General features: G+C 56.9%; 57 protein-coding genes and 1 other annotated feature (2 of these 58 only partly in view). Of the genes, 9 read left to right on the forward strand and 48 right to left on the reverse strand.

The features are described 5' to 3' along the window. From C4N22_RS00560 to queA, 4 genes are all read right to left on the reverse strand, one after another. On the reverse strand, positions 1-111 hold the 5' end (the start) of the coding sequence (locus C4N22_RS00560) for a TIGR04086 family membrane protein (protein ID WP_112147594.1). Its footprint begins 291 nt before the window's first position; the window shows 111 of its 402 coding nt (coding positions 1-111); its start codon is at positions 109-111; the stop codon falls past the left edge of the window. A 67-nt stretch (positions 112-178) separates the two neighbouring features. Next, the gene (gene yajC / locus C4N22_RS00565) at positions 179-496 is read right to left on the reverse strand and encodes a preprotein translocase subunit YajC (protein WP_022257189.1); all 318 of its coding nucleotides are present in this window, start codon (positions 494-496) and stop codon (positions 179-181) included. A gap of 73 nt (positions 497-569) precedes the next feature. Then, positions 570-1715, reverse strand: a complete 1146-nt coding sequence (tgt, locus tag C4N22_RS00570; RefSeq protein WP_022257188.1) for a tRNA guanosine(34) transglycosylase Tgt — start codon at positions 1713-1715, stop codon at positions 570-572. A 145-nt stretch (positions 1716-1860) separates the two neighbouring features. Beyond that, positions 1861-2889, reverse strand: a complete 1029-nt coding sequence (gene queA / locus C4N22_RS00575) for a tRNA preQ1(34) S-adenosylmethionine ribosyltransferase-isomerase QueA (RefSeq protein WP_112147595.1) — start codon at positions 2887-2889, stop codon at positions 1861-1863. A 150-nt stretch (positions 2890-3039) separates the two neighbouring features. Between queA and asd the strand changes: the two genes are divergently transcribed. The 4 genes from asd (at position 3040) to C4N22_RS00595 (ending at position 6418) form a co-directional block, all read left to right on the forward strand. Then, on the forward strand, positions 3040-4122 hold the full coding sequence (gene asd, locus C4N22_RS00580) for an aspartate-semialdehyde dehydrogenase (RefSeq protein WP_112147596.1): 1083 nt from the start codon (positions 3040-3042) through the stop codon (positions 4120-4122). A gap of 35 nt (positions 4123-4157) precedes the next feature. After that, positions 4158-5051, forward strand: a complete 894-nt coding sequence (gene dapA / locus C4N22_RS00585; protein ID WP_112147597.1) for a 4-hydroxy-tetrahydrodipicolinate synthase — start codon at positions 4158-4160, stop codon at positions 5049-5051. Between the two features lie 82 nt (positions 5052-5133). After that, the gene (gene dapB, locus C4N22_RS00590; RefSeq protein WP_112114880.1) at positions 5134-5892 is read left to right on the forward strand and encodes a 4-hydroxy-tetrahydrodipicolinate reductase; all 759 of its coding nucleotides are present in this window, start codon (positions 5134-5136) and stop codon (positions 5890-5892) included. A gap of 58 nt (positions 5893-5950) precedes the next feature. Beyond that, positions 5951-6418 carry an ACT domain-containing protein gene (locus tag C4N22_RS00595; protein ID WP_112114879.1) on the forward strand — a complete coding sequence of 156 codons (468 nt, stop codon included), beginning with the start codon at positions 5951-5953 and terminating at the stop codon, positions 6416-6418. A 122-nt stretch (positions 6419-6540) separates the two neighbouring features. Here the strand turns inward: C4N22_RS00595 and tyrS are convergent, their stop codons facing one another. The 28 genes from tyrS to hprK form a co-directional block, all read right to left on the reverse strand. Continuing rightward, a complete protein-coding gene (tyrS, locus tag C4N22_RS00600) occupies positions 6541-7758 on the reverse strand; it encodes a tyrosine--tRNA ligase (RefSeq protein WP_022257182.1) in 1218 nt (405 codons plus the stop codon). A gap of 65 nt (positions 7759-7823) precedes the next feature. Beyond that, positions 7824-8077: a binding site (T-box leader), on the reverse strand. 33 nt (positions 8078-8110) lie between these two features. Beyond that, on the reverse strand, positions 8111-9781 hold the full coding sequence (gene recN, locus C4N22_RS00605) for a DNA repair protein RecN (RefSeq protein WP_112147598.1): 1671 nt from the start codon (positions 9779-9781) through the stop codon (positions 8111-8113). A gap of 30 nt (positions 9782-9811) precedes the next feature. Continuing rightward, positions 9812-10300 (reverse strand): arginine repressor, encoded by a 489-nt coding sequence (locus C4N22_RS00610; protein WP_022257180.1) that lies wholly within the window; start codon positions 10298-10300, stop codon positions 9812-9814. A 17-nt stretch (positions 10301-10317) separates the two neighbouring features. Next, positions 10318-11169 (reverse strand): NAD(+)/NADH kinase, encoded by an 852-nt coding sequence (locus C4N22_RS00615; RefSeq protein WP_112147599.1) that lies wholly within the window; start codon positions 11167-11169, stop codon positions 10318-10320. A 21-nt stretch (positions 11170-11190) separates the two neighbouring features. Further along, positions 11191-11994, reverse strand: coding sequence for a TlyA family RNA methyltransferase (locus C4N22_RS00620; RefSeq protein WP_022257178.1), 804 nt, complete (start codon positions 11992-11994; stop codon positions 11191-11193). Further along, the gene (dxs, locus tag C4N22_RS00625) at positions 11991-13889 is read right to left on the reverse strand and encodes a 1-deoxy-D-xylulose-5-phosphate synthase (protein ID WP_112147600.1); all 1899 of its coding nucleotides are present in this window, start codon (positions 13887-13889) and stop codon (positions 11991-11993) included. Before dxs ends, C4N22_RS00620 begins: the two co-directional genes overlap by 4 nt. A 37-nt stretch (positions 13890-13926) precedes the next feature. Further along, positions 13927-14400: a divergent PAP2 family protein gene (locus C4N22_RS00630; protein ID WP_022257176.1), complete on the reverse strand. Its 474-nt coding sequence runs from the start codon at positions 14398-14400 to the stop codon at positions 13927-13929. Positions 14401-14427: 27 nt separating this feature from the next. Continuing rightward, on the reverse strand, positions 14428-15309 hold the full coding sequence (locus C4N22_RS00635; protein WP_112147601.1) for a polyprenyl synthetase family protein: 882 nt from the start codon (positions 15307-15309) through the stop codon (positions 14428-14430). Positions 15310-15323: 14 nt separating this feature from the next. After that, positions 15324-15545, reverse strand: coding sequence for an exodeoxyribonuclease VII small subunit (gene xseB, locus C4N22_RS00640; RefSeq protein WP_022257174.1), 222 nt, complete (start codon positions 15543-15545; stop codon positions 15324-15326). Next, entirely contained in the window at positions 15523-16746 is a 1224-nt protein-coding gene (gene xseA, locus C4N22_RS00645; RefSeq protein ID WP_112147602.1) for an exodeoxyribonuclease VII large subunit, read from the reverse strand. Before xseA ends, xseB begins: the two co-directional genes overlap by 23 nt. After that, positions 16734-17675 carry a glycoprotease gene (locus C4N22_RS00650; RefSeq protein WP_112147603.1) on the reverse strand — a complete coding sequence of 314 codons (942 nt, stop codon included), beginning with the start codon at positions 17673-17675 and terminating at the stop codon, positions 16734-16736. The genes xseA and C4N22_RS00650 overlap by 13 nt, the downstream gene beginning before the upstream one ends. Further along, the gene (gene nusB, locus C4N22_RS00655; protein WP_022257171.1) at positions 17672-18118 is read right to left on the reverse strand and encodes a transcription antitermination factor NusB; all 447 of its coding nucleotides are present in this window, start codon (positions 18116-18118) and stop codon (positions 17672-17674) included. The genes C4N22_RS00650 and nusB overlap by 4 nt, the downstream gene beginning before the upstream one ends. 83 nt (positions 18119-18201) lie before the next feature. Next, complete coding sequence (locus C4N22_RS00660) at positions 18202-18591, reverse strand: Asp23/Gls24 family envelope stress response protein (RefSeq protein WP_112114990.1); 390 nt, start codon at positions 18589-18591, stop codon at positions 18202-18204. A 110-nt stretch (positions 18592-18701) separates the two neighbouring features. Further along, positions 18702-19334, reverse strand: coding sequence for a SpoIIIAH-like family protein (locus tag C4N22_RS00665; RefSeq protein ID WP_112114873.1), 633 nt, complete (start codon positions 19332-19334; stop codon positions 18702-18704). Between the two features lie 38 nt (positions 19335-19372). Next, positions 19373-19888 (reverse strand): stage III sporulation protein AG, encoded by a 516-nt coding sequence (locus tag C4N22_RS00670; protein WP_112147604.1) that lies wholly within the window; start codon positions 19886-19888, stop codon positions 19373-19375. After that, the gene (locus C4N22_RS00675; protein ID WP_112147605.1) at positions 19885-20367 is read right to left on the reverse strand and encodes a hypothetical protein; all 483 of its coding nucleotides are present in this window, start codon (positions 20365-20367) and stop codon (positions 19885-19887) included. The genes C4N22_RS00670 and C4N22_RS00675 overlap by 4 nt, the downstream gene beginning before the upstream one ends. Next, the gene (locus tag C4N22_RS00680; protein ID WP_242980910.1) at positions 20368-21555 is read right to left on the reverse strand and encodes a stage III sporulation protein AE; all 1188 of its coding nucleotides are present in this window, start codon (positions 21553-21555) and stop codon (positions 20368-20370) included. Then, positions 21459-21842, reverse strand: a complete 384-nt coding sequence (locus tag C4N22_RS00685) for a SpoIIIAC/SpoIIIAD family protein (protein ID WP_112147607.1) — start codon at positions 21840-21842, stop codon at positions 21459-21461. Before C4N22_RS00685 ends, C4N22_RS00680 begins: the two co-directional genes overlap by 97 nt. Beyond that, on the reverse strand, positions 21839-22033 hold the full coding sequence (gene spoIIIAC / locus C4N22_RS00690) for a stage III sporulation protein AC (protein WP_112147608.1): 195 nt from the start codon (positions 22031-22033) through the stop codon (positions 21839-21841). Before spoIIIAC ends, C4N22_RS00685 begins: the two co-directional genes overlap by 4 nt. Positions 22034-22074: 41 nt before the next feature. After that, a complete protein-coding gene (locus tag C4N22_RS00695) occupies positions 22075-22533 on the reverse strand; it encodes a hypothetical protein (protein WP_112147609.1) in 459 nt (152 codons plus the stop codon). Beyond that, complete coding sequence (locus tag C4N22_RS00700) at positions 22530-23423, reverse strand: ATPase, T2SS/T4P/T4SS family (RefSeq protein WP_112147610.1); 894 nt, start codon at positions 23421-23423, stop codon at positions 22530-22532. The genes C4N22_RS00695 and C4N22_RS00700 overlap by 4 nt, the downstream gene beginning before the upstream one ends. A 151-nt stretch (positions 23424-23574) precedes the next feature. Continuing rightward, positions 23575-25560, reverse strand: a complete 1986-nt coding sequence (gene ligA / locus C4N22_RS00705) for an NAD-dependent DNA ligase LigA (protein ID WP_112147611.1) — start codon at positions 25558-25560, stop codon at positions 23575-23577. Between the two features lie 406 nt (positions 25561-25966). Beyond that, positions 25967-26941, reverse strand: a complete 975-nt coding sequence (gene pfkA / locus C4N22_RS00710) for a 6-phosphofructokinase (RefSeq protein WP_022257160.1) — start codon at positions 26939-26941, stop codon at positions 25967-25969. A gap of 179 nt (positions 26942-27120) precedes the next feature. Next, positions 27121-30642 (reverse strand): DNA polymerase III subunit alpha, encoded by a 3522-nt coding sequence (locus C4N22_RS00715; RefSeq protein ID WP_112147612.1) that lies wholly within the window; start codon positions 30640-30642, stop codon positions 27121-27123. Further along, on the reverse strand, positions 30639-31574 hold the full coding sequence (gene whiA / locus C4N22_RS00720; RefSeq protein ID WP_022257158.1) for a DNA-binding protein WhiA: 936 nt from the start codon (positions 31572-31574) through the stop codon (positions 30639-30641). The genes C4N22_RS00715 and whiA overlap by 4 nt, the downstream gene beginning before the upstream one ends. 42 nt (positions 31575-31616) lie before the next feature. Beyond that, positions 31617-32480: an RNase adapter RapZ gene (gene rapZ / locus C4N22_RS00725; RefSeq protein ID WP_022257157.1), complete on the reverse strand. Its 864-nt coding sequence runs from the start codon at positions 32478-32480 to the stop codon at positions 31617-31619. Positions 32481-32497: 17 nt separating this feature from the next. Continuing rightward, positions 32498-33433, reverse strand: a complete 936-nt coding sequence (gene murB / locus C4N22_RS00730; RefSeq protein ID WP_112147613.1) for a UDP-N-acetylmuramate dehydrogenase — start codon at positions 33431-33433, stop codon at positions 32498-32500. Between the two features lie 23 nt (positions 33434-33456). Further along, positions 33457-34392: an HPr(Ser) kinase/phosphatase gene (gene hprK, locus C4N22_RS00735; protein ID WP_112147614.1), complete on the reverse strand. Its 936-nt coding sequence runs from the start codon at positions 34390-34392 to the stop codon at positions 33457-33459. A 517-nt stretch (positions 34393-34909) separates the two neighbouring features. Between hprK and C4N22_RS00740 the strand changes: the two genes are divergently transcribed. From C4N22_RS00740 to C4N22_RS00750, 3 genes are read left to right on the forward strand one after another with little or no spacing between them, the layout of a single operon-like run. After that, a complete protein-coding gene (locus C4N22_RS00740; RefSeq protein WP_112147615.1) occupies positions 34910-36703 on the forward strand; it encodes a Na/Pi cotransporter family protein in 1794 nt (597 codons plus the stop codon). Continuing rightward, positions 36700-37389 carry a response regulator transcription factor gene (locus C4N22_RS00745; protein WP_022257153.1) on the forward strand — a complete coding sequence of 230 codons (690 nt, stop codon included), beginning with the start codon at positions 36700-36702 and terminating at the stop codon, positions 37387-37389. The genes C4N22_RS00740 and C4N22_RS00745 overlap by 4 nt, the downstream gene beginning before the upstream one ends. Then, complete coding sequence (locus C4N22_RS00750) at positions 37386-38735, forward strand: sensor histidine kinase (RefSeq protein ID WP_112147616.1); 1350 nt, start codon at positions 37386-37388, stop codon at positions 38733-38735. Before C4N22_RS00745 ends, C4N22_RS00750 begins: the two co-directional genes overlap by 4 nt. Positions 38736-38738: 3 nt before the next feature. Here the strand turns inward: C4N22_RS00750 and C4N22_RS00755 are convergent, their stop codons facing one another. Genes C4N22_RS00755 through C4N22_RS00765 form a run of 3 tightly spaced genes read right to left on the reverse strand, consistent with a single transcriptional unit; the run spans position 38739 to position 41988 of the window. Next, positions 38739-39710 (reverse strand): hypothetical protein, encoded by a 972-nt coding sequence (locus C4N22_RS00755; RefSeq protein ID WP_112147617.1) that lies wholly within the window; start codon positions 39708-39710, stop codon positions 38739-38741. Next, the gene (locus C4N22_RS00760; RefSeq protein WP_112147618.1) at positions 39707-40552 is read right to left on the reverse strand and encodes a hypothetical protein; all 846 of its coding nucleotides are present in this window, start codon (positions 40550-40552) and stop codon (positions 39707-39709) included. The genes C4N22_RS00755 and C4N22_RS00760 overlap by 4 nt, the downstream gene beginning before the upstream one ends. Beyond that, entirely contained in the window at positions 40549-41988 is a 1440-nt protein-coding gene (locus tag C4N22_RS00765) for a spore germination protein (protein WP_112147619.1), read from the reverse strand. The genes C4N22_RS00760 and C4N22_RS00765 overlap by 4 nt, the downstream gene beginning before the upstream one ends. A 73-nt stretch (positions 41989-42061) precedes the next feature. Between C4N22_RS00765 and C4N22_RS00770 the strand changes: the two genes are divergently transcribed. Then, positions 42062-42766: a DUF421 domain-containing protein gene (locus C4N22_RS00770; protein WP_022257148.1), complete on the forward strand. Its 705-nt coding sequence runs from the start codon at positions 42062-42064 to the stop codon at positions 42764-42766. 5 nt (positions 42767-42771) lie between these two features. Continuing rightward, positions 42772-43140: a DUF4363 family protein gene (locus tag C4N22_RS00775; RefSeq protein WP_112114852.1), complete on the forward strand. Its 369-nt coding sequence runs from the start codon at positions 42772-42774 to the stop codon at positions 43138-43140. 77 nt (positions 43141-43217) lie between these two features. On the opposite strand, the gene nrdR is transcribed toward C4N22_RS00775, so the two are convergent. From nrdR to rplS, 13 genes are all read right to left on the reverse strand, one after another. Further along, positions 43218-43679: a transcriptional regulator NrdR gene (gene nrdR / locus C4N22_RS00780; RefSeq protein WP_112147621.1), complete on the reverse strand. Its 462-nt coding sequence runs from the start codon at positions 43677-43679 to the stop codon at positions 43218-43220. Positions 43680-43736: 57 nt separating this feature from the next. Further along, complete coding sequence (secF, locus tag C4N22_RS00785) at positions 43737-46064, reverse strand: protein translocase subunit SecF (protein WP_112147622.1); 2328 nt, start codon at positions 46062-46064, stop codon at positions 43737-43739. 85 nt (positions 46065-46149) lie between these two features. Then, positions 46150-47436 carry an aminotransferase class I/II-fold pyridoxal phosphate-dependent enzyme gene (locus C4N22_RS00790; protein WP_022257144.1) on the reverse strand — a complete coding sequence of 429 codons (1287 nt, stop codon included), beginning with the start codon at positions 47434-47436 and terminating at the stop codon, positions 46150-46152. A gap of 228 nt (positions 47437-47664) precedes the next feature. Continuing rightward, on the reverse strand, positions 47665-48990 hold the full coding sequence (gene clpX, locus C4N22_RS00795; protein WP_112114849.1) for an ATP-dependent Clp protease ATP-binding subunit ClpX: 1326 nt from the start codon (positions 48988-48990) through the stop codon (positions 47665-47667). A 43-nt stretch (positions 48991-49033) separates the two neighbouring features. After that, positions 49034-49633 carry an ATP-dependent Clp protease proteolytic subunit gene (locus C4N22_RS00800; RefSeq protein ID WP_022257142.1) on the reverse strand — a complete coding sequence of 200 codons (600 nt, stop codon included), beginning with the start codon at positions 49631-49633 and terminating at the stop codon, positions 49034-49036. Between the two features lie 149 nt (positions 49634-49782). Then, a complete protein-coding gene (gene tig, locus C4N22_RS00805) occupies positions 49783-51099 on the reverse strand; it encodes a trigger factor (RefSeq protein WP_112147623.1) in 1317 nt (438 codons plus the stop codon). Positions 51100-51333: 234 nt separating this feature from the next. Beyond that, positions 51334-52017 carry a metallophosphoesterase gene (locus C4N22_RS00810; protein WP_022257140.1) on the reverse strand — a complete coding sequence of 228 codons (684 nt, stop codon included), beginning with the start codon at positions 52015-52017 and terminating at the stop codon, positions 51334-51336. 35 nt (positions 52018-52052) lie between these two features. Then, complete coding sequence (thrC, locus tag C4N22_RS00815) at positions 52053-53513, reverse strand: threonine synthase (protein WP_112147624.1); 1461 nt, start codon at positions 53511-53513, stop codon at positions 52053-52055. A 100-nt stretch (positions 53514-53613) separates the two neighbouring features. After that, positions 53614-53976 carry a YraN family protein gene (locus tag C4N22_RS00820; RefSeq protein ID WP_112114846.1) on the reverse strand — a complete coding sequence of 121 codons (363 nt, stop codon included), beginning with the start codon at positions 53974-53976 and terminating at the stop codon, positions 53614-53616. After that, a complete protein-coding gene (locus tag C4N22_RS00825; protein ID WP_112147625.1) occupies positions 53976-54620 on the reverse strand; it encodes a ribonuclease HII in 645 nt (214 codons plus the stop codon). The genes C4N22_RS00820 and C4N22_RS00825 overlap by 1 nt, the downstream gene beginning before the upstream one ends. After that, complete coding sequence (gene ylqF, locus C4N22_RS00830; RefSeq protein WP_112114844.1) at positions 54617-55540, reverse strand: ribosome biogenesis GTPase YlqF; 924 nt, start codon at positions 55538-55540, stop codon at positions 54617-54619. Before ylqF ends, C4N22_RS00825 begins: the two co-directional genes overlap by 4 nt. Continuing rightward, positions 55537-56106 (reverse strand): signal peptidase I, encoded by a 570-nt coding sequence (gene lepB / locus C4N22_RS00835; RefSeq protein ID WP_112147626.1) that lies wholly within the window; start codon positions 56104-56106, stop codon positions 55537-55539. The genes ylqF and lepB overlap by 4 nt, the downstream gene beginning before the upstream one ends. A 113-nt stretch (positions 56107-56219) precedes the next feature. After that, positions 56220-56382, reverse strand: the end of a protein-coding gene (gene rplS, locus C4N22_RS00840) for a 50S ribosomal protein L19 (RefSeq protein WP_022257134.1). Its footprint extends 179 nt past the window's final position; 163 of the gene's 342 nt are visible here — the last part of the coding sequence; the start codon falls outside the window, past its right edge; it ends in the stop codon at positions 56220-56222.

Below are 56382 nucleotides of genomic sequence, written 5' to 3' on the forward strand. Positions count from 1 at the left end.
CAATGCGGCGAGGCCCGCCATACAGGCCCCGGTGACACAGCAGCCTGCGCCAAATGAGACCAGCGCCCGGCCCGCCGGGAATTTTGCCGGAGAATTACCATTGCCAGACATAAAAACGCGCCTCCCTGCACTTACTGTATGCAGAAAGGCGCGTAAAAAATTCTTGCAGGCTGAAAAATTACTTCTTGGAGGAAGCAGCGTTGTCCATGTTCAGCTTCTCGACAGAGCTGATGGCATTCTTGATGAAGCGGATCTTCACACGGTCAGCGCCAGTCTCCAGAACGAACGTGTCGTCCTTGATGGCAACCACGCGGCCGACAATGCCGCCGATGGTAGTGACCTGATCGCCAATTTCCAGAGCAGCACGCATGGCGGCGTCTTTCTTCTCCTGCTTCTTCTGGGGACGATAGATCATGAAATACAGCAGGACGAGCATCAGCGCCAGCGTGAAGAAGAGGCTGATATAGCTTTCGGTGGTAGTGGTCAGAAAATTCATCGGGAAAAATCTCCTCTCAAATTCATATAAGAATATTATATACGTTTATTCGCCCCGTTGCAAGGGGAATTGCTCAAATTCTTGTATCAAGCAGCTTGACATAGCGGTCGTGGAAAGCCGTAAACGTGCCAGCGTCCAGTTCATCGCGGATCCGCTCCATCAGATGGTTGTAGAACCACAGGTTATGCATGACTGCCAGACGCATTCCCAGCAGCTCCTCCGCCTTGAACAGGTGGCGAATATAGGCGCGGGAATAGTTGCGGCAGGCCGGGCAGCCGCAGGTGGGGTCAATGGGGCGCTCATCCCGCTCGTACTTGGCATTTTTGATGTTGATGATGCCGCCCCAGGTGTTCAGGTGGCCGTGGCGGGCATTCCGGCTGGGCATCACGCAGTCAAACAGATCGACACCACGGGCAACCGCCTCAATGATGTTGCCTGGGGTGCCAACGCCCATCAGGTAACGGATCTTATCCTTGGGCATATAGGGCTCTACTTCGCTGATCATCTCGTACATGACCTCGGTGGGCTCACCCACGGCCAGGCCGCCGATGGCATAACCGTCCAGATTCATTTCTGCGATCTGCTTCATATGCTCTACACGCAGATCCGCATAGGTGCAGCCCTGGTTGATGCCGAACAGAAGCTGGTCAGGATTGGTTGCCTTGCCCTCGTGCTTCAGGCGGGCCAGTTCTTTCTGGCAGCGTGCCAGCCAGCGCACGGTGCGCTCACAGCTTGCTTTGGAATAATCGTGCTGGGCTGGGTTCTCCACGCACTCGTCAAAGGCCATGGCAATGGTAGACCCGAGGTTTGCCTGAATCTGCATACTCTCTTCCGGGCCCATGAAGATGCGGTGGCCGTCCAGATGAGAGGCGAACGTCACGCCCTCTTCGGTGATCTTCCGGAGCTTGGCCAGGCTGAACACCTGGAATCCGCCGCTGTCGGTCAGGATGGGGCCGTTCCAACGGGTAAACTTGTGCAGGCCGCCCATTTCAGCCACCAGCTTATCGCCCGGGCGGAGATGCAGATGGTAGGTGTTGCAAAGCATTACCTGGGTGCCGATCTCCCGCAGATCCTGTGCGGAGAGGCCGCCCTTGATCGCGCCTGCCGTGGCTACATTCTGGAATGCCGGGGTCTGCACCGTGCCGTGCACGGTTTTGAACTCGCCCCGCCGGGCATTGTGCTCCTGCTTGAGGAGCTTGTAGGTCGTCAAAGAAGGCATAAACGTTTCCTTTCTGTGCACGGAAAACAGCCGTGCTCCCTGTGCCGCATGGTGGGCGGCAGTGTGCAGAAATTATCATCAGCATCGCCCGGGCGATGCTTTGACCCGAAATTTTAAAAATATAAAACGTATTATCGTATAAATGTTAGAGAATCAGCATCGCGTCTCCGAACGAGAAGAAACGGTAACGCTTCTCAACCGCCACTTTATAGGCCGCCATGGTCTTTTCGTAGCCGTACAGCGCGGACACCAGCATGATGAGGGTGCTCTCCGGCAGGTGGAAGTTGGTGATGAGGCCGTCGATGCAGTTGAACTTGACACCCGGGTACAGGAAGATGGAGGTGTTACCGCTGCAGGCTTTGATCTCGCCATACTTGGCGGCAACGGCTTCCAGGGTGCGGCAGCTGGTGGTTCCAACCGCAATGACGCGGTGCCCGGCGGCCTTGGTCTCCCGGATGCGCTGGGCGGTTTCCTCGCTGATGGAGTACCATTCGCTGTGCATCTTGTGGTCCGCGATCTCATCTTCCATCACGGGGCGGAATGTGCCCAGACCCACATGGAGGGTCACTTCAGCAATGCCGACCCCCTTGGCCCGGATGGTGTCCATCAGCTCCGGAGTGAAATGCAGGCCGGCTGTGGGCGCTGCGGCACTGCCAAGCTCCTTGGCATACACCGTCTGGTACTGGCTCTGGTCTTCCAGCTGTTTGGTGATATAGGGCGGCAGCGGCATTTTGCCAAACTCATCCAGTTTTTCATAAAGGGTCTCTGTGTCATAATAGAATGTAACGTACTTGTTGCCATCCTCCATGGTTTCATCCACCACAGCGGTCAGGGTGCCGTCACCAAAGCTGACCTTGGTGCCGGGCTGCATCCGCTTGCCGGGCTTTGCCAGGCACTCCCACTGGTCGCCTTTGACCTGACGGAGGAGCAGCAGCTCACAGACAGCGCCGGTGGGCTGCTTGATGCCAACGATGCGGGCAGGCAGGACCTTGGAATTGTTGACGACGAGCAGGTCGCCCGGCTCCAGATATTCGGGCAGGTCGTGGAAGATCCGGTGCTGGATGCTGTCGTCTTTCTGGCTCAGAACCATCAGCCGTGCAGAGTCGCGGGGATCTGCGGGCTCCTGTGCAATGAGCTCTTTGGGTAAATCATACCAAAAATCTTTTTTTAACATGAATGCATTTGCCTTTCCGATGATTGACACGAATGCCGTATCAATGTTATCATAAAATCTGTATAGACAGTCTTTATTATATTGCATTCGTGCCTGCTTTGCAAGCGGCGCTTGTGTAAATTTATCTTTTTGAAAGGAAAGGTACTGGAAATGGAAAAACAGTATAGAGTGGGTATCGTTGGTGCAACGGGTATGGTCGGTCAGCGTTTTGTTACGCTGCTGGAGAATCACCCCTGGTTCAAACTGACCACGCTGGCCGCTTCCGGCCGCAGTGCAGGCAAAACCTATGAAGATGCAGTCGGTTCCCGCTGGGCTATGACCAGCCCGATGCCGGAGAGCGTGAAGAAGATGGTGGTGCTGGATGCTTCCCACGTGGAAGAAGTCGCCTCTCAGGTCGATTTTATCTTCTGCGCCGTTAACATGCCCAAAGCCGAGATCAAGGCGCTGGAAGAGGCCTATGCCAAGGCAGAGTGCCCGGTGGTCTCCAACAACAGTGCAAACCGCTTTACCCCGGATGTTCCGATGGTCGTGCCGGAGATCAACGCTGACCATATTGAGATCATCCCGGCACAGCGCAAACGTCTGGGTACCAAGCGCGGTTTTATCGCGGTCAAGTCCAACTGCAGCCTGCAGAGCTATGTGCCTGCCCTGCATCCCCTGATGAAAGACTTTGGCGTCAACAAGGCGCTGGTCTGCACCTATCAGGCCATTTCCGGCGCAGGCAAGACCTTTGACCGGATGCCCGAGATCATCGACAATGTCATCCCCTATATCGGTGGTGAGGAAGAGAAGAGTGAGCGCGAGCCGCTGAAGCTGTGGGGCCACATTGAGGGCAATGAGATCGTCAATGCAGAGAAGCCCACCATCACGGCGCAGTGTTTCCGTGTGCCGGTCTCCGATGGCCACACCGCTGCCGTGTTTGTGAGTTTTGATAAAAAGCCCACCAAAGAGCAGATGCTTGAGGCCTGGGCAAATTTCCGCGGCCCCGCACAGGAGCTCAACCTGCCCAGCGCTCCCAAGCAGTTCCTGCACTACTTTGAGGAAGCGGACCGTCCGCAGCCCAAGCTGGACCGCAATACCGAGAACGGTATGGCTGTCTGCATTGGCCGCCTGCGGGAGGACACCCTGTTTGATTACAAGTTTGCCTGCATGAGCCACAACACCCTGCGCGGTGCTGCAGGCGGCGCTGTCCTGCTGGCAGAGCTGCTGGCAGCCAAGGGCTATTTTGACTAATCTGCGCACAATGCGTTGCAAAGGAGTTTTTTAGCATGAAGAATCCTGTCTTTACGGGTGCGGCTGTCGCCATTATCACCCCGATGTATGAGGACGGCAGTGTCAATTTTGACGAGCTGGGCCGTATCATTGAGGATCAGATCGCACGGGGAACGGACGCCGTTGTCATCTGCGGCACCACCGGCGAGTGCTCTACCATGACCGATGAGGAGCAGCTGGCTGCCATCAAATTTACGGTCGATACGGTCAATCACCGCGTCCCCGTCGTGGCAGGTGCAGGTTCCAACGATACCGATCACGGCTGTGCACTGGCGGCAAAATCTGCTGCCTGCGGCGCGGATGCCCTGCTGCTGGTGACTCCGTACTACAACAAAACCAGCCAGGCGGGCCTGGTGGCTCACTTTACCGCCATGGCCGAAGCCGGCGGCATCCCGGTCATCCTGTACAACGTGCCCTCCCGCACGGGCCTGAACATTGCGCCGGAAACGGCTCTGGAGCTGAGCAAGCATCCGCTCATCAACGGCCTGAAAGAGGCTTCCGGCAACATTTCTCAGGTGGCAAAGATCGCGCAGCTCTGCGGCGATGACCTGAACCTCTATTCCGGCAATGATGACCAGGTGGTTCCCCTGCTGTCTCTGGGCGGCAAGGGCGTTATCAGCGTGGTCTCCAACGTCAAGCCGGAGCTGGTACACAACTGCTGCAAGGCATGGTTTGAGGGAGATGCGGCAAGGGCCTGCGCCCTGCAGCTGGAAATGCTGCCCCTGTGCGAGGCTCTGTTCTGCGAGGTGAACCCCATCCCGGTCAAGTACGCGATGAATGTACTGGGCTGGAACGCAGGCGAGTGCCGCCTGCCGCTGGTGGAGCCCAGCGATGAGCACAAGACCAAGATCGAGCAGGCTCTGGTGGAAGCCGGTCTGATCAAAGAATAACACACGTTGGCAGATGCCCGGCGAGAGGATTCTTCCGGGCATTTTGCCGTATTCTGCATTGCAGGAAAAAGAGGTAAAAACCATGACGGATATTATCATTCAGGGGATTGGCGGCCGGATGGGCCATGTGCTGTGCGACCTGATCGCCCAGAGGGAGGACTGCCGCGTCATTGCCGGCATTGATGTGAAAGACGGCGAGCAGAACGGCATTCCCGTGTATGACAGTCTGGACAAGCTGGAGGGCAAGGGCGATGTCATCATCGATTTCAGCTCCCCTGCTGCCGTGGAAAAGGCCCTGCCCTACTGTGAGGCTCACAAGCTGCCCATCGTGGTCTGCACCACGGGCCTTTCCGAAGAGCTGCAGCTCAAGGTGGTGCAGCTGTCCCGTAGCATCCCGGTGTTCAAGAGCGCCAACATGTCCATGGGCATCAATGTCCTGTCGGAGCTGTGCAAGCGTGCTTCGGCCATCCTGGGCGTGAATTACGACGTGGAGATCGTGGAACAGCATCACCACAACAAGTTGGATGCCCCCAGCGGCACGGCCCTGATGCTGGCAGACGCGATCAATGAGGAGAACGATGGCGCTTACCACTACGTCTATGACCGTTCCTCTGTGCGCCAGAAGCGTGACCCGAAAGAGATCGGCATCAGCTCGGTGCGCGGCGGCAGCATCGTGGGCGACCACGAGGTACTGTTCTGCGGCCCGGACGAGGTCATCACCCTCAAGCACACCGCCTATTCCCGCAATATTTTTGCAAATGGAGCCATCAACGCGGCTGTTTATCTTGCGAAAAAGGAGCCGGGGCTGTACAATATGAGTGATATGATCGCGGAAATGTGAGCCAGATGTCACATGTTTCTCCGCTGAGGCCCGCAAGGGCAGAATGGAGGGTTTTCTTATGTACGGTGTTTCCAAAATCAGCATTGAGCCAAGCCTCATGATGATCAGCGTGCAGGATGTCGAGTTCAAAGGCAACAGCCTGGCACGCTATTTGCAGATCTTTGCCGACACAGGCGTTGTGGTGGATATGATCAGTCAGAGCGCTCCCCATGGCACCACGATGGATTTCAGCTTTACGGCATCCAGCAGTGACCTGCCGTTGGTGATGAAAGCCATTTCGGCAGCCAATCTGGATAAGGACGCCAAAGCGGCTCCCCTCATCAGCGTGGGCTATTCTAAGCTGAACCTGTTTGGCGAAGAGATGGTCACCAGCTGCGGTGTGGCCGCCCGTGCTCTGAATGCCCTTGCCATGGCAGGCATTGAGGTGCTGCTGATCACCACCAGCGATCTGGATATCTCCCTGCTGGTGCGGGCGGAGAACGAAGATGCCGCCTATGAAGCCCTGAAGAAAGCATACGAGCTGTAACTTCCCGGATCTGCTTCATTAAAAATTTTACAGGCAAAAAGAAAGCCCGGAACGGCTTCTCCGTACATGAGAAAACCGTTCCGGGCTTTTTACAATCAAATCGACAGGCCTTGCGGGGCTTATTACAGCGTCACTTTGTGGTAGACCTTTTTCCCCTTTTTGATGACGATGCCCTTTGCCAGCTGTTCAGCGGTAAAGCTGGCCGTGGGAGCCGAAACTTTTTCGCCATCCACCAGGACGCCTCCCTGGGTGACGAGGCGGCGGGCCTCACCGTTGGAGGCAGCCAGACCGGCCTTGACCATCAAGGTCAGGATGCCGATGGAGCCATCGTTCAGGTCCGCGTCCGTCAGCTGGGTGGTGGGCATGTGCTCGGTGTCAGCCTCGCCGCTGAACAGAGCACGGGCGGCGTTCTGGGCCTTGACAGCCTCTTCCTCACCGTGGACCATCTTGGTCAGCTCATAGGCCAGGATCTCCTTGGCCTCATTCAGGCGCTCGTCTTTCCAGGTGCTCATCTCGTCGATCTGCTCCAGAGGCAGGAACGTCAGCATCCGGATGCACTTCATGACATCGGCATCACCGACATTGCGCCAGTACTGGTAGAACTCGAACGGGCTGGTCTTGTTGGGGTCGAGCCAGACAGCGTTGCCAGCGGTCTTGCCCATCTTCTTGCCCTGAGAATCGGTCAGCAGGGTGATGGTCATAGCGTAGGCATCTTTCCCCAACTTACGGCGGATAAGCTCCGTACCGCCCAGCATATTGCTCCACTGATCGTCGCCGCCAAACTGCATATTGCAGCCGTAGTGCTGGAACATGTAGTAGAAGTCGTAGCTCTGCATGATCATGTAGTTGAACTCGAGGAACGACAGGCCTTTCTCCATGCGCTGTTTGTAGCACTCGGCACGGAGCATGTTGTTAACGGAGAAGCAGGCACCTACTTCACGCAGCAGCTCCACGTAGTTCAGGTTCAGCAGCCAGTCGGCGTTGTTCAGCATCAGAGCCTTGCCCTCAGAGAAGTCAATGAAATGCTCCATCTGCTTTTTGAAGCAGGCAGCATTGTGGGCAATGTCCTCCTTGGTGAGCATCTTGCGCATGTCGGTACGGCCGGAGGGATCGCCGATCATGGTGGTGCCGCCGCCAATCAGGGCGATGGGGCGGTTGCCGGCCATCTGCAGCCGCTTCATCAGGGTCAGGGCCATAAAATGGCCGGCAGTCAGGCTGTCAGCGGTGCAGTCAAAGCCGATGTAGAATGTTGCCTTGCCGTTGTTGATGAGGTCAATGATCTCTTCGTCGGTGATCTGCGCCACCAGGCCGCGGGCTTTGAGTTCTTCGTACAAAGTCATAGAAAAATCCTCCTGTTTCTGGGGCAGAGGGAAAAGAAAACGCCCTCTGCCAAACGTGAAATTTGGCAGAGGGCGAGAAAAATCGCGGTACCACCTCTGTTTGCCGCTCCCTCACGGAAACGGCCTCACGAGTGCACTCCTCAGAGACGGAGGACACTCCTGCGTTTGTAACGCTCGCACGCGGCACAGCCTACTGGAAAATTCGTTCAGCCTGCAGCTCCGGGAGGTATTTCGCCTGCTGTTCTGCACGCCCCTTGCACCAACCGGGGCCTCTCTGGGCAGAACCGTTCAGGGTACTTATTCCCGTCATCGCTTTTCACAAGGGTTAGTTTATCACACGAAAAGCGGGTTGTCAACGCCCATTCCGGGTCTGCTCCAGCATTTCGCGGGCATTGGCGCGAGAAAGCTCCGTCACGTGGTCGCCGGAGATGAGATGCGCCAGTGCATCCACGCGGCCGTCTTCATCCAGCGGATGGATCTCGGTATAGGTCCGCTCATTGGCGATGTTTTTCTGGATCAGCAGGTGGCAGTCCGCCAGGGCCGCGATCTGCGCCGTGTGGGTGATGCACAGAATCTGATGTCCCTCTGCACTCTGGCGCAGTACCTCACCAATACGGCTGGCTGCTTTGCCCGAAACGCCGCTGTCGATCTCATCGTAAATGACGGTCGGCACAGCGTCTTTGTCTGCCATGGCGTTTTTGATGGCCAGCGTGATGCGGCTCAGCTCACCGCCCGAGGCGATTTTCGCCAGCGGTTTGGGCGCTTCACCGGGGTTTGTGGAGATATAAAACTCGACGCTGTCCTGCCCGTGGCTGGCCAGAGGCCCGCGGGCGTGGTGCAGAGTCATCCGCACACCGGGCATGTTCAGGAAGTCCAGTGTCCCAGAGATTCGTTTGTTCAGCTCTTCAAAGGCTTTCAGGCGGGTCTGCGTCAGTGTCTCTGCCTTTTCCCGAGCCAGAACGTACAGCCGATGCTGCTCTGCCTGCAGATGTTCTACCCGCTCCTGGGAAGACTGGATCAGTTCCAGCTCCTCCCGGGCTTTCTGCCCGAACGCGATGATATCCTCGACCGTATCACCATACTTCCGTTTGAGTTTATAAATGAGATCAATGCGCTGCTCGATCTCATCCAGTTCGGCGTCATTGGTCTCATAGGCGTCCAGACGGCCGATCAGGTCTGCAGCAGCGTCTTTTGCATTGTAGTAAAGGTCCAGCAGCTGCCCGGCACTGGTCGAGAGCTCGCCGTCCAGCTGGGCGGCCGCGTCCACGGCATTGGAGGCCTCCCCCAGCAGATCGACAGCACCCGGGGTCTCATCGTCACCGGAGAGCAGCGCATAGCATTGCGCGATGCGGTCCCGGATGGTAGAAGCATTGGACAGTACCTTGCGGCGGCTTTCCAGCGTCTGCTCTTCCCCGGCGGTCAGCGCGGCATCTTCGATCTCCTGCACCTGATAGCTCAACAGGTCGATACGGCGCTGTTTTTCACTCTCGTCCGTAATCTGAGCGTCCAGTTCCCGCTTGATCTTGACCAGCTCCCGATAAACGGCATAATACTCCTGATACTCGGTACGATTCTGGGCATAGGCGTCCAGAATGCTCTCGTGGTGGGCCGGGTTCAACAGTCCAACGGAATCGTGCTGGCCGTTGATGTTGATGAGCCCGCCGCACAACTCCCGCAAGATCGCTGCGGTGGCAGGCATCCCGTTGATGCGGCAGGTGCTCTTGCCCTCAGCGGTGATCTCACGGCTCAGGAGCAGTGCTTCAGAGCGCTCATACCCGGCTTTTTCCAGACTGTCCAGCACAGCAGGCGGAACATTTTCAAATGCCGCCCGGATCACCGCCTTTGCAGCACCGGTACGCACCAGATCTTTGGAGGTACGGTTGCCAAGAATGGCGTTGATGGAATCAATGAGAATGGATTTGCCCGCGCCCGTCTCGCCCGTGAGGACGTTGAGGCCTTTTTCAAAATGGACATTGGCCTTTTGGATGACGGCCACATTTTCAATTTGCAGGCTGCTTAACATGCTTTGTTCTCCTGCCCTACCCTTTTCTTGTTAGTGCTGCCCGATGTGGTGGGTCAGCTCATTGCAGATGGTTTTGGCATCCCGTTCGGAACGCGCCACAATGAGGAACGTATCATCACCGGAAAGGGTACCGACAACATTCTTCCACTTGAGCGCGTCAAACACCTCGCAGGCAGCATTTGCCATGCCGGAGTAGCATTTTACCAGCACTACATGGCCGGCATAGTCTACCCCCAGCACCGACTCGTGAAAGATCGTTTCAAAGCGGCCCTGCATTTTAGGGTTCAGACTCTCATTGTGGCTGGAAACGTAGCGGTAGCCATCACTGGTGGCTGCTTTGACCAGGCAAAGCTCCCGGATATCCCGGGAGATGGTAGCCTGCGTGACAGCAAAGCCTTCTTCCCGCAGGTGCTCCAGCAATACCTCCTGCCGGCTGATGGGATGCTCCTGAATCAGCCGCAGAATCGTCTGCTGACGCTCGGCTTTCCCTTTGGCGTCTCCGGAAGTGGTTCGGTTCATACGCAATCCCTCTTTCGTTATCGTCTGCTCCGCAGTTTCTGGTCAATGGCCTGGAACTGGTCGGCGTTTCCAAATGTGATGAGCTGTACGATCTGGTTGGACAGGCGGATCTCGGCCGTTGCACCTGCCCGCATAGGGTAGCCGGAGACCCCGTCACAGCTGAGGAAGACCTCATCATCTGCCACCTGCCCGACACAAATGTTGATCTTGCGCTCCTGTGCGAATACCATAGCGGGGCTAGCAAGGCTGTGGGGGCAGATGGGCGTTACCACAATGCCCTTGGTCCGGGAGTCCAGGATAGGCCCGCCTGCGGCCAGCGAATAGGCTGTGGAACCTGTGGGCGTGGCCACAATGACACCGTCGCCCCGGTAATGTTCTACCAGAATATCATCGCAGTAAATGCTGAAATCAATAGCCTGCTGCAAACGGCCCTTGGTCACGACAACATCGTTCAGGGCGTGGCCTTTCCAGTTGTCTTCTCCCAGCACCCGCGCATAGAGCAGCATCCGGCTGTCCAGCGAGTACTCGCCCCTGGCAACCGCCGCCAGCTTTGTTTCCATTTCGTCCACCTCACAGGTGGCCAGAAAGCCGCAGCGGCCCAGGTTGACGCCGAGGATGGGCTTTTTGTACTCCAGCGTGAGGTTGGCTTCGTGCAGGATGGTGCCGTCGCCGCCAATGGTCAGGATGACGTCTGCCTGCTGCAGGCACTCTTTTTCCGGCAGGTAAGAAACGCCCATGGTGTTGCAGCTGGCCTGCAGTTCTTCCCGCATCAGGACATGGGAACCATGGTTGAGCAGGATCTGCGCGGCACGCACAGCAATGACATCCGCCAACTGTTTGTCAGGGTTCGGGGAGATCATAACGGTCATACGGCGTTTCCTCCTGCCAGTTTATTTGTCCAGCGTGGAATGGCTTGCAGCAACCACCTGCTCGGCCACAGAATCATCCAGAACGCCTGGCTGCTCACTCTTCTGTACAAACATCAAGTACTCAATGTTGCCCTCAGGGCCCTTGACGGGGCTGAAATCCAGCCCGCATACTTTGAACCCGTTGGCGGCTGCGTAGCCCATTGCATTGTGCAGCACTTCGCGGTGGGTAGCCGGGTCACGCACGACACCGTTCTTGCCAACTTTCTCGCGGCCAGCCTCAAACTGAGGCTTGACCAGGCAGACACCCATGGCGTCCGGCGTAGTGATCGCCTGTGCCACCGGGAAAATATGATGCAGCGAGATAAACGAGACATCCACGCTGAAAAACTCAATGGGCTCTTCCAGCATATCAGGGGTAACATTGCGGATGTTCGTCCGCTCCATATTCACCACCCGCTCGTCGGTGCGCAGGCTCCAGGCCAGCTGGCCGTAGCCGACATCCACCGCGTAGACCTTGACCGCACCGTTCTGCAGCATACAATCGGTAAAACCGCCGGTCGAGGCACCAATGTCCATACAGACTTTTCCATTCGGGGTCAGCGGGAAGCACTGCATGGCTTTTTCCAGCTTCAGGCCGCCGCGGCTGACATAACCGATATCATGGCCACGCACTTCCACTTTGGCATCTTCTTTGATCATTTCACCGGCTTTGTCTACTTTCTGCTCGTTGACAAAGACAACACCTGCCATGATCATGGCTTTGGCGCGCTCACGGCTCTGGATGAGTCCGTGCTGCACCAGATATTGGTCCAATCGAATTTTCAAACCTTGGCCTCTCCTTTCGCTTCCGGGGCCTGTACGGCCTCCCGCACCGCCTGTGCCAGATGCTCCGCATCCAGCCCGGTCACCTGCTTGATCTGGGGCACCGTGGCATGGGGCAGGCAGAGCTGCTCCACCGCTGTGTGAATGTATCTGCCGTTCCATCCGGCGTGCTGCAGGGCCATTTCCAGATGCTCTCCAATGCCGCCGCAGGCGACGCACTCTTCTGCCATCAGAACAACGTCATACCGCATGATCTCGCGGATGAGTTCTTCCGTAAAGGGGAAGATCTTCACGAGCTTGTAAACATCACAGGGGATGTTTTCCGCGCCCAGCAGCTTTGCCGCGTTCAGTACATCCTCCACTTCGTCCGCATAGCTGACCAGAACGATCTTTGCGCCCGGCGCAGTGTAGAGGTGATCGTACTCCTTACCGGAGCAGCCATACTGCGCCAATGCCTTGCTCTCACCGCCGCGCGGGTAGCGGATGGCGCGGGGGCCCTGCATCTCATTGCTCAGCAGAATGGGGAGCCAGTATTTGAGCTCTGCATAGTTGGAGGGAGAATAGATGGGCATCCCAACCTGGCTGAGGAATGCCGGGTCATAGATGCCCTGATGCGTCTCACCATCGGCCGGGACAAAACCGGCACGGTCAATGGCGAAGACCACATTCTCTTTCAACAGGTTGACGTCATGAATGATCTGATCGTAGGAACGCTGGAGGAATGTGGAATAAATACACACCACCGGGAGCATTCCCTGGCTGGCCAGACCGGCCGCAAAAGTCACAGCGTGCTGTTCTGCCATGCCAACATCAAAAAAGCGCTTGGGGTGCGTATGGTAGAAGAACTGCAGGCCAGTGCCATATTTCATGGCGGCGGTAATGGCACAGATCTTCTCATTCTCACTTCCCTGCTTATTGAGCAGGTTGCCAAACACGGTCGAGAACGATTCTTTCGGAGCTACCTCCGGGTCCGGGATACTGTGAACCAAATCAAAGGTCGAAACGCCATGGAAGTTGCCGGGGTTTGCCTCTGCCGGGGCGTAGCCCTTGCCCTTTTTGGTCACAACATGGAGGAAATGGGGGCCGGGCTGGCTGCAGATGGCGCGCAGCGCGCGCTCCAGCTCTGCTTCGTTATGGCCGTCAATGGGTCCGAAATAATGGAACCCCATATCCTCAAACATGGTAGAATGGTACATGGCCCGGCGCACCATGCTCTTACCGCCCTGAATGGCGGATTTGAGCGGCGGACCGACCACGGGGACTCCATCCAGAAACGTCCGGACGTTCTCTTTTGCATCAATGTAACGGCTCGTGGTGCGCAGATGGCTGAAATACCGTGCCAGCGCACCAACGTTTTTGGAAATGGACATCTTGTTGTCGTTGAGGACCACCAGCAGGTTGTCCAGCCCGCCAATGTTGTTCATCCCCTCGTAGACCATGCCGCCCGTGAACGAGCCATCGCCAATGACGGCAACCACATGGCCCGGCTCCCCCCGCAGTTTCCTGGCCCAGGCCATGCCAATAGCCAGGGAGAGCGAGGTGTTGCCGTGACCCGCCACAAAGGCGTCATGGACGCTCTCTTTTGGGTTGGGGAAACCGGAAATGCCATCCAGCTGCCGCAGCTTGGCAAAGCCCTCCCGGCGGCCGGTCAGCAGTTTATGGGTATAGCACTGATGACCGACATCAAACACGATCTCGTCTTTCGGCGTTTCCAATACGCGGTGCAATGCAACGGTCAGCTCTACCGCACCGAGGTTGGAGGCGAGATGTCCACCTGTTTTGGAAACATGATCCAGCAGAAATGCCCGGATCTCTTCACACAGCTGATTGACCTGCCCGCTCGAAAGCTTTTTCAAATCGCTAGGCTGTGAAATTTTTTCGAGCAAAGGAAAATTCATAGCTCCACGTCCTTCTCATTTTTCTTCCTGAAAATTCTCACACCGGGCTCATCGGGTAAAGGAGCCCTACCGCAACACCGACCAGAACGCCTGCCACCACCTGCAGCGGTGTATGGCCGACCATCTCTTTCAGGTGCATGTTCTGCAAAAACGGCGAATTTTGCTCACTGATGTCGATCCACTGCTCGATCATCTGGTTCAACACCTTGGCCTGCTCGCCGGTCTCATGCCGCACGCCCATGGCGTCGTGCATGGTGATAATGGCGACAACACTTGCAACTGCAAAGATCGAGGAGCCGACTCCCGCGCTGCGTGCCGTTGCGATGACCATTGCACAAACGGTCGCGCTGTGTGCGCTGGGCATACCGCCGTCGCCCCACATCCGCTCCAGCTGAAATTTGCCGAGCAGGATAAAATTGATGATCGTCTTGAGCACCTGGGCTACAAACCAGCCCAGAAGCGATACGGTCAGGATCTCGTTTACCGAGAACAGATCTTTGATCAATTGCATGTTTTGTCCACCTTCTTGTGTATTTCCTCAGCTGCGCCGGACCAGAAGCTCCCTGGCCAGCTCCACCAGGAACGCGCTCTTCTCCCCGAACTCCCGGTGGAGCGAAACGCAGGTCTCGTTGTTCAATTTCTTGGCCAGCTCCATAGCGCCGTCTGTGCCAAACAGGGTCACAAACGTGGTCTTGCCGTTCTCGCTATCGCTGCCAATGGGCTTGCCCAGCTGCTCCTGTGAGCCGACTACATCCAGCACGTCATCCACGATCTGGAACACCAGACCGATGCCGTACGCATAGTCTTCCAGCTCTTTGCTCTGCTGTTCCGTTGCCTGTGCGGCGGCGGCACCCATCTGGATGGCAGCATTGATGAGCGCACCCGTCTTGTGGCGGTGGATCAGGCGCAGTTGTTCTTCAGTGGCGGCAAGTGCCTCATATTTGAGGTCCAGCTCCTGGCCGTAGACCATACCGTGGCTGCCAGCCCCAATGCCCAGTGCCTGTGCGGCACGGACACGGATCTCAGCCGAAGCCGGAGCGTGTGCAATGGCGTTGAATGCTTCCGTCAGCAGGACATCGCCGGCCAGCATGGCAGTGGCTTCTCCAAATGCCTTGTGGCAGGAGGGTTTGCCGCGGCGCAGGTCATCGTTGTCCATGCAGGGCAGGTCATCATGGATGAGAGAATAGCAGTGCAGCATCTCAACCGCCGCCGCAAACTGCTCGGCTGCCTCGGCATTGCCATGGAGCATATCGCAGACGGACAGCACCAGTACCGCACGGATGCGCTTGCCGCCGCTCATCAGGCTGTAGCGGGCCGCGCGGCAGACCTCGGATTCCTCCGGCAGGTAGGTATTGCAGGCGGCTTCCAGTGCACGGTCGACCCGGGCAAGATATTCATGATACTGCTTTTCGTAATCCATATGGACTTCCTCCTTCAATCGTCGGCTGCAGCGGGCTTTGCCGCGCTGCGTTTTGCGTCGATCTCGTCGATCTGCAGAGAAGCTTTTTCCAGCGTCGCTCTGCAATATTCCATCAGTGAGGCCGCTTCCGCGTACAGCTTGACCGATTCGGCCAGTGTGGTATCCTCACTTTGCATCTGGGTTAAAATCGTATCCAGACGGGCCATCCCGTCCTCAAAGGTTTTGGGTGCTCTCATCTTGTTCCTCCACGGAGATGACTGTGCAATGTGCAAGTTTTGCAGCTCCCCGCACAGTGACCGTATCTCCTGCACGCAGAGAATCCGCGGTGCAGAGCTTTTTGTTTTTATCGTAGAGCATGGCATAGCCGCGGGCCAGCACCTGATAAGGGCTCAGGGAGCCAGCCAGGGCCGCGGCGTGGCCGAGCTGCTCTTTTTTGTTACGGAGCGTTTGCTGCATCACCTGCTGAAGCTGCTCCTGCCGTGCAGCAAGGCTCTGCCGCCGAGCGGCCAGCGGAGTGCGTACCGCTTCCGGCGAAAGCGTCTGCTCCGCCTGCATAAGCTCATTATAGCATATTTTCAGCTGGTTTTGCATTATATTCTGAATATTTTGTTCCAGGTTGTATAATTTGCGTGCCAGTTCCGCCCTGTCTGGTACAGCCAGCTCTGCTGCTGCAGAAGGGGTAGGCGCACGCTGATCTGCAACAAAGTCCAGAATCGTGAAATCGATCTCGTGTCCGATGGCACTGATGAGGGGCGTTTTGCAGCGGTAAGCTGCCCGGGCAATGATCTCCGCGTTGAAGACCCAGAGGTCTTCCCGACTGCCGCCGCCACGGGCCACAATGATGGTGTCCACTTCCCCGCTTTTATCCAGCCGGTCGATGGCGGCTGCGATCTCTTTGGCGGCTTCAAAGCCCTGCACGTTGACCGGGCAGAGCAGCAGCCGCACCGCAGGCCAGCGGCGGGAGATGATGTTGCGGATATCCTGCAGCGCAGCTCCCGTTTTGCTGGTAACAATCCCGATGCATTTGGGGTAAGCAGGCAGCGGCTTTTTGTGCTCTGGAGCAAACAGGCCCTCTTGTTCCAGCTTTGCTTTCAGCTGCTCAAAGGCCAGCTGTGCGGAGCCGATGCCATCCGGAAACATATCGTTGACATAGACCTGAAATGCACCATCCCGCTCATAAAGGGTGGCACGGCAGCGGACGATGACTTTCATTCCCTCTTCCGGGCGGAAGCCAAGCCGCCGCGCGTCCGAGCGGAACATGACCGCTTTCACACTGCTGGCCTCATCCCGGAGGGAAAAATAGCAGTGTCCGCTCCGGGAATTCTGCACAAAATTAGCGATCTCACCTCGCAGAGCCAGATCAAACAAAATGTCGTTTGCATCCAGAAGTGTTTTGACATACTGGTTCAGGGCAGAAACCGAGATCACTTCAGCCATAATCCGGCCTCCCGTGCCGCCAGGATCGAAACTCCAATGGCGTTATCGCTGGAGTACTGTCCCGGCACAAAGTAGACCTTGGGCAGACGCTGCTGCACCCAGGCATGGATAATATCACTGCTCATCACGCCGCCGGCGCAGACCACGGGGAGCCCGGGATATTCTTTCTGGGCCGCTTTTGTCATTTTCACAACGGTATCGGCCACGCAGAGCAGGCAGTACTTGCAGACATACTCCGGGCTTTTGCCCTCTTTGAGCAGGGCATTGCACTGATTTTCCAGCCCGGAGAGGCTGCACTGCATCCCTCTGACACTGGATCTTGGCTTGATAGGCTCGGTACAGTTTGCCGCAAGGTGAGAAACTTCCGCACCCGCCGGGAAGCCAAAGCCAAGTTTGACACCCACCCGATCCACAGCCTGTCCGGCATAGAGGTCTGTGCTGGTGCCAAGGGTCTCGATGCGTCGGACTTCATCACAGAGCAGCAGGTCGGTGGTGCCGCCGGAAATATGAAACAGCAGCACTTTCTGGCGGAACAGTTTGTCCCCCTCCGCAGCAAAAAGCGCGGCGGCCGCATGGCCCTGCTGGTGCGTCGTATGGATGAGCGGGATGCCCCGGGCCAGCGCAAAGGCCGTGGCCGCGTTGACGCCTGCCAGGAAGCAGGGCATATAACTTCCCTCCACCGGACGCGGTTTCTGGGAGACGCCCACCGCTGCGATTTGGGTCAGATCAAACTCATGACCAAGCTCTTCCAGCATTTCCGGGAGTGCAACCGTGTGGTGGAACAACGCATCACTCTGGCGCAGCCCAAGCTGGCCCTCCTTGACCGGGAGAAACCGCTTCTTTGCGCAAACAACCTCTCCGGCTGTATCAAAAACGGCCAGAGAGGTTGCATAGTTGCTTGTGTCGATTCCAAGTGTGTAACAGCTCACAGCTCTTCAGACTCCATCGCATCGGCAGCATCGAGCCCTTTCTCGCGGGCTACTGCACCCAGCAGACCGTTAACGAACTGGTAGTCCTCGTCTGCGCCGTATTTCTTGGTCAGTTCAACCGCCTCGTTGATGACAACGCCAGGCTTTTTCTCGTCGCCGTACAGCATCTCTGCCAGAGCAAGACGCAGCACGGTCAGGCTGACACGGGGCAGACGCTCCATGGTCCAGTTGCGCAGATGGTCACGGATGAGGTCATCCACCTCAGCCGAGTGGCCGTAGTAAGCGCGCAGCAGGCGCTGACCGAACACATCCACAGGATGCTCTTCGTCGCACTCTGCGTGGTTATCGAGTGCTTCTTCCAGAGCGATATCACCAAAGGTCTGAGAAAATGCCAGCAGAAAGGCGTTTTCGCGGGCTTCACGACGGGGCAAAATTTTATCCATAATATTCCTCTCGCAGCAGGGCATTCCGCGGCCACAGCCGCAGAAGCCCTGCTTTTGTTTTTATTCACATTCTTTGGGGTTGATCAGTCGATTGCGGCATCCTGTGCCGGAGCAAGGCCCGCGATCACAAGGTCTACACGGCTGACGGTGACGTTCGTCATGTTCTGGACGGCTGTTTTGACGTTTTCCTGCACCTTTTCCGCCACGGAGGGGATGCGCGCGCCGAATGCGACGACGAGATGCAGGGTGATCTCAGCCGTGCCATCCCGCATTTCTACCGTAACAGGAGACTGCACGTTCGCACGCTCCAAAAAGTCTTTTACTTTCCGGTTCTGGCTGCCGCAGGAAACTTCTGCAACGCCCGCTACTTCCAATGCGGCACAACGCGCAATCTTACCCAGGACTTCGGTCGAAATCTGCAGGCTGCCGCCTCTAAGATCCATATTCTGTAATTCCATTCTATGGTCCTCCATCCAAAATGAGCGCAAACTCATTCTATTTTGTTTTGGTCTGTGCAGAGAATTCTCCCTGCCATTGAATGCTTACTGTTATTATACCATTCTTTCTGCATTTTCACAACACCTTACTTCACTTCTACCACAGTGATATTCTGGGCGGTCACAGAGCTTTTACTCAAAACGATGTCCCGGATCTGTGCCACCTGCGCGGCAGTCAGAGCGTCGCCGGAGGTCATGACGGTCAGATCAGCCCGGCCGGACTGCAAAAAGCACAGGCAGTCCGCGAAGCCTTTGGCTTTGACCAGCGTTTCGATCTCATTTTCCGCATTGAGGTCTTCCAGGTTTCCGGTCAGTTGCTGCGCGTAGGATTTCTTTTCCTCGGCGGAGAGGTTGGAGCTTTTGAGCGTTTTCTGGATGGTATCCAGTGCGGCATCGTGGGCTTTTTCCCGCTTGAGGCGGGCTTCTTCAAAAAATTTGGAGCCGGAGTCGTTTGCCACGCTGACAAGCTGTGCTTCGCCGTAATTCTTGTTGGCACTGGAAACCGCTTCTGCTTCCGTCATCAACCCATCCGTGATGGGAGAAGCCGCAACAGCCTCCGCTTCTGTCTCGACCACAGCGGCTGAAACATTGACCGCATCTTCATTCAGGCTGACTCCGGTGCGGGAATATTGCCAGTTAAGGTAAACTGCTACCACCAGAGCGGCGGCCAATGTAATGGCAGTGGCCTTGCGGGTCGTACTTTTTGCAGTGGCTCTCATGTTCGTTCCTCCTTGCAAATACAAATCGCAAATACAAATCAGTTTCGGGTACGGCGCTGCTCAACACAGACGCGGTTGGACGGAACATCCAGCAGGGCACCTACCAGCTCTGTGATGCGGGAGGCGACCCGGACATCTCCGCCGCCCTCGCAGACGACCGCCACACCGCAGATGGTCGGTAGATAAACAGTTTGTTCCAGTGCGGTCCCGTCGTCCAGCAGCACATGAGTCTGCTGCGTCTGGGTCTGTCCCGAGAGCGTGTCCAAGGCATAAACGGTCTCCTCCCCGCTTTCCAGTGTGAGCATCACAGTGGTCTTTCCTGCTCCCTGTACCTGCTCGATCAGCTCTGTCAGCTGCTGCTCCAGCTGTGTTTTGTAAGTACCCTCCTCCGGAGATACAGCCTGCGGTGCCGCCGGGGCTTTTGCCGGGAACAATTCTGAAAGCAAAATGAGCGCCATGGCGATGCAACCCAGAACCAATGCAAGCCGTGCACGGTTCTGCTTTTTCAGCAGGGTTTGCAGCCGCTTCCTCAGTTCCGAAAGTTCTGGCTTCATGGTGTTTCCTCCCCCGCTGCGGCGATCCGGATCTGTTTCGGCAGCAGCTGAAGCTTTTCCTGCAAAAAGGCCCCTGCCTGCTGCCGTTCTTCCGCGGTACAGTTTGCCGGGAGCGTCATTTGTGCGGAACAAATAGCGACAACCGAATCGGTCTCTTTCAGCATCACGGCTACCGAAGCTTCTCTCCCGGTTTTCGTGCACCACTGTTCCGCGAGTGTCTGTTCCAGCTGCGCCTGCGTCTGCGCTAAAATGGCCGTTTCGGGCGATGCAATGGAAACCGGCTCCTGCATTGGAACTAAAAACGCCCGGAGCTGCACATGGGCTTGCGGCACGGTGCGGGCAAACACTACTAGAATATATAGCCCTGCCACGGCTTTTATGCACCGCCGGGCCCAGGTGCTGCCCGCCAGTTGCGTGGTCAGCTCTGCACAGATACAGGCGATACAGAAAATCGCCACGGCCCGTTCCAACGGCTGCATTTACCCACCTCCCGCAAGAAACAAAAATACCGTTCCCATTATAAATAATCCAAAGAAAAGCGCGGCTGCTGCCGCCATACAACGGACAGCTTCGGCAAAGCAATCCAGTAAGGCCTTACAGCGGATGTTCCCTGTCAGGCTGCAAAACAGGCTGCATCCGCACAAAAGAGCCAGCTGGAGCATCATGCCAAGATACAGCGGGAAAAATTCCGCCCCAAGAAACGCAATGGCCGCAAGGCCGAGGCCGCTTTTCAAGAGCTGGATTCCTGCGAGAAACGCTTCTGAAACATCGCTTAAAGTCTGTCCTACAATGGGGACGCTCCCGGCCAGAAGCCGGCCTGTGCGGAGCGCGGCACGGTCCAGCTGCAATGCTGTAACCCGCTGCAACCCCAGCAAAAGTGCCAGAAACTTCCCCGCCCAATGAAGTGCCTGGCGCAGCAAAGCGCCTGTACTTTGGCAGAAAGCGGCAAGCCCGTGATCTGTGCTGATGCAGCAGGCCATGCTGAGAGCCAGATAGCATTGCAGCAAGGGCCGGACAAATGCTGTCAGGCACTGCGCCAGAAAGCAGAGGATCGTCAGAAAAAATCCGCTGGCCGCGCTGCCTGCTGCCGTTTCCCCACCCATGGTCAGGACTCCGGCATAGACCGGGAGAAACCCCAGCAAAAAGCCGCGCCACTCTCCCATCTGTGCACAGAGCTGTTCCGCAAGCGTGAGGAGCTTGCTCCAGAGGAGAACACCGCACCCACCTGCCGCGATCAGATCAAGCAGTTCGCCGTTGGTGGTCTCACTTGTCAGAAAAGACAAAAGCGCAACAAGGAGCAAAAATAACAGCGCATCCGTGCTGCCACGCAGTGTCTCCTGCAAGGCAGCTGCCATGGAACCGTGGAAGAGCTTTTTTAAGGAATCGAGCGGGGCATCCGCAAAATCCGAAATGCTTATCGGGCTTTGTTCGAGGTAAGGCTGCCACTGTTCTGCCCCGGGGATGCCGGATAGAGTTGTTTCGTCCAGAGCCAGTGCCGCCGGGGGAATAATGCAGAGGCTTGTCCAGACCAGAAAAAGGGCAAAAAGAAGCTTTTTGAATCCATGTTGTTTCATCCAAGAACACTCCAGATCCGTTGTCCGATCTCTTCCAGCAGCGGCCACGCCGCCGCCAGAACCAAAAGCCGCCCAGCCAGCGAAGCGCACCATGCCAGCGATTCCGCTCCGGCTTCCTCGCAGAGCGTCCGTGCGTAGTCGGTCAGCAGAACGATGCCCGTACAGCGCAGCAGACAGCCGTATGCATCTCCGCCGGCGCGCTGCTCCAACCGGACAAGCCCGGAAAGAACACTTTGCGCGGCACTCCCGACCCGGGCCAGCAAAATCAGGGCCGCAGCCATGGAAACCAGCAGTGAAAAAGTGGGGGCACTTTTCTGGAACAGTGCGTACAAAACTGCCGCCAGCACGGCAATGGCAAGGCTGGAAAGAGCAAGGCTCATAATGCGAATAAAGATTTTATGGTGATAAACAATGCGCTGATCTGCTTGACCAGAATGGACAAAACTACCACGAGCCCGGCCAATGTCGTCATCATGGCCTGATCTTCCCGGCCGGAGCGGATCAGCAACTGGTTGAGCACCGCTACGATGATGCCGATGGCCGCAATTTTGAAAATGAGATCAATTTCCATTGCCCGGTTTCCTCCCTGTATTTGAAACGAAGTTTTGCGCTTTAAAAAAGGAGAATGGCTGCCGTAAGTCCAAGAAGTATCCCGAGTTTCGGGGCAAGCACCAGGCGGCTCTGCGCAGCTTTTTCCTGCTGCTGCAAAAAGCTGCGGAAGCGCTCTTGATAAAATGCCAGCCTGCTGCACTCCTGTTCTGCTTCCGTATGGCCAAGGGCGGAAAAACACTCCGCAAAGCAGGCGGCTTCCTGCGGAGAGAAACTCTGCGGTGGAATGGCCGTCTGAATCATTTTGGCGGAGCAGAAGAGTTTGTGCTCACGCTGTAACTTTTTCGCCAGCATGTTCAGGTCAGCCCGGCGGAATGTGATCTCCTGCTCGATCTCCTCCAGGAGCGCAATGGTTTGCCGGAGTGCTTCCAGATGCTCCTGCGTGCGGATGCAGACGGCATCCCCTGCGCACCAGCCGCACACCACCAAAAAGAATGTGCCCACCAGCCGTAAAGCCGTCATAACATCCGCACCGCGGCAACCTGACCCGGATGATCACGGCCACGAAGCAGCACGGCAGCCTGCAACGCCCCGCAGGCTCGGAATTCCTGCAGCTGTGGGCGGCAGAATGCTTCTTCCCAGCTGGAGGCATGGAGAGTGGCAATAATGGCGGCACCACTGAACATTCCCTGTTCCAGCGCCCGGACTTCTTCCGTGCCACCAAGCTCGTCCAGCAGGATAAACTGGGGCGAGAGGGTGCGCAAAGCCATCTGGACAGCCATTGCCTTGGGCAGACCTGAAATTTCATCAACGGCCATGAGTTTCTGCTCGTAAGGGACGGTGGATCCCGGGCAGATTTCCCGGCGTTCATCAATGACGCAGACGGTTTTGTCCTGTGCGGCCAGTGCCTGCGCTATGCTACGCAAAAGGGTGGTTTTGCCACTGTCCGGCTCGCCGATCAAAAGCACCCCCGTCAGCCTTTGTTCCAGCAGGCCGCGCAGTTCTTCTGGTAAGGTGATCCATTTCCGCCGGGCAATGCGGAGGTTGACTGAGTGGAGCTGCTGCAAAACCGCGCCCTGTGTTGGATGCAGAAAAAAGCGTCCGCCAAGACCTGCCCGGCAGCCATTTGGCAGGGTGACATACCCTTGGGCGACTTCCGCCTGATGGGTGTGGACAGAGCCGTCGCAGAGCGTGAGGAAAATCTCATCCATCTGCAGCTGGGTCAACACGATTTGCCGGAGCGCCGGGACGCAGGCCGACGTGCAGAGAACGCCGGAAATGGTCATCTGCACCGGACAGCCCACCCGCAGCCGAATCTCATGGACCTGCTCTGCCAGTTCAACCGGGAGTTCTGCCAGCGGCCGGGAAAGCCAGCTGGGCAGAGACTGAATCGCGCGGTAATACTCGTCCATTTTTATTTCCCCTTTCCGGACGGTTTTGGATTTTTAGTCCTCTTGTCCTCACTGTATGGCGGCAGGCTTGCATTTAGAACCGCAGCAAAAAAGCAGCCCCACGGTGGAGCACTTTCCACGGTAAGGCTGCTTGCAAGATTTGATTTGAATTTTAATTTTCCAGCATGGCAAGGAACTCGGCTTCTGTCAGGATGGTCACCCCCAGGGATTGCGCCTTGGTCAGTTTGGAACCGGCTGCCGCACCCGCTACGACATAAGAAGTCTTTTTGGAAACAGAGCCGCTGGCCTTGCCGCCGTTCTTCACGATAAGAGCTTCCACCTCGTTACGGGAAAGAGTTTCCAGTGTGCCGGTGACCACCAGTGTTTTCCCGGCCAGCTTATCACCCTTGGGTTCCCCTTTCCACTGCATGTTAACGCCCGCGTCGGCCAAGCGGTGGATAAGATCGGTGGTTCCGTCCTTGGCGAAGAACTCCACCACGCTCTGAGCCATCACACCGCCAAAGCCGTCGATCTCGCTGATGCTTTCGATGGTGGCTTCCCGGATGGCCTGCATGGAGCCAAAATGTTCTGCCAGCAAAGCAGCGGCCTTATCCCCGATGTTGCGGATGCCAAAGCCAAAGAGGAGCTTGTCCAGATTGTTCTGCTTGGAGCGCTCAATGGCCTGCAGCAGATTGGCGGCACTCTTTTCCTTGAATTTTTCCAGTGTCAGCAGCTGCTCCATCGTCAGAGTGTAAATATCTGCCGCTGAGTGGACAAGACCTTTTTCAACCAATTGGGTGGCAACTGCCGTGCCAAGGCCGTCAATATCCATGGCATCACGGGATGCAAAATGAATGAGGTTGCGCAGAGCCTGGGCCGGGCATTCCGGGTTGACACAGCGCAGGGCGGCTTCATCTTCCAGATGAACGACCGGTGCCCCGCAGGAGGGGCAGATCTCCGGCATCTGATAAGGCTCTGCATCCTCTGCATGCCTGGTCACACCGATGACTTCCGGAATGATATCGCCCGCCTTACGCACCTGAATGGTGTCGCCAATGCAGAGGCCAAACTGTTTGATGAAATCCTCGTTGTGCAGAGTGGCGCGGGCAACGGTGGTGCCGGCGAGGAAAACCGGGTCAAAACAGGCGGTGGGCGTCAACACACCGGTGCGGCCAACCGCCACATCAATGCTGCGCAGAACCGTTTCCTTGACCTCCGGTGGGTACTTGAATGCAATGGCCCAGCGCGGGAATTTATTGGTGGAGCCCATCAAATCGCGCTGTGCGAAATTGTTGACCTTGATGACCGCACCGTCCATATCAAAATCGAGCTTGGAACGATTCTGGCCGATCTGTTCGATCTCCGCGATGGCATCCTCAATATCATGAACGACGTGGTAGCGCGGCGAGACCGGGAGGCCCAGACTCTTGAGGTAATCCAGACTTTCGGCGTGGGTGGTCAGCTCCTTGCCGCGAATCTGCTGAACATTGAAGATAAAGATGGAAAGGCCACGGCTCCCGGTGATCTTTGAGTCTTTCTGGCGCAGAGAACCGGCGGCTGCGTTCCGCGGGTTTTTGAACGGAGCAGCACCCTGCAGCTCCTGCTCTGCGCAGAGCTTCTGAAATGCTTCGTGGGGCATGTACACCTCACCACGCACCTCCAGAAACTCTGGAGCTCCCTCCAAATGCTTCGGGATGCGGCGGATGGCTTTGACATTGGCCGTTACATCTTCACCGACAACACCATCGCCACGGGTAGAAGCCCGAACCAGCTCACCGTTTTCATATTCCAGGCTACAGGAAAGACCATCAATTTTGATCTCGACCACATATTCCGGGGTGACACCGGCTTCCTGGACGCGATGGTCAAAGTCGCGCAGTTCGTCATAGGAAAACGCATCCAGCAGGCTTTCCATTTTGACCGCATGGGTCACCTTGGCAAAGCGCCCGCTGGGTGTACCACCCACATGCTGCGTAGGAGAAGCGGGCGTGACCAGCTCCGGATAGGCAGCCTCCAACTCTTTCAGCTCTCGTGTCAGGGCATCGTATTCAAAATCTTCCAGCTCCGGGGCATCCTGATCGTAATAGAGGCGGTTGTTTTTTTCAATGACCGTGCGCAGCTCCTGCACACGCTGCTTTGCCTGTTCCAGTTCCAACATGGTGTCCTTCTCCCTTTGAAAATACTCTCTTTTACCAGTGTATTATACCACAACCGGCCCTCTTTTTCAGCCCCAAGACAGAAGAAAAACGTTCTGCATCGCGGTGCCGATTTTTTGAAGTTGCAGACAAAACTACTCAATTATTGCGTGAAATTGGCGTTTCAATACAACCTGTATTTTTCACGTTCTAGATGTCGGATTTAAGCCCCTGACAGTTGATTTAAAATCAATAACTGAAAAATACAAATTGTTATATTCAAATTATATAGCGATTTATCGATATTATTTGTGATAAAATCGGGCATGGATTTTTGTGTCCATCTTGCAATCGCAGCTTCAAGACAACAAAAAAGAACCCCAGAAAGGCTCTGGAGTTCTTCAAGTTCGTATTCTTCTGAATGAAATATCAGATGGAAATGGTATTGCAAACGTCAATCAGCACAGGATCAAGGCTCTTGGTCATTTCGAGAGCTTCATCCACGGGGTAGTCCACAAGGTGTTCACCTTTCATACCGACGATGCGGTTGTATTTGCCCTGTTCCAGCAGGCAGACTGCATGATAACCCATCGCAGAAGCGTTTACACGGTCACGCAGAGTGGGAGAACCGCCGCGCTGGACGTGGCCCAGAATGGTGGCACGGGTGTCGATGCCGGTGCGGGCCTGGATCTCGTTGGCGATCTCCTGCGAGTGGCCAATGCCCTCTGCCACGATGACGATGAAGTGGCGCTTACCGGTGCGCTGGGTCTCCACGATCTTATCCAGAATGTCGTGCTGCATATCGAACTCTTTTTCCGGCAGCAGAACCGCCATAGCGCCGGAAGCAATGGCGACGTTCAGTGCAATGTAACCGGCGTTGCGGCCCATGACCTCGACCACACTGCAGCGGTCGTGGCTCTGGGTGGTATCGCGCAGCTTGTCGATCATCTCCAGTGCGGTATTCATAGCGGTATCGTAACCGATGGTGTAATCGGTGCAGGCAATGTCGTTGTCGATGGTGCCGGGCAGGCCGATCATCGGGATGCCGCGGTGTGCCAGCTCACGGGCACCACGGTAAGAGCCGTCACCACCAATGACGACCAGAGCATCGATGCCGAGCTCACGGCACTTTGCAGCGCCCTTATCCTGACCCTCTTTGGTCTTGAACTCCAGGCAGCGGGCAGTATACAGGATGGTACCACCTGCCGAGATGATGTTCGAGACACTGCGCAGGTTCATCTCAAAGCACTCGCCGTTCAGCAGACCGTTGTAGCCACGCTGAATGCCGATCATACGGAAACCCTTGTGCAGGCCGGTACGAACCACGGCGCGAACCGCGGCGTTCATGCCAGGAGCGTCACCGCCACTGGTCAGAACGCCAATCGTCTTGATTTGCTTTTCCATAGAGAGATTCCCTCCAATTTGTTTCTTTCACGCATCATGCCGAGCGACGTCTCCCATTCTGTTGGACGCCGCCCAATGCTTCCTCTTACGATTGCTTGCCTCGTTTATTATATCACAAACCCAGCTTTTTGAAAACTCTTAGCACATCCCGTTTTGTGCATAAAGCGTGCACGGAGATGTCATTTTGTTGCAACATTGCATGCTCCCACCACCCGCTTGAGCTCCTGGAAGAAGAGTGGATGGCCGGAGGTGTACAGGCGGCGGGGAGCGGCCAGCTTCTGCTTGGTATCTTCCAGATAGAAGATGACCGGCATGTCGCCATCAAAGATCTCCAGCAGGTTGATGACCTTGGCGTACTCCGGGCAGGTGCGGGAGGGCAGGCGGATGTAGAGCCGCTGCGTGGCGTCCCGCATGAGGTTTGGTTTATTGGCCTGCGGGTGTTTGGGGTCATAGCCCTCAATGGGCAGGATGCTCTCCGCCATCAGCTTGGCAGGCTCATCTTCCCGCACCGAGAGGCGGCCCTCGATGACGACGACCGCGTTTTCTTTGATGGAGTCCCGGAACGTATCCAGCACCCGCGGGAAAACGATGACTTCCATGGTGCCCGTCAGGTCTTCCACGCTGGTAAACGCCATCATGGTATTGGATTTTGTTGTCATCATCCGGTTTTTGACAATGGTGCAGACGATGCGCACATGGGAGTTATCCAGTACATGAGCATCCTCCCCGGTCAGCGCTTTGATGGCGTGGGAGGCGAACCGCGCCGACTGTTCCCGGTAAGCGTCCAGCGGGTGGCCGGACAGGTACAGGCCGCTGACTTCTTTTTCCTGCTGAAGCAGCTCTGTATGGCTGTACTCCGGGAATGCTTTGATCTCATAGCTGTCGGCATTTTCGCTTCCAGCGGCGTTCAGACCGCTCATAACCGAGAACAGGTCCAGCTGGCCGTCCAAATTGCGCTTGTTGTCACTTTCCACGCTTTTGATAATGCCGTCTACGGCTTCCACCAGGCTGTGGCGGTTGACGCCCATGCGGTCGAACGCACCAGCTTTGATGAGGCTCTCCACCGCCCGGCGGTTCAGCTCATTGCCATACATCCGCTTGCAGAAATCGTACAGGCTGGTATAGGGTTTTCCCTGCCGTTTCTCCACGACCTGTTCAATGAGGTTTCGGCCGACATTTTTCACGGCATTCAAGCCAAAGCGAATCTGCCCGTTGGCATCGGCTGTAAAACCGCCGCCCGAGACATTGACATCCGGCGGCAGCACTTTGATGCCCAGCCGGGCGCACTCGCCAGAGTACTCGATGACCTTATCGGTATTGTCCAGCACACTGGTGAGCAAAGCGGCCATAAACTCGCTGGGATAATGGCACTTGAGATACGCGGTCTGGAATGCCACATAGGCATAGCAGGCCGCATGGCTCTTGTTGAATGCGTAGGACGCAAAGCTGGACATCTCATCATAAATTTCGTTGGCCACTTTTTCGGAGATGCCGTTTGCCACGCAGCCGGGGCACTGGTTGCCGGGGTCGGTGCAGCCATGGACGAAATGCTCCCGTTCGGCCTCCATCACGGCGTGCTTCTTTTTACTCATGGCACGGCGGACATTATCTGCCTGGCCGAATGAGAAACCAGCCAGCTCCCGGAAAATCTGCATGACCTGTTCCTGATAGACGATGCAGCCGTTGGTCACATCCAGGATATGCGCCAGCTGGGGCGTTTTATAGCTGATTTTATCCGGCTCATGGCGGTTGCGCAGGTATGTCGGGATGGAATCCATGGGGCCGGGGCGGTACAGACTGATCAGAGCGATGACATCTTCCAGGTTCTGCGGTTGCAGACCCATCAGGACTTGTTTCATGCCCGAAGATTCGAGCTGGAATACACCCTCCGTCTCACCCCGGGAGAGCATCTGGTAGGTCTCCGGGTCATCATAATCCAGCTTTGCGATTGCGAACGTTGGATCCTTTTTCTGAACAGCAAGCTCTGCATCCCGGATGACGGTCAGGGTGCGCAGACCCAGGAAGTCCATCTTTAACAGACCCATCTCTTCAATTTCCGTCATATTGAACTGGGTCACAGGCAGGCCGTCGTTGGTCGCCAGAGGCAAATAGTAGTCTGTCGGCTCCGGGGTGATGACAACACCGGCCGCATGGGTAGAGGCATGGCGGGGCATTCCCTCCACTTTCAAGGCAGTATCGATGAGCTCCGTTACCTGCGGGTCTGTATCGTACATCCGCTTGAGCTCCGGGGAGACTTCCAACGCGCGTTTCAGCGTCATTTTCAGTTCCATCGGGACCTGCTTTGCCACCACGTCCACACTCTGATACGGCATTCCCAGCACACGACCCACGTCGCGGATGGCGTTGCGGGCTGCCATCGTGCCGAACGTGACGATCTGGGCCACGTGGTCGGCACCATACTTGCGGTTGACATAGTCAATGACTTCCTGCCGCCGCTCGTAGCAGAAATCCACATCGAAATCGGGCATACTGACGCGCTCCGGGTTCAGGAAACGCTCAAAGATCAGATTGTAACGGATGGGGTCGATATCCGTAATGCCGACGCTGTATGCGGCAATACTGCCCGCGCCGGAACCACGGCCCGGGCCTACCGGGATGCCCTGGCTCTTGGCGTAGTTGACGTAATCCCAGACGATGAGGTAGTAATTGGTATAGCCCATCGTTTTGATGACGCCAATTTCATAGCTCAGGCGGTCCTTGTTGGCCTGCGGGACATCGGGGCCGTAGCGGCGCTCCAGGCCCTCCCAGCAGAGCTTTTCAAAAAAATCCTGGTTGTCCATTCCACCCGGGGCCTTATAATAAGGAATCTTGGTGTGGCCAAAATCAAACTCAAAATTGCACTGATCGGCGATGATCCGCGTATTCGAGCAGGCTTCCGGCACCATGGCAAACAGATCGTACATTTCGTCTGTCGTTTTGACATAGAATTCATCGGTCTGGAACTCCATGCGGTCCGCATCCTGCATGGTCTTGCCCGTCTGGATGCAGAGCAGAATGGCCTGCATCTTGGCGTCTTCCTTGCGCAGATAGTGGGAGTCGTTGGTTGCCGCCATGGGGATCCCCGTCTCCCGGGCCAGCTTGATGAGCTGGGGCAGTACGATGTTGTCTTCTTCCAGCCCGTGGTCCTGTAACTCGATATAATAGTTGCCGACGCCGAACAGCTCCTGATACCACAGAGCCGAAGATTTGGCGCGCTCATAATCGCCCGCCAGAATTGCCTGCGGGATCTCGCCTGCCAGACAGGCAGAGAGACAGATCAGACCCTCGTGGTACTGCTCCAAGAGCTGTTTGTCCACGCGGGGCTTGGAGTAGAAGCCCTCGACAAAAGCAGCCGACACCATTTTGCAAAGGTTTTTGTAACCGGTCTCGTTCTTGCAGAGCAAAATCAGATGGTTGTTGCCATCAATTTTATTTACCTTATCAAAGCGGGTACGGGTGGCCACATAGACCTCACAACCGATGATGGGCTTGATGCCCGCCTTTTTTGCAGCCTTGTAAAACTGCACACAGCCGTACATAACACCGTGGTCGGTGCAGGCAATGGCAGTCTGACCGCACTCTTTTACGCGGTCCATCAACTGGTCAATGCGGCAGGCACCATCCAGCAGACTGTATTCTGTATGAATATGCAGGTGGACAAAGTCTCTCCCCTGTTTGTTATTCTCGCTCGGTTCCGTCATGCTTTCACCTCCTCGGCTTCCTGTTCCAGACGCTGACGCAGCGTATCGGCCAGCGACTCCAGTTTCTTCATCCGGTGCGAAAGGCCGGATTTGCTGACAGCCGGGTCAAAGCAGGCACAGAGTGCTGTCAATGAAAGATCCGGATAGGCCAGCCGTTTGGCGGCGGCATCCTGCAACACCTCCGGCAATGTTTCCAAGGCGTTCTGCTCTTTCAAAAAGCGGATGGCTTTCAGCGTCTGTGCATTGGCGCGGGCCGTCTTGCTGAGGTTTGCGGTATCGCAGTTGGTGTGGCGGTTGATCTGGTTGCGCACCTGTTTGACCGCTTTTTGCGCTTTGATCTGTGCTGCCGCATTCGCTGCCCCCATAAAGGCCAGAATGCGCTCCACATTGGCGCTGTTCTTGACATAGATGAGGTTCACACCGTTCCGGCGAGTACGATGCGGTGCAAATTCATGCTCCGCCAGCAACGCTTCAAAATCCTTGGCCAGATTGGTGCGGCTGGTCAAAAACTCAATATTATATTCTTTTTGTGGATCTATCACCGTTCCACTGCACAAAAAAGCCGACCCGATGTATGCGCTGACACAGGTCTGGCAGCGTATCAGCTCCGGGTCGATCTGCAAGCTCGTTTCTGAGCCAGTGGTGCCAAAAAGCTCATGCATCCGCGTCACCTGTTCCGGCGCACGGATGCCAAACTCATATACCACCCCGCTGGGGCGGATTTTTTCGGTGATGGTTCCCTGAACACCGCAGCGGGCAAACAACTGCTCTGCCACCTGTGCGGTCAGGGCCTGCTCGGTCTGCAGCACCAGCCCCTTTGCATCAAAATACTTGGCAAAGCAGGCAAAGCCATAGGCCGCCGCGCGAACACAGCAATCCTTTTGCAGGCTGCGCCGCGCGATTTCTTCCCGCGCCTGGGACGCAAAACTCATATTGTTTTATCCTTTTCTGTTCTTTAAAACAAGGGCACAGGCTCAGCGGGCAGAATCCCGATGCTGGGTGCTGGGCTGATAGCCTTTTTCTTCGCAAAATTCCGCGATCTTCCGAGCAAAGGTAATGGAGCGGTGTTTGCCGCCCGTGCAGCCCACCGCGATGGTCAGCTGGCTTTTGCCCTCCTTGACATAGAGCGGCAGGGCGTAATCCAGAAAATTCTCATACCGGCGCAAAAGCTCCTGTGCCTCCGGATGCCCCATAACAAAATCGACGACCTCCTGGTCAAGTCCGGTCTTGTGCTTGAGCTCCGGCACATAGAACGGATTGGGCAGGCAGCGAACGTCCAGCACAAGGTCTGCTTCCGGCGGGATGCCAAACTTGAAGCCGAAAGACAGGATATTCAGGCGCATGGCGCTCTTGGCTCCCCCGTTCTTCAAGAACAGGTCGCAGACGCGTTCTTTGTTCTGCGCCGTTGAGAGCAGGGCGGTGTTGATGGTGTAGTTTGCCCGTTCTTTCAGCGGCTGCAAGATCTGACGTTCTTTTGCAAATGCCTCCCGGGTGGAGATTCCTTCCGCAATGCTGATGGGGTGACGGCGGCGGGTCTCGCTGTAACGGCGCATCAGCACATCATCCGGCGCGTCCAGAAACAGGATCTCATAGGAGATTCCCTGCTGATCCAGCTGCTCCAACCCCTGCTCGATCTCCTCTTTGCTGCGGCATCCGCGGACATCCATGGATAAGGCCACCCGCTTGAGCTGGTTATCGCCCGCTTTGGAAAAGGCCATGATACTGGGCAAAAGCCCTGCCGGGATGTTATCAATGCAGAAAAAACCAATATCCTCCAGCGCATTCATGGCCACCGATTTTCCCGCGCCGGAAAGTCCGCTGACGATGAGAAGATCCATAGTTATTCCTCTTTCCGTTATGCCCTTACGACCCGAATCTCTTTTTCAAGGTCATAGCCTGTTTTCTCTTTGACGATGGACCTCACTTCATCACAAAGTGCCAGTACATCGGCACAAGTTGCGCCGCCCAGGTTGACCACAAAACCGCAGTGCTTTTCGCTGACGGCAGCCCCGCCGTGGCGGTAGCCCCGCAGGCCGCACTGGTCGATGAGGGCCGCGGCGAAAGCCCCTGCCGGCCGCTTAAAGGTACTGCCAGCGCTGGGTTTGTCCAACGGCTGTTTGTCGATCCGTTTTTGCATCAATTCGTCCATCCTGGCCTTGATGGATGCAGCGTCTCCTTTTTTCAGGCGGAACGTTGCGCTCAGAATGCAGCCGCCGTTCTCCTCAAAAATGCTATGCCGGTACGATAAATCCAACTCAGCGGCTGGCACTTCGATGATGTTTCCGTCCGCAGCCAAATACTCCACGGACGTCAGAACATCTTTCATCTCGCCGCCGTAAGCACCTGCATTCATATAGATCGCACCGCCCACCGTGCCGGGAATGCCGTAGGCAAACTCTAAACCGGTGCAGCTGTGGTTCAGTGCAAAATTGCAAAGAGTCGAAAGCTTCGTCCCGGCCCCGACCGTCACGTTGCAATAAACTACACCGGACTCTTCGCCGGGAATGTTCTCTTTCATCCCAATGCCGGTTTTCATGGCCGTCAGGTCCAGAACAGCCCCCCGGAAACCTGCATCCTCAAACAGAATGTTGCTGCCGTTCCCCAGCAGATAATAGCGAGCTCCCTGCTCCTTGCAAAAAGCCACTGCCCTGCACAGCTGGATTTCGTCGCATGGTTTTATAAATATGTCTGCCGGACCACCGATACGGAACGTACAGTGGTCGGCCAACAGCTCGTTTCGGGTACAAGCAATGCCCGCCGCATCCAGTGCGGCGCACAAAGGTTCAAACATAGTGCTCCTCCATGGGAAAATCGTTAATCCAGCGTTTCGTCCAGACCCAGACGGATCAGCAGCTCCTTGGCGGCATTGTAGCCCATCTTCTTCTGGCGGTTGTTGATGGCTGCCGTTTCCAGCACGACAGCCATATTACGGCCAGGCGAAACCGGGATGCTGGTACTGGGAATGCTCACACCCAGAATATCACAATACTCGCTTTCGAGGCCGGTACGCTGGTAGTTCTTGGTGGGGTCCCAGGGCTCCAGCTGCACCACAAGGTCGAGGCTCTCGCTCACTTTAACAGCACCCACACCGAAAATCCGGGCCACATTGACAATGCCAATGCCGCGCAGCTCAATAAAGTGGCGAATGTTTTCCGGTGCCGTGCCCATGATCTGGCGGTTGGAAACTTTGCGCAGTTCCACGGCGTCATCCGCTATGAGACGATGGCCGCGCTTGACCAGCTCAATGGCCAGCTCGCTCTTTCCAATGCCGCTGTCACCCAGAATGAGAATGCCCTCGCCGTACACTTCCACCAGCACACCGTGGCGGGTGATGCGGGGGGCAAGTTCCAGATTCAGCACACTGATGAGGCTTCCCATCAATGTGCAGGTCGTCTCATTGGAGCGCAGCAGCGCCACACCGTGTTTTTTTGCCAGTTCCAGCATCTCGGGAAACGGCTCCAGTTCTTCACTGCGGCCCACGATAACAGCAGGCGGCTGCTGCCGGAACAGCTGATCCAGACGCTCCCGACGCTTTTCCTCCGGGAGGCCCGCCAGGAAGTTCATCTCCGCCAAGCCCATGATCTGCAGACGCAGCTTATCAAAATAATCATAGTAACCCGCCAGGAACAGGCCCGGACGGTTGACCTCTGCAATTTCAACACTGATGTTTTCCAGATCCTGCGGCGTGTAAACCACGTCCATACTGACTTTCTCCGTCAGCTTTTTAAGCGAAACGGTGAAGTTCCCCATCGTTTTTCCTCCTGTAGGCTCTTTTCATCTGATGCACTGGTTCAAAATGGGGGGGCATCGCACCCCATCTTGTTTGTCAAAAACAACATTGGTGCATCTAAAAGCGAAACAATCCATCTGTCCAATAAGTGGAAGGCATAATAAAGCATCATATCGTATGCTTACAAAAGTTCTAGTACACTCTATTATAGCAAACCAGCATAAAAAATAAAAGACCCCTGACAACCTTTCTAAGTGCAGATCCCATCGCTGGCCCGTAAGCGCGGGTAGATCTTGGAGTTACAACATCCAATTTTCTTCTGCTTCCCGCTCCATCAAAAATCCAGAGAATCTTTTCCTGAATTGCTTCATTTGCTTGCATCCGCTGCCGATTTCTTTATAATAAAGGTAGGCACCTCACGGATGTGTTGCATCCTTTACATGAGTTTTACATTTGGCTGATTTCCGATTTTACATTTCATCTTTATACTCATAGTGTAGGAAAATAACACGTCAAATCAAAGTGAGGAAACACGAAATGACTATTTTCAATGTCTTTTCCTTGTTCGGCGGCCTGGCCCTGTTCCTGTTCGGCATGGACATTATGGGCAAGGCGCTGGAGAAGCAGGCTGGCGGCCAGCTGCAGAAGATCCTGAGCAAGCTGACCGATAACCCCATCAAGGGATTTTTCCTTGGCCTGTGCGTAACCGCGATCATTCAGTCTTCCAGTGCCACCACCGTTATGGTGGTCGGCTTTGTCAACAGCGGCATCATGGAGCTGCACCAGGCCATTGGCGTGATCATGGGCAGCAACGTGGGCACCACTGTTACCAGCTGGATTTTAAGCCTTTCCGGCCTGCAGGGCGACAGCCTGCTCATCCAGATGCTCAAACCCACTTCGTTCAGTCCGGTGCTGGCATTTATCGGCATCCTGCTGTATCTGGGCAAAAACGAAAAGCGCAAGGGCATAGGCACCATCATGATCGGCTTTGCCATCCTGATGACCGGCATGACCACGATGTCCAACGCGGTGGCTCCCCTGCAGGACGAAGCCTGGTTCACCAACCTCTTTGTCCGCTTCTCCAACCCCATTCTGGGCGTGCTGGTGGGTGCCATTGTTACCGGTGTCATCCAGTCCTCCAGTGCCAGTGTCGGCATCCTGCAGGCCTTGAGCGCCACGGGCGTTATCACGTACGGCAGTGCCATCCCCATCATCATGGGCCAGAATATTGGTACTTGCGTCACTGCACTGCTCTCCTCGGTGGGTGCCAACAAGAATGCCCGCCGGGCTGCTATGGTCCATCTGTACTTCAACATCATCGGCGTCATGCTGTTCCTGATCATTTTCTATGGTTTGAACAGCGTGCTGCACTTCACCTTTGTCAATGACACCATCGCGGCCTGGGGCATTGCCGTGGTCCACTCCACGTTCAACATTGCTGCCACTGTGGTTCTGCTCCCCTTTGCAGGTCTGCTTGAAAAGCTGGCCATCCTGACCATCCCGGACGACACTCAGAAAGAGAGCTTTGCCTTGCTGGATGAGCGTCTGCTCAATACGCCTGCCATGGCTGTGGAGCGTGCCCGTGCCGCAACCGCCGAAATGGCTGAGCTTGCCCGCGTGGGTGTGTTCCAGGCCATGAGCCTGACCCACAAATGGGACGACACTCTGGCCGAAAAGGTCAAAGAGGAAGAAAGCAAAGTGGATCAGTATGAGGACGCCCTCGGCACTTATCTGGTCAAGCTTTCCGGCCGGGAGCTGAACCACGCTGACAGCCAGAGCGTCAACACCCTGCTCCACACCATCAGTGATTTTGAGCGCATCAGCGACCATTCGGTCAACCTGCTCAAATCTGCCGATGAGATGCACACCAAGAACGTACAGTTCTCCCAGGATGCCCAGGAAGAGCTGCAGGTGCTGGAAGACGCTGTGCAGGACACGCTGAACCGCACCACGGAAGCTTTCCGCAAGGGCGACCTGCATCTGGCCAGTAAGGTCGAGCCGTTGGAGCAGGTGGTGGATGAGCTGGTGCGTGCCATCAAGGCCCGCCATATTGCCCGCCTGCAGGCCGGCAGCTGCTCCATTGAATACGGTTTTGTGCTGGATGATCTGCTGACCAACTATGAGCGTGTCTGCGACCACTGCAGTAATGTGGCCGTGGCACAGATCGAGGTCGCGCAGGACAGCTTTGATACCCACGCATACCTCAACGACCTGCGCAGCGGCAACGCTGCCAAGGAGAGCGAAGTGTTCCAGCGCCGTCTGGACCGCTACCGCGAGCGTTACATTTTCCCGGAAAATGAAACCACCCCAACGGAGGAAAAACAGGGATGATCTATATTGTAGAGGACGATGCCGCCATCCGCGAGCTGGAACAGTATGCACTGCAGTCCAGTGGCTATCAGGTCAACAGCTTCCCCTCGTCAGAGCCGTTCTGGCAGGCAATGCGCACGACGGAGCCAGAGCTGGTGATCCTGGATGTGATGCTGCCGGGCGAAGATGGCTTTTCCATCCTGAAAAAGCTGCGCAACACCCCCTCCCTGCGGAGGCTGCCCATCATCATGGTCACGGCCAAATCCAGTGAGCTGGACACCGTGCGCGGGCTGGATTGCGGTGCGGACGATTATATCACCAAGCCTTTTGGTATCATGGAGTTCCTGAGCCGGGTGCGAGCAGCCCTCCGCCGCTCGGAGCCCGAGACTCATACCAGCGTCTACAGCTTCCATGAGATCCTGCTGGACAACGCCCGCCACAGCGTGACTGTCAGCGGCGTCAATGTAGACCTGACCTACAAAGAGTACAGCTTGCTGCGGCTTCTGCTGGAGCACACCAACCTGGTCGTGACCCGTGAGACCATCCTGCAGGTGGTCTGGGGCACGGACATTTCGGTGGAGAGCCGCACCGTGGACATGCACATCCGCACCCTGCGCAAAAAGCTGGGCGACGCGGGCAAATACATCTGTACTGTCCGCAAGGTGGGCTACAAGCTGGCGGACAGTGAGGAGGAACCCGAAGAATGAAACCACGCAGTATGGAAGAAAAAATCGGCTATCGGCTGTTCCTGATGGGATTTGTGGGCCTGTTATGCACGGCAGCACTCTGTATTTTTGTATTCCATAAGGCGTTCCGCACACAGGTCTGGACGGCAATGGAGCACGAAGCGGATCTGGTATCCGCCGGGTATCGTCTTTCCGGTGACCCGCGGCAGCTCAGTGCATACAGCACCAGCAGCCTGCGCATCACGCTCATTGACCCGGACGGCAATGTTCTGTTTGAATCCGCCACGGCACAGCCGCTGGAAAATCATCTCACCCGCCCGGAGATCCAGCAGGCCATGCAAAGCGGGGTCGGGCGCGACTGCCGCGATTCCCAGACCACCGGATATGAAACCTATTACTACGCTCTCCTGCTCCCCAGCGGCGAGATCCTGCGCGTAGCTCAGGATTCTGAGACGACCTGGTCTATCTACGATGATGCCATCCCCGCCATCATCCTGAGCTGTGTGCTGATGATGGCCGCGGCTGCACTCATGGCCGGGCTGCTGACCAAAAGCCTTGTGCAGCCGGTGCTGAAGATGACGGATGATCTTGACCGCATCCAGGACAATGTGCCCTACAAAGAGCTCATTCCTTTTGCAGAGAGCATCCATTCGGACCGCCTGCTGCGGGAGAACAATGAAAAAATGCGGCAGGAGTTTACGGCCAATGTCAGTCATGAGCTCAAAACGCCGCTTACCAGCATCTCCGGCTATGCAGAGCTCATTGAAACAGGCATTGCACAGCCCAAAGACATCCCGGATTTTGCCCGGAAGATCCATGTGGAAGCATCCCGGATGATTCAGCTGGTCAACGATATCTTGCAGCTGTCCAATCTGGACAATGTCAGTGAGGCCGGTACGCCCCTCACGATGGAGACGGTTGATCTGCTGGAGGTCGCCAGAGAGTGCGTGGAGCGGCAGAAAGTCAACGCCAAGCGTTCCTTTATCTCCCTCACCTACCTGGGCGAGAGCGCTCCCGTGCTGGGCAGCCGCAGCCTGCTGGACGAGCTGTGCCAGAACCTGTGCGACAACGCCATCCGCTACAACCGCCCCGGCGGCAAAGTCCAGATCATTACCGCCTGTACCCGGGACGGCCACTGCTCCCTCACCGTGAAAGACAACGGCATCGGCATCCCGAAAGAAGCGCAATCCAGTGTGTTTGAGCGCTTTTACCGGGTGGATAAGAGCCGGAGCAAAGCCACCGGCGGCACCGGCCTGGGGCTGGCCATCGTCAAGCATATTGCCCGGATCCACAACGCCCGCATCAAGCTGGAAAGTGAGATCGGCGAGGGCACGACCATTACCGTGCTGTTTGAGACGGCACATTAAAATTCATCCCAGAAATATTACGTCTGCCTGCACTGCCGGGCAGGCGTTTTTTTCTGTCAGAAACGCTGTTTTTTGTCCATCCTGCAGGGCGCGCACGCTCCCCAGCGAGAGGATATCCGCCCCGGCATCCCAGCAGCGCTGGACGGTCTCAGCACATAGTGTTTCCAGTTTCTGGCACTGCGTTTCTGTAGGCGTGGCAGATGCCGCTTTTTTCTGGAATGTCAGCTGGACGGTAAAGCCATCCCCTGCTGCCTGCACCCCCAGCACACTGCGGCGGATGGTAATGGGCGTTTCCTCTACCGTGAACGTATGCTCCTGTCCATATTCCAGCAGCACACGGGCCATCTCGGTTTCTTCTTCAGTCAGGCTGAAGGTGCCAGTCTCCGTCAGCAGCAGCGCTTCTTTTTGGAGCGTTATGCTCCCCTCTTTCAGCTGTACCACCGGGAGCAGCAGTCCTTTCCCCCGCTCATACAGGTGTGGTGCACGCTCTGCCGTATCCTTGGCGCATTGGAGCAGCTGCTCCGGGAAACGCTCTTCCTCTTCTGCCCGGGCCAGAAGCTCCTCACAGCCGGGCGTCACCGCCAGCACCCGGGTGGCCAGCCGGAGGTCCGCACGTTCACAAAAGAGCGGCTCACAGGCGGAAAGCTCCCCCCGCAGGCTGCCGGTATTCAAAAACAGATACTCACACAGGCGGTAGCTGGGCCGCTGCGGCAGATGCTCCTCCGCCGCAAAGAGGGCCTGCTCCAGCGTTTTGCCGGTCCCGGCACAAAGCTGCACGGAAGCAGCTGCATCCGAGGAATCAGCCGCAGCCTCCGGGAATTGATAGAGCAGTGCCACATTCCACTGCTCAGGTGTCTGTTCCAGCAGCAGCGCCCGGACAATGCTTTTTTCGGTGTTTTCACTCCGCAGGAAAACGCCGCACCAGCAGAGCAGCAACCCCAGCAGCAAAAGCCGCAGTGTGGCCCGGCGGCTCATGGGCTTACCTCACAGACACTTCGGCCGCGGAACTTCTCCCAGAGCAGCCGGAGGATGTGGGCCAGCACACAGATGCGGAAGAACATTGCGGCCAGCCAGAGAAGCAGAAAAACCGCGTCGAACCGGGAAAATGCCCCCAGTGTCCAGGAACGCAGCAGCTCATAGCCGGGCAGGCCGCTCCCCTGCCGTGCGCCAAATAAAAGCGCCATTCCAAAGCAGAACGCTGCCTGCACCCCAAAGCTGCCCAGCGGCATCCAGACCGCCTTGCGCCACTGCCGCTGCGGGCAAAGAAAGGTCAGTGCGAAATATTCCGGGTAGAGTATCTGCCCCAAATCTGCCCCTGTAAAACGGTACGATGCCGGAAATAAATTCTGCCAGTGCAGCTGCCCGGCAAGCCCCGCTGCACAGAGCAGAGCTCCCAGCCCTGCCAGCCACCAGAGTACCCGGGAGGAGCGGTCAAACACAGCCTCCGGCAGCGCCCAGCCTGCCCAGAGCAGCAGCGGCAGAACGCTGAGCGCCGCCATGGAAGAAAACTGGCTCCAGCAGACTTCCTGTGCTGTGCGGACAGTTCGTATCAGCTCCACTGCAAACCAGAGTCCGGACACTCCGCAGCCCAGACGGGAGAAGACACCTTTTCCAGAGAAAAGCTCCCGGGCCTGAAACTCCGCTGCCAACAGTGCGGAAAGCAAACAGAGCCCCAGCGCTGCCGGGAGCCCCCACAGGAGAAAACTCCGGGCAGAAAGTTCTTCTGTCTTGAGGAAACTGGACGCCAGGCTGGAAGCAGCCAGTCCTAAAAACAGAGTCTGCGGAGCAAAACCGCCGTTCACTGCAGGTTGATTCATTCCGGTTTCCTCCTTTGCCAGATCGTAAATGGGTTGCTGGATAAGACACGGTAGTTGCGCCGGATGACCCCGTCACTCGAGAATGAACTATCGTTCAGATACGGCACTCCCAGCGTCGAAACCTGTGTCAGCCCAAAGAGAACAAACAGCCCGGCACTGACCAGCCCCACCGGGCCCGCAAGACCGGCTGCCAGCACCACCAGAAGCCGCAGCAGCGTGGCCGGCTCATAAAGAGAGGGCGTAATAAAAATCGCCACGGACGTAATGCCCGCCACCAGCAGCACCGGGGTACTCATCAGGCCTGCAGCAATGGCGGCGTCTCCCACAATGAGCGCCGCCACCAGACTGACCGAGTGCCCCAGTGTCTGGGGCATCCGCAGCCCGGCCTCCCGGATGATCTCTAAGATCAGGATGATCATAACCATTTCGGCAAACAGCGGCAGCGGCGTGGCTTTTTCGGCCGCCGCGATTTTAAAGAGCAATATCGGCGGAAGCAGCTCCGGCAGATACACGGCGGTGCAGACGAAAGCCCCCGGCAGGAAAATGCTCAGGTAAAAGGCTCCATATTTCAAAATACGCAGGAACGACGAAAAAAAGGCCGTGGTGGCATAATCGTCCAGACAATCAAAGTTTTCGCAAAAAAGGGTGGGCAAAATCATGGCAGAGGGGCTGCCGTTGACCAGAACAATGATTTTCCCCTCGCAGAGTTTTGCCGCCGCCACCGCCGGGCGCTCGGTATAGCTGACCGGAGAAAACAGCCGGAAGCGGCATGGAAAGAGCCAGGGCACAAAATAGCTGGAATCCAGCAGCAGCTCCGGCTTTGCCTGCGCCAGGATCTTCCGTACCTGCGCAAGCGCTCCGGGACTGACTTTCCCCTTGCAGTAGCAAAGCGCGTACTCGGTTTTCATCTCACAGTCCGCCTGCGTTACTTCCTGCACCAGCTGTTCGGTTCGGATGAGCCGCCGCAGCAGGCTCAGGTTGACCCGCAGCAGATCCGCAAACCCCTCCCGGGAGCCCCGGAGATTCCCCTCCCCTGGCGGTTCTTCCACCGAGCGAAACTTGAGGCTCTGGACCGAGAACGCGATGCCCTGTGCACAGCCATCCAGCAGCAGAACGGCCATCCCGGCCGTCAGCCGCCTGGTCAGATCGTCCAGTGTCTCTACGGGGCTGCTCTCCGCCGGGAGGCCGGAATGGTGCAGCAGTAAATCAAAGACGGCACTCCCGCCCGGCGTTTCATCCAGTGCGGGCGTGCGGCGGCTGACAGCGTCCAGCAAAAGCTCCCAGAGCGATTCCAGGCTGGCCATCCCGTCAAAAAGCACCAGCGCCCCGCGGCAGTGGTAAAGCTCGACCTCCTTGGAATAAAAATCCGCCGAGCTGCCAAACATTTCGTCAAGCAGGGCGAGATTCTCCGTTAGTTTCGGTGAAAGCTGTGGCAAAATACCCCCTCCTTTCTCCAAGCAGTATGCCCCGCCCTGCCAACGATATTCCAAGCCAATGGAGGGCCCCGCCTTGAAACTGTTGATCTTCCGCACCATTTTAATTTATCTCTGCGTGCTGTTTTCCATGCGGCTGATGGGCAAGCGCCAACTGGGAGAGCTGCAGCCGGAGGAGCTTGTCTCCACCATCCTCATCTCCAATCTGGCCTCCATCTCCATTGAATCCGAAGAAGTGCCTGTTACCGCCAGCCTCATCCCGCTTTTTCTGATCGCCGCGCTGGAACTGCTGGGGTCTGTGCTCAGTTTCCGGAGCCAGTGGTTTTTCAACCTGATGTCCGGGCGGCCCAAGACCGTGATCCTGGATGGGCAAATCGACCAGAACGCTTTACGGATGCTTCGGCTGACTGTGACCGATCTGATGGAAGCCCTGCGCGGAAAGGACATTTTTGACCCCCGGGATGTCTCCTATGCCGTCATTGAGACGAACGGCAATCTTTCCGTCGCCCTGCGGCCGGAACGGGAACCGGCCCGGCTGGCCGATCTGCAGCTGAAGACCACCCAGACCAACGCCACCATCCCTTTTGTCCTGGACGGGCAGGTTCTGGAAGACAACCTCCACTGGTGCGGTAAGAATCATGCCTGGCTGGAACGTACCGCAGAGGCTAACACCGTCCTGATCTCTGAAATTTTACTGCTTGTAGGCAATGAGACGGAGGACTATTTCCTGCTCAAAAAAGAGAGCCGCCACTCCGGCAGCTCCCGCAAAAAGGATGCGTGAGGTCTATGAGACGAATTTACGCCTGTATTGCCATTGTGGCCGTGCTGCTGGTGGCAGCTTTTTACAGCAGCTGGAAAGTACAGCACTTTGCCGAGGAGATTTTTTCTGACATTGACACCGCCATGGAAGCCATCCGGGATGAGGATTTCACAACCGCCCGCAAGGCATTGGCCCATGGGGCTGACCTGTGTGACCAGATGCGGATGCACATGAACCACCTGCTCCGCACCGAGGATTTTACAGAGCTGGAAGCCTCCCTCCGCGCGGCAGACGGCCACCTGGAAATGAACGCCGCCGAGGAGGCTTTTGGGGAGCTGCGCCGGGCACAGGTCCAGGTGGAAACGATGGAATGGCTGGCCCAGCGGATCATCTGAACAGGCAAATAAAAAAGCCGTACCGGCTCCGGAACAAATTGTCCGGAAACCGACACGGCTTTTACTGTATTTGCGTCTTATTTCTTGTGGTCGCCCATCAGCTTTTTCAGTTCATTGAAAAAGCTCTCGACATCCGCAAACTGCTGGTAGACCGAGGCAAAGCGGACATAAGCCACTTCGTCGATCTTTTTCAGCTCCTGCATCGTCAGCTCTCCAATGCGGACGCTGGTCACCTCGCGGTCATAGGAGCTCATCAGGCTCTGCTCAATGCTGCTGACAGCACGCTCCAGCGTCTCGTAACTGACGGGGCGCTTGGCGCAGGCCCGCAGCATGGCGTTGAGCAGCTTCTGGCGGTCGAACGGCTCACGGGAGTTGTCTTTTTTGATGACGATGAGGGGCACCGTTTCCACTACCTCATAGGTGGTAAAGCGCATGTGGCAGCGCAGGCATTCCCGGCGGCGGCGAATGCGCTCCCCGTCTTCGGTCGGGCGGGAATCGATCACCTTGGATTCTTCATCCCCGCAATAAGGACATTTCATAGTAGTTCCTCCTGAATTCGGCCTTTTTCGCCGGAAATGGGAAATGGCTGTGGGCCATCAGTTCTTGTCCGCCTTTTTGCGCTCGCTCCAGACGACCCATGCGGAAGTGGAAACACAGAGCGAGGTGTACACACCGCTGATCATACCCATCATCAGCGGGAATGCAAAGGTGAAGATGCTGTCCAGGCCATACAGCTTGGAGATGATGCACATAACGCCCAGCGCCATCACCGTTGTCACCGTGGTGATGACGGTACGGCGGGCCGACTGGTTGACGGAGTGGTTGACCAGCTCTTCAAAGGTAGATTTCTTGCCCATCAGGCTGCGGTTTTCGCGGATACGGTCATAGACCACAACGGTATCGTTGATGGAGTAGCCCAGAATGGTGAGCATGGCGGCAATAAAGTTGCCATCCAGCGGGGTGCGCAGGAGCACAAAGGTGCCAAACACCACCATCAGGTCGTTGAGCAGGGCCAGCACGGCCATCATGCCGCCCGTCAGGCCGCCGATCTTCTGGAAGCGGAACGCGATGTACAGCAGGATCAGCACCAGTGCAAACACCACAGCCACCAGACTCTTCTGGAGGAACTTGGTGCCCATTGCCGCGCTCACGTTGCTCAGAGAGAGCTGGGCAAAGGCATTGTCCGGGTACTGCTCGTTCAGAGAATCCAGCAGGTTCTGCACCTCGTCGGTGGTCACGGTCTCGGTGCCGGGCATCGAGATCTTCAGCGTCTGCTCCCCGGTGGCAACGTTCTCGCCGGTCTGCAGGGTCAGGTCCTTGCTGCCCAGTGCGGCGGAAGCCGTCTTCTGAACCGCAGAGAGGTCAAAGCTGTCCTCGTAGCTCAGGGTGATCATTGCACCGCCCGTGAACTCGGTGTCCATCCGGACGCCCAGCACCACGGCGCAGAGGACGATGGCTGCCATCAGGCAGGCGGAAATGGTCAGGAAGCGCTTGCGCAGGGAGACAAAGTTGATGGGCTTCTTCTCTGCCGGTGCGTTTTTGTCTGCACCATACAGCCACGGGTTGCGCAGCGCCTTGATGGACGCGGCGCCACGGATCATCACGCGGGTAGCGAACACGCCAAACACAAAGTTGAGCAGAACGCCCGTGAGCAGCGTGTAGCCAAATGCGTAGATGGTGCCAGCCGTAGAGGGGCCAAAGGCAAAGAACACAAAGTGCAGTGCCTTGGCAAACAGACCATCCGAGGGGCCAAAGGCACCCATCAGCACGATGGCGACGATGACGATGGTCACGTTGCCGTCAATGATGGGAGTCAGGCCGCGGGCAAAACCGCTCTTGAGGGCACCGTCCAGCGATTTGCCGCTGCGCAGTTCCTCCTTGATGCGCTCTGCCGTAATGACATTGGCGTCCACGCCCATGCCGATGGCCAGGATAATGCCCGCGATACCGGGCAGGGTGAGCGTAAAGCTCTCAAACACCGGGAAGTAACCGGAAACGAACGCCAGCGTTGCCGCCACCTGTCCGGCCAGCGCGATGCAGGCCAGGAAGCCCGGCAGACGGTAGAGGGCCGTCATCAGCACCACGATGAGGGCAAAGGCAATAAGGCCTGCCAGCACCATGGCGCTGAGGCTGTTCTCGCCCAGGCTGGGGCTGACGGTAGAATAGCTGTCCACCGTCAGAGCGAAAGGCAGCGAGCCGGAGTTGATCTGGCGGGCCATCTTGACGACATCCTCCTGGGTGAACGGGTTGGATGCCGAGCTGGTGATGATGGCCTGTCCATCGGTGATGGCGGCATTGACGGACGCCGTGCTGACATTCTCATCGTCCAGCCAGATGCTGATGGTGCCGCCGGACTGGTACAGCTTGGTAGTGGCATCGCCGAACGCCTTGGCACCCTCGTCCGTAAACTTGAGCGCGACATAGTATTCCGAGCTGCTGCCGCTGACAGGGCCGTACTGGGCCGCTGCACTCTCCACCATGGAGCCGTCCAGGATGAGCTCGCCGTCGGCACTGCTCCCCTCCCGGAACGTCAGGTAGGCGGTGGTGCCGATTTCCTCAATGGCAGCTTCCGGGTCGAAATTCGTCTCACCGGACTGCCACGGGAACTCGAGGATGAGGCTGTCAGAGTTGTTATCCACATACAGCTCATAGTCGGTCACATTGAGAGCCACCAGACGGTTTTCAATGACGAGCTGGGCTGCTTCCAGCTGGTCGTCGGTCGCGTCATAGTCATCGGACGGGACAAAGGTCACATTGACACCGCCCTTGATGTCCACACCAAAGCGGATGTCCTTTGCGCCTTTGAGGTAGGGAGTGGTCACATCACCATACTTGACCGCGACGCCAAAGAATGCCGTATAGACAAACGTCGCGATCAGCAAAACGGTGACGATCAACTGCCATGCTTTGCCTTTTGTCTTCATAAAAATCGGGAAACCTCCAAATATAATAAATCTCCACTGCGCCGTCGTTGCGGCGGTGCAGGGAGATTTTCAGCACGGGAAACGATCAGGCTTCTTCTTTTTCAGCCAGCAGCTTTTCGGCAGCTGCCAGGCGGACGCAGACGCACAGCAGGTCGGATGCAGTTTCCACCTCGTCCAGGCTGGGGTAAGTGGGTGCAATGCGCAGGTGTGAATCGTCCGGGTCCTTGTGGTAGGGGTATGCGGAGCCGGCACCGGTCAAAGTCAGGCCAGCCTCCTTGCAGAGGGCAGCCACCCGCTTGGCGCAGCCGGGCATCACATACAGGCTGATGAAGTAGCCGCCCTTGGGGTTGGTCCAGTGGGCGATATCGCCGCAGGGAGTCAGCTCCTCTTTGAACGCGGTCTTCACAGCGTCAAAGCAGGGCACCAGGCGGCGGCGATGCTTTGCCATGTGGGCCAGCACGCCCTCCTTGTTCTTCAGGAAACGGACATGGCGCAGCTGGTTCATCTTATCGTAGCTGATGATCATGACCGAGAAGCGCTTGCAGATGTACTTCATCATGGCTTCGCTGCAGGCCAGCGCCGAAACACCAGCACCCGGGAACGTGATCTTGCTGGTGGAAGTGAACATGAAGACACGGTCTTCCGTGCCATATTTCTTGCACTGGTTCAGCAGGACCGGTGTCTCGATGATCTCATCGGTCAGATGGTGGACGATATAAGCCTCGTCCCAGAAAATTTTAAAGTCAGGAGCGGCGGTCTTCATGGACGCAAAGCGCTCAATGGTCTCGTCGCTGTAGGTATAGCCATCAGGGTTGGAGTACTGGGGCACACACCAGATGCCCTTGATGGTATCATCCTCGGCCACCAGCTTCTCGATCATGTCCATATCCGGGCCGGTGGGGCTCATGGGGACACTGATCAGCTCAAAGCCAAACTCCTCTGTGATGGCAAAGTGGCGGTCATAGCCGGGCACCGGGCAGAGGAACTTGCGGTTGGGCACCTGAGACCAGGGGCAGGGAGACTCCGGGAAACCGAACGAATACCCCATCGAGATCAGATTGTACATCAGCTGCAGGCTGGAGTTTCCGCCCACGAACACTTCCTCAGGTTTGACCCCCATCACATCGGCAAACAGCTCACGGGCCTCATGCAGGCCCTCCAGGTCGCCGTAGTTGCGGGCATCGGTGCCAGCGTCAGTAGTGTAATCCGTCATCTGCAAAAGTCCCATAGCCAGATCCATCTGGTGAGGGCCGGGTTTGCCGCGAGCCATGTTCAGCTTCAGGCCCATATCCTGAAATTTTTTATACGATTCTTCCAGCTTTGCTTTTTCAGCGGCCAGCTCTTTGCGGCTCATCTCAAAATAATTTGCCATAGTGCACACACTCCTTTATCGTACTTCCTTGGTTCCCACTGTGTCTGGGCTGCGTTTTTTCCATACGCCCCTGCCAGAGGGCGTTTTTGCACTTTTGTTTCACTGCAATCCAGACTCTCATATTCTACTACATTTTGGCCGCAGAAACAAGTCGGATGCCACAAAAAAGCCCCGCCAAAAGCAAAAAGCTTTCAGCGGGGCTTGCTCTTCCCTGCTGTGGGCCGAGCCTCAGCTCAGGGAAGCCTGGTTTTTATAACGCTTGCGCACCGCACCATAGTCCATGTGGGCCTCGCCGCCCTCCACGGTATCCTTGTCGATGGTGACACGGACGATGGTGGGGTCGTTGGGCACATCGTACATGATGGGCATGAGGATGCTCTCCATCACGCTGCGCAGGCCACGGGCACCAGTCTTGCGCTCAATGGTCTTGCGGGCAATGGCGTGGAGCGCCTCATCGGTGATCTCCAGCTCCACATTGTCCATGGACAGCAGCTCTTTGTACTGCTTGACCAGGCTGTTGCGGGGCTCCTTGAGCACGCGCACCAGAGCGTCCTCGTCCAGATCGTCCAGCACGGTGATGACCGGCAGGCGGCCGATCAGCTCCGGGATGAGGCCGAACTTGACCAGATCGTGGGGCTCCACCTTGCGCAGGAGGGCACGCTCCGCCTCTACGGAGTTATCCTTGAGGGGGCTGCCAAAGCCCAGAGCGGACTTATCCGTGCGGCGCTGGATGTACTTGTCCAGGCCATCGAATGCACCACCGCAGATGAAAAGGATGTTGGTGGTGTCGATCTGGATAAACTCCTGCTGGGGGTGCTTGCGGCCGCCCTGGGGCGGCACATTGCTCACGGTGCCCTCCAGGATCTTCAGCAGGGCCTGCTGCACGCCCTCACCGCCCACGTCGCGGGTGATGGAGGGATTCTCGCTCTTGCGGGTGATCTTATCGATCTCGTCGATATAGATAATGCCGATCTGTGCTTTCTGCACATCAAAATCCGCTGCCTGGATGAGCTTGAGGAGAATGTTCTCCACATCCTCACCCACATAGCCAGCCTCCGTCAGGGTGGTGGCATCTGCGATCGCAAACGGAACGCCGAGCATCTTGGCCAGCGTCTGGGCCAGCAGGGTCTTGCCGACACCGGAGGGGCCCAGCAGCAGGACGTTGGACTTCTGCAGCTCCACGTCCGCGCCTTTGCCGCTCAGGATGCGCTTATAATGGTTGTAGACCGAGACGGCCAGCACACGCTTGGCCTCGTCCTGCCCGATGACATACTGATCCAGGCCCTCTTTGATCTCTGCCGGGGTCTTGATGTTGACCGACAGGCCATCCGTAGCCTGAATGCGGGCCCGGCTTGCACCGCCGCGGCTCGGGCGGCTGCCGCTCTGGTGATCCGGCTTGTCCGAGAGCAGGTCCGCACACAGGCCGATGCACTCGCTGCAGATATTGACGCCCGGGCCAATGATCATCCGCTCCACTTCGTCCTGATGCTTGCCGCAAAAACTGCAAACCAGATCTTTTTCGTTTTTATCTCTGCCGGAATTGTTGTTTGCCATAGCCGTTTTTCCTTATCCTGGGTGTATTGCGTTCCGCATGGGTTCAGCGGTGAGCGATGACCTCATCGATCAGGCCGTACGCCTTGGCTTCCTCTGCGGAGAGGAAGTTGTCGCGCTCGGTGTCCAGCTGCACCTTTTCCAGCGGCTGGCCGGTGTACTCGCTGAGCATCCGGTTCATCTTCTCGCGGGTGCGGACGATGTGATCGGCATGGATCTTGATGTCGGTCGCCTGGCCGGAAAGGCCGCCGCCCTGGCCGCCTGCAATAAGGGGCTGGTGGATCATGATTTCCGCGTTGGGCAGTGCAAAGCGCTTGCCCTTGGTGCCGCTTGCCAGCAGGAATGCCCCCATGGAAGCTGCCATACCCATGCAGATGGTGGAGACATCACACTTGATATACCGCATGGTATCATGGATGGCCATACCTGCCGAGATGGAGCCGCCGGGGCTGTTGATATACAGGCTGATATCCTTATCCGGGTCCTGCCCTTCCAGATACAGCAGCTGTGCCACTACCAGACTGGCCGAAGTATCATTGACATCCTCGCTCAAAACGATGATACGGTCGTTCAGCAGACGGGAGAAGATATCGTAGGAACGCTCCCCGTGCGCCGACTGCTCGACAACGTAAGGAACAAAACTCATAGGGTTCGCCTCCTGAATGGAAAGTTTATAGTATTTGCAAAATTGACCGATACGGCCAGAAAGGGACTCCGCACCGTATCGGTCAATTTTAACAACCTTTGCTTACAGGGCCTGTGCCCTGCAATATGCGACCGTGTGCGCCAAATAAATTATTCAGCAGCCTCGGTCTTCTCGGCCTCAGCGGCCTTCTCCACGACATTGGCGTGGCTCTTGATGAAGTCGATGGCCTTGTTGACTGCCAGATCTTTCTTCAGATCCTCGACATTGACCAGCTCACGGACCTTGTCCTCTTCCATCTTGTACTGGTCAGCAATGCGCTTGATCTCAGCGTTGACGTCATCCTCAGAAGCCTCGATGTTCTCGGCAGCGGCAACAGCCTCCAGAGCCAGACGGATCTTGACCTGCTTCTCAGCCTGCGGCATAAAGGAAGCGCGGAACTGATCCATGCTCTGGCCCATATACTTCAGGTAGTCCTCGAGGCGCAGACCCTGCTGCTCCACGCGGAATGCGAAATCGTTGACCATCTCGTCCATACGGGTCTCGTACATAGCCTGGGGGATCTCAGCCTCCATGCCCTCGATGACCTGATCGACCAGAGCGTTCTCAACAGCCAGATCGTCCTGCTTGTCGAGCTGCTCCTGGTTGTTCTTGCGGATGGAGTCCTTGAAAGCCTCCAGCGTGTCATACTCGGAAACGTCCTTCGCCAGCTCGTCGTCCAGCGCGGGCAGCTCCTTGTACTTGACCTCGTGCAGCTTGATCTTGAAGACAGCAGGCTTGCCAGCCAGCTCGGCAGCCTGATACTCCTCGGGGAACGTGACGTTGACGTCAAACTCCTCGCCAGCGGAGTGGCCGACGACCTGATCCTCAAAGCCGGGGATGAAGCTGCCGCTGCCCAGGGTCAAGCTGTAGTGCTCAGCCTTGCCGCCCTCGAAAGCAACACCGTCCACAAAGCCCTCGAAGTCGATATCCACGATATCGCCGTTCTCAGCAGCGCCCTCACGGGTCAGCTCACGGGCATTGCGCTCCTGCACACGCTTCAGCTCAGCGTCCACAGCCTCATCGGTAACAGTATGGACCGTCTTCTCAACGGTCAGACCATTGTAATTGCCAATCTTGACTTCGGGCTTGATGGCAACCTTAACGGTCAGGGTGCAGCCGTCGGCCTCGTTTGCAGAATCCACGGTGACCTCCGGGCGGCCAACGGGCTCGATGCCAGCTTCCTTGACGGCAGCCTCATAAGCAGCCGGGAACAGCTCGTTGATGGCATCATAGGTAAAGACGTCAGCGCCGTACATCTTCTCGATCAGAGCGCGGGGAGCCTTGCCCTTACGGAAGCCGGGCACTGCATACTTCTTGCCCTCTTTCTTGAAGACATCGGCCACCGCGGCCTTAAAGGCCTCAGCGTCGATGGAGAACTGCAGCTCTGCCATGCTCTTCTCGAGCTTTTCGCACTTGATGAATTTCATTTTGTTTATCCTCCACTCAAAAATTCTATTGCGTTGGGCAGCGGGAAAACTGCCCCTGCAACCGCGCACCGCGTCCTAGCTGTTTGCGAAATGCGGGGACGCGCGCGCTCAATTGGGTGCAACAATCGCGTCAGAGCTTATTATAGCACGCTTTGGACACAATTGCCAGACCAAATTTTGACTTTTTGTTCTTTTTGACAGCTTATTCACAGGGATTCCTGCCTTGGGCTGCCTTTAATTGATGCGGTAGGGGCAAAACCGCAGCCCGTCAGCGCTGACGAGCTTATAGCGGATGCCGTCCACATCGCCTTGCACCGCATAGCGGATGGCATTGCCGTGCAGGTGGCCGTAAAAACATTTCCGGATGCCGTAGGCCTTGAGGGTGGCTACGATCTCCGGGGCGCTGGTGCCGGTATAAACAGGCGGATAATGCAGGAACACCAGTTTTTCCAGCCCCGGCTCCGCAGCATCCAGACTCATTTTCAGCCGCCCGATCTCGCGGTTCATGACTTTCTCGTCGTGGGGCTCCCCCACATCGAACAGCCAGCCGCGGGTGCCGCAGAGGGCGTAGCCCTCTACACGATAGGAATTGTTATGCAGGATATGCAGGGTATCAAAGCCCTCCGCCTTGAGGTAGGCGTTCATCTTGTTGGCTGTGGTCCACCAGTAATCGTGGTTGCCTTTCATGATGAGCTTCTGGCCGGGCAGCTCCTGCAAAAACGCAAAATCCTTGCGGGTATCCGTCAGGCGCATGGCCCAGCTGATGTCCCCTGCCAGCACGATGGTATCCTGCGGGGTGATGAGTTTGCGCCAGTTGCGCTCCAGCCGCTCCAGGTAGCCATCCCAGCCCGGGAAAATATCCATGGGCTTGGAAGCACCTAAGGAGAGGTGGGTATCGCCAAGCACAAAAAGTGCCATGTTTGTTTACTCCTGTTCTCGGTTTTGCAGATGCCTCAGCTCTCGTAGCTCAGTGCCACCTGCGCGATCCGCGCCGGGTCGATGACCGTGCTGAAGCGCTCTGCTTTCTGGCGCAGGGCCGCAAGGCTTGCGGGCGCGTCATGATGAGTGACAGCCTCCAGCTCCTGCATGGCCTCAAAATCGTTCTGCGGGGCGGTATGGCCCAACGCTTCCAGCACGCTGCGCGGGAACTTGAACGGCGAAGCCGTAGAGAGCACCACCATGGGCACGCCCTCCCGCTTCTGCTGCTCTGCCACATGGAACGCGACTGCCGTGTGGGTATCGCAGAGGTAGCCATTCTGCTCGTAGCGGGCGCGAATCTCCCCTGCCACCTGCTCCTCGCTGCTCCAGCCGCAGCCAAAGCTTTCCTGAATGGTTTTCAGCGTCTCGGGGCGGACGGTATAGCTGCCCGTCTCGGCCAGGCTCTTCATCAGAGCGGCCACCTCCGCGTCGCTGCCCGTGACATGATAGAGCAGGCGTTCGAGGTTGGAAGAGACCAGAATGTCCATACTGGGCGAAGTGGTCTTGAAGAACTCCCGCTTGGCGGTGTAAGTACCCGTGGTGAGGAAATCCGTCAAAACATTGTTCTCATTGGAAGCACAGATCAGCTTACCCACGGGCAGGCCCATCTGTTTGGCGTAATAGCCCGCCAGAATGTCGCCGAAATTCCCCGTCGGGACACAGAAATCCACTTTATCGCCGTACACAATTTTCCCGGCCTTGAGCAGCTGCGCGTAAGCGGCAAAATAGTAGACGATCTGCGGCACAAGACGTCCCCAGTTGATGGAGTTGGCGCTGGAAAGGCGGATATTCCGCTCAGCCAGCCGGGCCGCAATGGCCTTGTCGCCAAAGACCTTCTTGACGCCCGTCTGGGCATCGTCGAAGTTGCCGCGCACGGCGTAAACAGCGACATTCCCGCCCTCCTGCGTTGCCATTTGCAGACGCTGGATCTCGCTGGTGCCGCCCGTGGGGTAGAACACCGCGATCTCCACGCCGGGAATGTCGTGGTAGCCATCCAAAGCCGCCTTTCCGGTATCGCCGCTGGTCGCCACCAGGATCAGGGTCTTCTCGGTGCGGCCAAGGTTCTTCTTCGCCTCCACCAACAGCTTCGGCATCAGCTGCAGGGCGTAATCCTTGAACGCGCAGGTAGGGCCATGCCACAACTCCAGCGCATAGACGTCCTGCGACACCGGAGCCAGATAGCCCGCCTTGCCGCCGAACGCTGCACCATAGGTCGTTTTCGTTGCCTGTGCCAGGAACTCTTTGGAATAATCCGTCAGGTATTCCCCCACGATGGCCGCTGCCATCTCCGGGTAATCCAGCGCACAAAGTGCCTGGACATCCACCTGCGGAAAGCTTGCAGGGACAAACAGGCCGCCCTCGTCGGACAAGCCCTGTGCAATCGCCTCCGAAGAGGTCACCACGCGGTTACGATCTCTTGTGCTGTAAAATTGCATGATTTGTCGCTCCTTTTTTACCAGAGGGCCCATCCTTTGGCCCCATCTTACGGCAGCGGCAAGTGCCGGTTCCTGCCGTTTTCCCACCGGAGCAGGCCCATCAGGCCGTGAACGCTCCCTTTATAATATGTACCATCCAGCGCCCGCTGTCAAGAGGGGTCACCTCCGCAACATCAAAACGCATGGGCTGGTCACTCTGGTTGGTGTGTTGCAAATAGAGCTGGGCCGTGCGGAGGATCCGCCGCTGTTTCGCCGGTGTCACTGCCTCAGCAGGGGTGGTCAGAGAATCCGGCTGGCGGGTCTTTACCTCGCAGAAAACCAGTGTCCCGTCTGGTTCCCGCAGGATGAGGTCGATCTCCCCTACCAGCTGGCTGTAGTTGTGGGCCACCAGCAGGCAGCCCTGTTTCTGGTAAAAGCGGGCAGCCACAGCCTCCCCGCGCCGACCGACCTCTGCCCGGTCCATCACTTTCCCTCCGGCCAGTAGCCCTGCTTTTTTAAAAAACTGCGGCGGTAGAACGGCTGGATGCCGTACTGCTCGATGAGCTCATAATGGAGTTTTGTCGGGTAGCCTTTGTGCTTTGCCAGCTGGTACTGCGGGTACTGCTGATCCAGCTCCAGCATGTAACGGTCACGGCTGACCTTTGCCAGAACCGAGGCCGCGCCGATGCTGGCGCTGGTGGCATCTCCCTTGACCACCGGCTGGGCCGGGAGGAGCAGATCTTTGGGCGTGCGGTTGCCGTCCACAAGAACGAGGTTTGGCACGATGTCCAGCCCCTCCACGGCCTGCCGCATCCCACCCATGGTGGCGTTGAGGATGTTGTCGCGGTCAATGATCTCCGGCCCCACAAAAATGATCTTGTAGGCCAGAGCTTTTTCCACGATTTCATCAAAAAGGGCTTCCCGCTTTTTCTCGGTCAGTTTTTTGGAGTCGTTGATGCCATACACCGGGTTTTCCGGGTCGAGAATGCAGGCCGCCACACAGACCGGGCCGCACAGTGGTCCCCGCCCGGCTTCATCGACGCCTGCAAAACAGCCGTACTGCGCCCGGATGGCGGCGTCGTACTCATACAGCGGCGCTGAGATCTCTTCGTCCGTCCGGCGCTTCATTCGTCGTCATCCTCCGCAAAATCTGCCAGATCATCCCGCTGGGGCGGGCGCTCCAGCGAGATACGGCCCCACTTGCAGGCGCGGAATTCATCCACCAGCATAATCGCGCAGCGTTCGGTGTTCACCTCGCCGCCCCGTACCAGCAGACCACGCTTGCGTCCGATGGCCTCCATCAGCTCATAGGGCGGCAGGGCCAGCGTCTCGGCATCCAGCTTATAGCGCTGAGCCACCAGTTCCGGGTAATTGCGGCGCACCTCGTCCAGCAGGTTCATGGCCAGTTCCTCGACATCCAGAATGTCGTCCTTGATGGAACCGATGAACGCCAGATTGGAGGCGATGGTCTTGGAATCAAACTTTTTCCAGAGCACGCCGGGCATGTCCAGCAGGTCGAATTTCTCGGTACTGACCCACTGCTTGCCCTTGGTCACACCGGGACGGTCTGCCGCTTTTGCACGGGCCGAGCCCGCAAACGTATTGATAAAAGTCGATTTGCCCACATTGGGGATGCCGCAGAGCATCACCTGGGTCTTGGCACCGCCCATGCCGCGGTTCTGACGGCGGGCCAGCAGGCCGGAGAGCTCTTTTTCAATGGCAGTCTGCACAGCTTTTGCGCCGCCTTTCTGCTTGGCGCTGATGGCCACGCAACCGGCATCTGCCGCATGGAAGTATTTGATCCACTCTTCCGTCACGGCGGGGTCTGCCAGGTCCGCCTTGTTCAGCGCATACAGCTTCGGCTTACGAGCCGTGATCCGCTCGATCTCCGGGTTGAGGCTGGACAGCGGGATGCGGGCGTCCAGCAGGACCAGGCTGGCATCCACATGCTGGATCTCCTGTTCCATCATGCGGAGGGTCTTGGTCATATGGCCCGGAAACCACTGGATATTCAACTGGTTTGCAAACCGGGGTTCCTGATTGTTCATTTTACCACTCCAAAATCCGAAAAAGGCAAAAAGCAAAGCAGCACTTTGCCCAAAATATCACGTTCGTCAATGCAGCCCACATAGCTTGAGCGGCTGTCCAGCGAGGCGTTGCGGTTATCGCCCATCACAAAGACCGTTCCCTCCGGGACGGTATACGGAAACTCGACATCATAGCCGAGGTAGGTGGGCTCCGCAATGTAATCTTCCTGCAAAAGCTCCCCGTTCACCGTGACCGCGCCCGTGGAATAATCAATGCTGATGGTGTCGCCGCCTTTGGCAATGACCCGCTTGACCAGCGGCTTGCCATAGGAGGTGTAGCTGTCCACGATGACCACATCACCGCGCTGCGGCTCATACCCCGCGCCCCAGACAATGAGCTTATCCCCGTTGTCCAGCGTGGGCACCATGGACTCGCCATCCACCTGAATGATGCGGAAGAAAAAGGAAAACACCAAAACCAGAACCAGTGCGGCCGAGATCAGCGCCTCGTACCATTCCATCAGGTTCTGCCCCCGGAGCGGCTTTCCGGCCTTTGGCTGAGCTGCCGGGCACACCTGTTCGTCCATTTTCAATGCACCTCACAATCTGCAGGCGGCTGCAGTTTTGTGCAGCTGACCGATAAATAAAGAAAAAAGGGACAACAAGTTGTCCCTTTTCTCCCGTTTTGAACCGGGGATCATCAAATATCGCTCTTGACCTTGGCAGCCTTGCCCGTACGACCACGCAGGTAGAACAGCTTTGCGCGGCGGACCTTGCCCTTGCGGACAACGGTAACTTTCTCAACAAAGGGGCTGTTGATGGGGAAGACACGCTCGATGCCAACACCGTAAGCCACGCGGCGA

This window comes from Faecalibacterium prausnitzii (assembly GCF_003287495.1).
In the GTDB taxonomy this organism is placed as follows: Bacteria; Bacillota; Clostridia; order Oscillospirales; family Ruminococcaceae; genus Faecalibacterium; species Faecalibacterium prausnitzii_I.

Excerpts from the sequence above, each read along its gene's own strand:
- dapA (WP_112147597.1), top strand. The coding sequence starts at position 4,158 with ATGAAGAATCCTGTCTTTACGGGTGCGGCTGTCGCCATTATCACCCCG.
- dapB (WP_112114880.1), top strand. The coding sequence starts at position 5,134 with ATGACGGATATTATCATTCAGGGGATTGGCGGCCGGATGGGCCATGTG.
- C4N22_RS00665 (WP_112114873.1), bottom strand. The coding sequence starts at position 19,334 with ATGAGAGCCACTGCAAAAAGTACGACCCGCAAGGCCACTGCCATTACA.
- C4N22_RS00820 (WP_112114846.1), bottom strand. The coding sequence starts at position 53,976 with ATGGACCGGGCAGAGGTCGGTCGGCGCGGGGAGGCTGTGGCTGCCCGC.
- C4N22_RS00810 (WP_022257140.1), bottom strand. The coding sequence starts at position 52,017 with ATGGCACTTTTTGTGCTTGGCGATACCCACCTCTCCTTAGGTGCTTCC.
- tyrS (WP_022257182.1), bottom strand. The coding sequence starts at position 7,758 with ATGACTTTGTACGAAGAACTCAAAGCCCGCGGCCTGGTGGCGCAGATC.
- C4N22_RS00680 (WP_242980910.1), bottom strand. The coding sequence starts at position 21,555 with ATGGTGCGCTTCGCTGGCTGGGCGGCTTTTGGTTCTGGCGGCGGCGTG.
- nrdR (WP_112147621.1), bottom strand. The coding sequence starts at position 43,679 with ATGAAATGTCCTTATTGCGGGGATGAAGAATCCAAGGTGATCGATTCC.
- ligA (WP_112147611.1), bottom strand. The coding sequence starts at position 25,560 with ATGTTGGAACTGGAACAGGCAAAGCAGCGTGTGCAGGAGCTGCGCACG.
- yajC (WP_022257189.1), bottom strand. The coding sequence starts at position 496 with ATGAATTTTCTGACCACTACCACCGAAAGCTATATCAGCCTCTTCTTC.
- C4N22_RS00695 (WP_112147609.1), bottom strand. The coding sequence starts at position 22,533 with ATGACGGCTTTACGGCTGGTGGGCACATTCTTTTTGGTGGTGTGCGGC.
- queA (WP_112147595.1), bottom strand. The coding sequence starts at position 2,889 with ATGTTAAAAAAAGATTTTTGGTATGATTTACCCAAAGAGCTCATTGCA.
- xseA (WP_112147602.1), bottom strand. The coding sequence starts at position 16,746 with ATGGCTGAAGTGATCTCGGTTTCTGCCCTGAACCAGTATGTCAAAACA.
- tig (WP_112147623.1), bottom strand. The coding sequence starts at position 51,099 with ATGAAATTCATCAAGTGCGAAAAGCTCGAGAAGAGCATGGCAGAGCTG.
- C4N22_RS00660 (WP_112114990.1), bottom strand. The coding sequence starts at position 18,591 with ATGGAGGACCATAGAATGGAATTACAGAATATGGATCTTAGAGGCGGC.
- C4N22_RS00615 (WP_112147599.1), bottom strand. The coding sequence starts at position 11,169 with ATGACCGTTATGATCTCCCCGAACCCTGACAAACAGTTGGCGGATGTC.
- murB (WP_112147613.1), bottom strand. The coding sequence starts at position 33,433 with ATGTTTGAACCTTTGTGCGCCGCACTGGATGCGGCGGGCATTGCTTGT.
- C4N22_RS00715 (WP_112147612.1), bottom strand. The coding sequence starts at position 30,642 with ATGACGGAACCGAGCGAGAATAACAAACAGGGGAGAGACTTTGTCCAC.
- dxs (WP_112147600.1), bottom strand. The coding sequence starts at position 13,889 with ATGAATTTTCCTTTGCTCGAAAAAATTTCACAGCCTAGCGATTTGAAA.
- lepB (WP_112147626.1), bottom strand. The coding sequence starts at position 56,106 with ATGGACGAACAGGTGTGCCCGGCAGCTCAGCCAAAGGCCGGAAAGCCG.
- C4N22_RS00790 (WP_022257144.1), bottom strand. The coding sequence starts at position 47,436 with ATGGCAAATTATTTTGAGATGAGCCGCAAAGAGCTGGCCGCTGAAAAA.
- xseB (WP_022257174.1), bottom strand. The coding sequence starts at position 15,545 with ATGAGAGCACCCAAAACCTTTGAGGACGGGATGGCCCGTCTGGATACG.
- C4N22_RS00700 (WP_112147610.1), bottom strand. The coding sequence starts at position 23,423 with ATGGACGAGTATTACCGCGCGATTCAGTCTCTGCCCAGCTGGCTTTCC.
- C4N22_RS00635 (WP_112147601.1), bottom strand. The coding sequence starts at position 15,309 with ATGGATTACGAAAAGCAGTATCATGAATATCTTGCCCGGGTCGACCGT.
- C4N22_RS00775 (WP_112114852.1), top strand. The coding sequence starts at position 42,772 with ATGAGACGAATTTACGCCTGTATTGCCATTGTGGCCGTGCTGCTGGTG.
- tgt (WP_022257188.1), bottom strand. The coding sequence starts at position 1,715 with ATGCCTTCTTTGACGACCTACAAGCTCCTCAAGCAGGAGCACAATGCC.
- C4N22_RS00755 (WP_112147617.1), bottom strand. The coding sequence starts at position 39,710 with ATGAGCCGCCGGGCCACACTGCGGCTTTTGCTGCTGGGGTTGCTGCTC.
- whiA (WP_022257158.1), bottom strand. The coding sequence starts at position 31,574 with ATGAGTTTTGCGTCCCAGGCGCGGGAAGAAATCGCGCGGCGCAGCCTG.
- pfkA (WP_022257160.1), bottom strand. The coding sequence starts at position 26,941 with ATGGAAAAGCAAATCAAGACGATTGGCGTTCTGACCAGTGGCGGTGAC.
- C4N22_RS00670 (WP_112147604.1), bottom strand. The coding sequence starts at position 19,888 with ATGAAGCCAGAACTTTCGGAACTGAGGAAGCGGCTGCAAACCCTGCTG.
- C4N22_RS00825 (WP_112147625.1), bottom strand. The coding sequence starts at position 54,620 with ATGAAGCGCCGGACGGACGAAGAGATCTCAGCGCCGCTGTATGAGTAC.
- hprK (WP_112147614.1), bottom strand. The coding sequence starts at position 34,392 with ATGGGGAACTTCACCGTTTCGCTTAAAAAGCTGACGGAGAAAGTCAGT.
- clpX (WP_112114849.1), bottom strand. The coding sequence starts at position 48,990 with ATGGCAAACAACAATTCCGGCAGAGATAAAAACGAAAAAGATCTGGTT.
- C4N22_RS00595 (WP_112114879.1), top strand. The coding sequence starts at position 5,951 with ATGTACGGTGTTTCCAAAATCAGCATTGAGCCAAGCCTCATGATGATC.
- spoIIIAC (WP_112147608.1), bottom strand. The coding sequence starts at position 22,033 with ATGGAAATTGATCTCATTTTCAAAATTGCGGCCATCGGCATCATCGTA.
- ylqF (WP_112114844.1), bottom strand. The coding sequence starts at position 55,540 with ATGAACAATCAGGAACCCCGGTTTGCAAACCAGTTGAATATCCAGTGG.
- C4N22_RS00760 (WP_112147618.1), bottom strand. The coding sequence starts at position 40,552 with ATGAATCAACCTGCAGTGAACGGCGGTTTTGCTCCGCAGACTCTGTTT.
- C4N22_RS00750 (WP_112147616.1), top strand. The coding sequence starts at position 37,386 with ATGAAACCACGCAGTATGGAAGAAAAAATCGGCTATCGGCTGTTCCTG.
- C4N22_RS00800 (WP_022257142.1), bottom strand. The coding sequence starts at position 49,633 with ATGAGTTTTGTTCCTTACGTTGTCGAGCAGTCGGCGCACGGGGAGCGT.
- secF (WP_112147622.1), bottom strand. The coding sequence starts at position 46,064 with ATGAAGACAAAAGGCAAAGCATGGCAGTTGATCGTCACCGTTTTGCTG.
- nusB (WP_022257171.1), bottom strand. The coding sequence starts at position 18,118 with ATGGATAAAATTTTGCCCCGTCGTGAAGCCCGCGAAAACGCCTTTCTG.
- C4N22_RS00685 (WP_112147607.1), bottom strand. The coding sequence starts at position 21,842 with ATGAGCCTTGCTCTTTCCAGCCTTGCCATTGCCGTGCTGGCGGCAGTT.
- recN (WP_112147598.1), bottom strand. The coding sequence starts at position 9,781 with ATGTTAAGCAGCCTGCAAATTGAAAATGTGGCCGTCATCCAAAAGGCC.
- C4N22_RS00675 (WP_112147605.1), bottom strand. The coding sequence starts at position 20,367 with ATGCAGCCGTTGGAACGGGCCGTGGCGATTTTCTGTATCGCCTGTATC.
- C4N22_RS00740 (WP_112147615.1), top strand. The coding sequence starts at position 34,910 with ATGACTATTTTCAATGTCTTTTCCTTGTTCGGCGGCCTGGCCCTGTTC.
- asd (WP_112147596.1), top strand. The coding sequence starts at position 3,040 with ATGGAAAAACAGTATAGAGTGGGTATCGTTGGTGCAACGGGTATGGTC.
- thrC (WP_112147624.1), bottom strand. The coding sequence starts at position 53,513 with ATGCAATTTTACAGCACAAGAGATCGTAACCGCGTGGTGACCTCTTCG.
- rapZ (WP_022257157.1), bottom strand. The coding sequence starts at position 32,480 with ATGGATCTTCTCATCGTCAGCGGACTTTCCGGCGCGGGAAAATCGGTG.
- C4N22_RS00610 (WP_022257180.1), bottom strand. The coding sequence starts at position 10,300 with ATGAACCGAACCACTTCCGGAGACGCCAAAGGGAAAGCCGAGCGTCAG.
- C4N22_RS00745 (WP_022257153.1), top strand. The coding sequence starts at position 36,700 with ATGATCTATATTGTAGAGGACGATGCCGCCATCCGCGAGCTGGAACAG.
- C4N22_RS00630 (WP_022257176.1), bottom strand. The coding sequence starts at position 14,400 with ATGCAATTGATCAAAGATCTGTTCTCGGTAAACGAGATCCTGACCGTA.